Here is a 56,746-nt window from a genome sequence, read left to right on the forward strand (position 1 = left end):
GCGAGCTGGGCGTTGCGGTCCGCAGCCTCACGCTTCTCCGCGATCTGGCGGGCCGTACGCTCATCGGAGGTCACCAGGAAGCTGTCACCGGCGCGAGCCGAGCTCGGAGGAAACGGGGATCAGGGCACCGCCGGCCACCGCGTCTGCCCTGAAGAGGCCGGCCAGGCCGAGCAGGGCTGCTACGGAAGCAATGATGACCGCCGCGAGCGCGCCGTTGCCCACCCAGCCCCGTTTGGTGGTTGCCAGGGCAGCGAAATCGTCGGAAGCATCACCGCTGGGCTGGTGTGCCAGCGGGTCCTGCTCGAGGTCGTCAGCCTGGCTGCCGTCCGAGCCGATGGCTTCCATCAGGGACCGCCGGTGGCTCCAGACTTCCCGACGGGGAGTTTGAAGCTTCCGGATGACAGACCGCCGAATCCGGCGTGTCTGCCGGGCCGTCCGCCTGGCGCGAAGCACAGCCCGCGGACGGGCCAGGGCAGCGACGGTGGCAATGAACTGGGTAATGCCGTGGCCCGGGTCCTTCAGCGCAATACTCACGACCAGCCTGAAGAGGCAGCCAAGGAGAGCGCCGACGGCGTGCACGGGAACCATCCATGCCGGGGCGTGCTTGAGCCGCAGGTGGACCTGCGCCTTCCGTGCCGCTGCCGGGTTCCCCAAAGCGTGCGGCCTATGGCTTACGTGGAACATGCGCGCCGCAGGAACTACCACCACGCGGTGACCGGCCAGGCGGTTGCGCCAGCAGAAGTCGACGTCGTCACCGCTGCCGGGGAGTGCGGGGTCGAAGCCGCCGAGCTGTTCCCAGATATCGCGGCGGACCAGCATGCCTGCGGAGTTGACGGCGAAAGTATCGCTGCGACCGTCGTACTGCCCCTGGTCGAGTTCGTCGGCGTCAATCAGGGTGAGCCGCTCGGCCCAGCGGCTGGTGGAAAGGCCGACGTCGATCAGCCGGCGTTCCGAGTGCCAGTCCAGCTGTTTGCAGCCTGCGACGGTCACGGAGGGTGCCCGCTCCACGGCACTCAACAACTCGGCAAGTGCTTCGGGGGCGGGGGCGGCGTCGTCATGCAGCAGCCAGATCCATTCCTGCCTGCTGTCTTGCGCGCTGCCCTTCCGGGCGGCCGGCGCCGCCAGTCCCGCGGAAACCGCTGCCCCCATGCCGCCTTTGCCGCGGTCATGGCTGACCACGCTGGCCGCACCCAACGCCCGCTCAAGGAGGGCGCGGGAGTTGTCGCGGGAGCCTGCGTCCACACCAATGGCACGGTCCACGGGCCGGGTCTGGTCCGCCAAAGCTGACAGGGTTCTGGGCAGGTAGTCACTGCCGTTGTGGGCGACCACAACGGCAGTGACAAGGACATCCTGGTGAATTAGATTGCTCGCTTCCTCAGCCGCCGGCGCTCACGCTCGGAAAGGCCTCCCCAAATGCCAAACCGTTCGTCGTTGGCCAGGGCATACTCGAGGCACTGCGACCGTACATTGCAGGCACCGCACACCTTCTTGGCGTCACGGGTGGAACCGCCCTTTTCGGGGAAGAACGCCTCCGGATCCGTCTGGGCGCACAAGGCGTCAGTCTGCCAACCAAGTTCGCCTTCGTCGTCGAAGTCCTGCTGGAACGGCAGTCCTATCCAGACCGGCTGGACCGAGTCAGGGGCGCGCAGCTCCATGGGTGGATCAAGTTCGTCTTCGGCGTCCTGTCCCCCGGCCAGAAGGGCCTCATGCGCCGCAAGGAATGCCGTGGCCTGGTCCTCCAGGAGGCCGCCGGCATCGCGGTTATACCGCTCCGCGGCCCCAGGATCCGCAGGGTCCACGAACCAGTCACCTGGCACCCCCCGTGCACGGTACTTTGCCGTTGCCTGACCGGCCACGACGGCATCTTCCTGGATACGCTCTACATGCCCCACGGCGACCCTCCTGATGTTGCAGCCCCTGCCTGGATACGCAGGCACTCGGTTGTGTGCCGGTATTTACGCAGTCGCTTTAGATACCTAATTACACGTGTGTAACTAGGGCGAGTCAAGCCGCTGCCGGGATAATAATCAGTGAACTCCCCCAACGATGGTCACGCCACGCCCGGGATTTTTTCCTCCCCATCCCGGGAACAGCCCGCCAGGCACCTCTTTGCTTGCGGAAAATGGCCGAGAAAACCCGTAGTTCCGCAAAAAATACCCCGAAAACGGATAAATAGCAAGCACGCTTACCTTTGCTTGTGATAAATATCACTTCAGGAGCCTGAGCGTTTCCATAGCATCAGCACCCGATGACCGTGTGCCGAAGCAGTGGCAGGATGGTGCCATGACTACACCCGCGCTCGATTTGATGGCGAACCTTCGCTCAGGAAATTCCACGGCTCCCCGCCTCACGTGGTACGGCCCGGACGCCGAACGCGTGGAACTCTCCGGCCGGGTCCTGGACAACTGGGTGGCCAAGACAAGCAACTTGCTGCAGGACGAACTCGACGCAGAACCGGGGATGCGGCTGCGGCTGGAGCTGCCGGCCCACTGGAAGGCACTGGTCTGGGCGCTTTCCGCATGGCAGCTTGGCCTTGAGGCGGTAATCGCGGGACCCGACGCCGATTTCCTGGTCACCGCCGATCCCCAGTCAGCAGATGGGAACTACGACGCCGTCATCGCCGTTGCGCTCCCCGCCCTGGCCATGCGCTGGGCGGGAGAACTCGCGCCCGGCTGCATTGACTACGCGGCAGAAGTCCGCAGCCACGGCGACGTTTTCATGTCCCACGCCGATGCCGACCCCGGCGCCTGTGCCATCGTGGACAGCGAGGGCCGGGGACACCTGCACGGGGAGCTGTTCGATACCTTCGCCGTGGCCCACGAGGAGGGCGTGCGGCTGCACATCCCTGCCTCGGACGGACTGGAAAAAGCCCTGGCCCATGCCCTCGGCGCCTGGAAGCGGGGAGGTTCCGTCGTGCTGACCCATCCTGACGTGGAACTGACGGACAAGCTGCTGGCAGCGGAACGCATCCACGGCAGCTGACAGCTGTTCGTCCCGTGCGCTCCAGGGCAGTCCGGAGTCCCTACGGCTGGGTTGACCTGTCCGGCGAAGGCTCGCGCTCGGCCGCGGCCGCGTGTTCCTTCTGGTGGTGGTGGATTTCGATGAGTTCGTGGTCGTGCGAGAACTCGGGCTCCTGGTCCAGCTCTTTGTTGAAGACCAGGAAGCGGTAGGCAAAGAAACGCACCACTGTGGCGACCAGGATGCCGAACACGCCGGCGAAGAACAGCAGGTTTTTGTCCGTGATCCCCAGGCCGTACTTGGCCACCGCAGTGAAGCCCGTGGAGATGCCGATTCCGATGCCGTTGATCAGGATGAACATGAGGAATTCGCGCAGGACATTGTCCTGGCGGCGGTGCCGGAACGTCCAGAACCGGTTGGCGATCCAGGAAAAGACTGTGGCTATTGACGCACCCACAAACCGGGCCTTGGCTTCGCTGTCCGACATCGGGCCATGCATCAGGTAGTAGGTCATGCCGTTGTCGATGACGAACGCCACACCGCCGACTGCGCCGAACTTGGCCACTTCGCGCCAAAAAAGCGAGGCCAGTCCCCGGATACGATCTGCTAATGCGGTATACATGACCCTCCATGGCCGTTCAACTATGGGCCACCTGGCCAGAGGCCTATTTTAGCCCCCAAAACATGGAGCCAGCCTCCCAAGGATGCACGGGGCAGCCCCACGTTACACAAAATCGCCTCCACCACCGCTGCCGGAGGCCGGGATACCGGGCGGTCTTCGGTAGGCTGGCCCATGTGACTTTTCCAGTAATAGGTGTGGTTGGCGGCGGCCAACTTGCGCGAATGATGGCCCCAGCCGCAACTGCACTCGGCTTCGAACTCCGTGTCCTGGCCGAAGGCGACGACGTGTCGGCAGTAGCCGCGGTTTCCACTTCCCCGGTGGGCGACTACAAGGATCTGCAGACCCTGGTTGACTTCGCCCAGGGCCTGGACGTGCTGACGTTCGACCACGAACACGTGCCCACGGACCACCTTCGGGCCCTGCAGGAAGCAGGAGTGAACGTCCAGCCGGGGCCTGACGCCCTGGTGCACGCACAGGACAAGCTGGTGATGCGCGCCGCGATCGACCGGCTCGAACTGCCCAACCCTGCCTGGGCCCCCGTGGACGATGTGGCCGCCCTCGTCAGTTTCGGTGACGCCACCGGCTGGCCCGTGGTCCTGAAAACGCCGCGCGGCGGCTACGACGGCAAGGGCGTCCGGGTCATCAATTCGGCAGAGGAAGCAGCCGGCACCGAGGACTGGTTCCAGGCGATGAGCCCCCTCCTGGCCGAAGCCAAGGTTGAGTTCACCCGGGAACTGTCAGCGCTGGTCGCCCGGACTCCCGATGGCGAGGCACGCGCATGGCCGGTAGTGCACACCATCCAGGTGGACGGTGTCTGCGACGAAGTGATTGCCCCTGCCCTGGACATCCCCGTGGAGGTTGCCGCGGCAGCCGAGGACGCAGCCCTGCGGATCGCCGGCGAACTGGGGGTGACCGGAGTGCTGGCCGTGGAGATGTTCGAAACCCCTGGCGTCGGTGCGGGCTTCCTGATCAATGAACTGGCCATGCGCCCCCACAACACCGGGCACTGGACCCAGGACGGGGCCGTGACGAGCCAGTTCGAGCAGCACCTGCGCGCCGTCCTGAACCTGCCCCTCGGTGCAACCGATGCCCTGGCCCCGGTGACGGTCATGAAGAACTTCCTTGGCGGCGAGAACCAGGACCTGTATTCCGCGTTTCCGCTCGCGCTGGCCAGCGAACCGGCCGCCAAGGTGCACTGCTACGGCAAGTCGGTGCGTCCTGGCCGCAAGATCGGCCACGTGAACCTCGTAGGCACGTCCACTGCGGACGTCGATTCGGTCCGGCGCCGCGCCGCCATGGTGGCCAACATCATCCGCGACGGGCGGGCAGCGGCGGATGAAGCGCCACACACTTTCGAGGAGACTGCATGAGCACCCCAGCAAACCCCGCCGCCGGTGCCGCCGCAAGCCCCCTGGTGGGCCTGGTCATGGGGTCCGACTCCGACTGGCCGGTGATGGAGGCCGCTGCCGACGCCCTGGCCGAATTCGGGATCCCTTTTGAAGCTGACGTAGTCTCCGCCCACCGGATGCCGACCGAAATGATCCGGTACGGGCAGACAGCCCATGAGCGCGGACTGCGGGTGATCATCGCCGGAGCCGGCGGCGCCGCCCACTTGCCGGGAATGCTGGCCAGCGTCACTCCCCTGCCGGTCATCGGTGTTCCTGTTCCCCTGAAAACGCTGGACGGCATGGACTCACTGCTCTCCATTGTCCAGATGCCTGCCGGCGTGCCCGTAGCCACGGTGTCCATCGCCGGCGCGCGCAACGCCGGACTCCTGGCAGTCCGGATGCTTGCCGCGGGAACGGACGAGTTTGCCGCTTCCCTCCGCACTGACCTTTTGGACTTCGCTTCCGACCTGAACGCCGTGGCCAGCCGCAAGGGGGCCAGCCTCCGGCAGAAAGTCAGCGAAGTCTTCGCTGAAGGCAACAGCTCCCAGCGGGGCAGCCGTTAGGACCGCCGGCATGTCCAGCAGCAAAGTTCCGCAGTCGCAGTCCGACACCGCGTTGACGGACCCGGTCCGCTACCCGGTCAGCGCTTCCGCTCCGGTCCGGACCAAGCGCGCTTTCGTCCTGATCCTGCTGACGCTCCTGGTCCCGGGCAGTGCGCAATTGGTGGCGGGCGACCGCAATCTGGGCCGGGCTGCCCTCCGCGTAACGCTCTGCGTTTGGGCTGCCCTGCTGCTGGCGGTCCTCCTGCTCGTTGCCAACCGGACAGCGCTGGTGACCATTGTCACCAACCCGTTTGCCTCGCTGGTGATCGTCATCGCACTGGTGGCCCTTGCGGCGGGCTGGGCCGTCCTGTTCATCAACACCCTGCGGCTCATCCGTCCCGTGCTGCTGGCGCCGCCCACCCGGCCGGCCGTCGTCGTAACCCTGGTCCTGGCCCTGGTGGCCGGCAGCGGCTCACTCGGCTACGCGGCATACCTGCTCAACGTCAGCCGCAATGCCATCGGCAGCATCTTCTCCTCCGGCCCGGCGATCGATCCCGTGGACGGCCGCTACAACTTCCTGATGATGGGCGGCGACGCCGGCGACGACCGCACCGGAAGGCGCCCGGACAGCCTCTCCGTGCTGAGCGTGGACGCCGAAACCGGCCAGACAGCCATCATCTCAGTGCCCCGCAACCTCCAGAACGCTCAGTTCAGCGAGGATTCGCCGATGCGGTCCATTTACCCTGACGGGTACAACTGCGGCGACCAATGCCTGATCAACGCCATCAACACCGAGGTCACGAACGAGTACTCGGACCTCTACCCGGGAGTGGCCGATCCTGGTGCCCAGGCGACGCTGGAGGCCGTCTCCGGAACCTTGGGCATTACCGTGCAGGCCTACGTCCTGGTGGACATGGAAGGCTTCGCAAAGCTCATCGATGCCATGGGCGGCATCAGGATCAAGGCCGGCGGCTGGGTTCCCATCAGCGGCGACGTCATCGACGAGGCAAACGGCATCCACGGCATGCCCCTCGGCTGGATCCCGGCCGGCGAACACCGGCTCAACGGCGACCTCGCCCTCTGGTACGGCCGCTCGAGGGAATTCGTGGACGACTACGCCCGGATCCAGCGCCAGCAGTGCGTCCAGCAGGCAATGCTCAAACAGCTTGACCCTGCCACGCTGCTGTCGAAGTTCGAGGACATCGCCAACGCGGGAACCAAGGTGGTGGATTCCAACATCTCCTCCTCCCAGCTGGGCAGCTTTGTGGACCTCGCCATGAAGGCGAAGGGCCAGGATATTAAGCGGCTCACCATCGGCCCGCCCGACTTCGACGCTTCATTCTCCACCGTGCCGGACTTCGACCAGATCCACGAGCGTGTGGACGAGCTGCTGGCCTCGGCCTCGGCGCAGGACGCCCAGTCGGCAGGAGCTGCCGACGACGTCATGGTTGTCCCGGCGTCTGGCGCCGGTCCCATCCATGCGGCAGGAGCCTTCCCGGCCACCCCGCTGGCTGCGGGCAGCGCCGTACGGCAGCCCACGCCGTCGGACTTCACCCCGGTGACCACCACGCCCGACGGCGAGCCGATCACCGAACAGATGCTGAACCAGCTCAAGCGTGAGGGCAACGAGCAGGCCATCCGCGAACTCGTGGCCAGCAACGGCATGTGCGCGGCGCTCTAGCCCCCGCAATCAGACCTAAAGAAACGGAACCGGTTTTGTACGAGATTGACAACGTCCTCCGGGATTACGCCTGGGGTTCCACCACGGCGATCGCGGCACTTTTGGGCCGGCCCGAATCCGGCAGGCCTGAAGCGGAACTCTGGATCGGCGCCCACCCCGATTCACCGTCCGTGGCCCATGTGCCTGAAGACGGCAGTTCCACCCCGCTGGACGCCTTGATCGCCAAGGATCCGGAACACTTCCTGGGGGCCGAGTCCGTGTCGCGGTTTGGCCCCCGGCTACCCTTCCTGGCAAAAATCCTCGCCGCAGCCCAGCCGCTGTCGCTGCAGGTCCACCCCAGCCTGGAACAGGCCAAGGCCGGTTTTGCCCGCGAAAACGCCGACGGCGTGGCCCCCAATGCGCCCCACCGCAACTACCGCGATGACAACCACAAGCCGGAGATGATCTTCGCACTGACGCCCTTTGAGGCCTTGTGCGGTTTCCGCCCGGTAGCCGAAACCAGGAACGTACTGCAGCGCGTCGCGTCAGCCTTTGAGGCAGTGGAGGGGCAAGTTCCCGCCCTGCTGCCTGCACTGATGGTGGACCTGGACGAGGCCGATGAGGGGGCGGGCCTCCGGAAGGCCTTTGAACGCCTCATCACCGGCGGACAGGCCGTGTCCGATGCCACCGCCCAGGTGGTGGCAGCGCTTCTGGCCGGCGGGTCCCTTGCACCCTACGAGGCCGAGCTGGGAACCGTCATCAGCCTCAACGAGAAGTATCCGGGCGACCCCGGGGTGCTGATTTCTCTGCTCCTCAACCGGATTTCGCTGCAGCCGGGCCAGTCCGTCTACCTGCCCGCCGGTAACGTCCACGCCTACCTCCACGGGCTGGGCGTCGAGGTGATGGCATCATCGGACAACGTGCTGCGCGGCGGGCTGACACCCAAGTTCGTTGACGTGCCCGAACTCCTGCGCACCATCGATTTTCACCCGGTGGCCGTGCCGATGCTCGATGCCGAGAAGAGTGTCCTTGACCAGGAGCTCTACCGCCCGCCTTTCGCGGAGTTCCAGCTTCAGCGCATTGAACTGCAGCCCGACGCCGCCCCCGTGCCGCTGGCCCAGTCAGGAGCCGTGGTGGTGATCGTGGTTGCGGGCGAGGTGTACCTGGACTCGCCGAAGGGAGACCTGCAGCTGGCGCGTGGCGGCAGCGCATTCCTCGCTGCCGCCGAAGCGCCTGTGAACGTCCACCCGGTGGCGGGCAGCACCGAGCCTGCCCTGGCGTTCGCGGTGACTACGGGCCTTTAGCGGCGGAGCAAGGAACGGGCACGGCTGGCTGCTGTTTTCGCCAGCCGGCGCGCCGCCTGGATGCCTTTCCGCGCCAGCGGCATTGCCCGGGAGTAGGCCGGGTAGAACGGCGACAGCGGCTTCTCCCAGGTTCCCAGGAGCATGTTTTCATGCTTGCCGAACTGCTTCTTGAAGTCCGAGATGCCATCGTTGAGCAGCCCGTTGAAGTCGTACCGTGAGCACCCGTCCTCGCGCATGGCCTGCAGTGCTGCCCACTTGACGCCGTAGTTCACTCGCTTCTTCTGGCCCTCCGCGGAAACGCCGCCGTAGAGCTCGAACGCAGTGGCACCGCTGCGTGCCAGCCAGACAAAGGCCAGCAGCTGCTCGCCGTCGAACGCACCAATGATGGGTGAGCCCTCCCCCAGGTTGCGGAAAATATCCCGGTAGTACTGGTCCTCGTGGATACCGAAGCCGGCCCGCTCAGCCGTCTCGCGGTAGATGCCCAGCACCTGCTCAAGCTCAGAATCGTTCTTGACCTTCCGGAACTCCACGTCGCTGCGCATGGCCTTGCGGATGTTTGCGCGGGTGGTCTTGGACATGTCCGCCATCAGCTCGTCATCAGACTTGGTGAGATCGAGGATGAGGGTGCGCGGGATGAGGACGGTGTTGGTGGTCTCGCGGAAGCCTGCTCCCGCAACGGCCCCCGCATAGGGGGAATCCCGGTCCCAGTCGGGTTCGATGCTCAAGGCAACGCCGTGGTGGCGGGACGCAGCGTGGTCGGCCAGGCTGCGAAGCACGGCCGGAGTGTCTTCCACGGAACACATCGGGCCGCGGGGAATGTAGACCAGGGCGCGGAAGGGAACCGGGAGGCGCCGGACCAGCAGCTGGGCACAGCCGATGGTGGTGCCGCCGGCTTCAAGGAGCACGCGGTCGACGGACCAGCCGTGCATTGCCTTGGTCTCGCCCCAGCCCCAGAGCTGTTGCGGATGTCCCTGGAACCGGTCTACGTGGTCATCCCAAAGGGCGCGGTCAGTACAGGGAACAACAGCTGGAATCATGGCTTAAACCCTATACCAAGGCTTTAACGCCGGAGTCCCGGAGCATAGTGCTCCGGGACTCCGGCGGTCCAGCTGGGTGGCTCAGCTCTTGCGGGCGTAGCCTTCCCACTTGTCTGCGCGGTGCTCGCCGTCCACGAATCGGATGGTTCCGGACTTGGAGCGCATCACGATGGACTGCGTCAGGACCTTGTCCTTGGAGTAGCGGACACCCTTGAGGAGGTCGCCATCGGTGATTCCCGTCGCGGCGAAGTAGCAGTTGTCGCTGGAGACGAGGTCGTTGGTGGAGAGGACGCGTTCCAGGTCGTGGCCGGCGTCGATCGCCTTCTGCTTCTCTTCGTCGCTGGTGGGCCACAGCCGGCCCTGGATGACGCCCCCCAGGGACTTGATGGCGCAAGCGGCCACGATACCTTCGGGGGTACCGCCAATCCCCATCAGGGCGTCCACGCCGGTGCCGGAGCGGGCAGCGGCGATGGCGCCGGCCACGTCACCGTCCATGATGAACTTGGTGCGCGCCCCGGCCTCGCGGATTTCCTCCACCAGCGGACGGTGCCGGTCACGGTCAAGGATCATGACGTTGAGCTGGTTGACCTTCACGCCCTTGGCCTTGGCAATCAGGTGCAGGTTCTGCTTCACCGGCAGGCGCAGATCCACCATGTCAGCGGCTTCGGGGCCGGTGACGAGCTTCTCCATGTAGAAGACGGCCGACGGGTCGAACATGGAGCCGCGTTCTGCCACTGCCAGGACTGCCAGGGCGTTGTTGATGCCCAGTGCAGTGAGCCTGGTTCCGTCGATGGGATCGACGGCCACATCGCACTCGGGGCCCGTGCCGTCACCGACGCGCTCGCCGTTGAAGAGCATGGGGGCTTCGTCCTTCTCGCCTTCGCCGATCACCACCACGCCATTGAAGTGGACAGTCTGCAGGAACGAGCGCATGGCGTCCACGGCGGCGCCGTCCGCCGTGTTCTTGTCGCCGAAACCCACCCAGTGGCCACCGGCGATCGCTGCCGCCTCGGTAACGCGGACAAGCTCGAGGGCAAGGTTGCGGTCCGGTTCGTCATTGCCCACCGCCAGGGACGGTGAAATCGTGGAGTACTTCTGGGTCATGGACGCTGGTGACACGTGAACCTCTTCTTCGAGTGGCGATCATTGAACCCGCCCGCCGGAACAGCTGGACGGTGATTCCTCTACTTCCGATCATAGTCGCGGGGCCGCCTGTCGGGCGGCGAATGACGTGGCGGCGCAATGTGCCCGCAGGGGACGTTCTGCGACGCGAGCCGGCCGAATGGAAGTTGCCCGCCGGCATGGGCGACTATAGAAGGGTGAATGACATGCAGGAGAAGACCAGTCCCAGCCCCGAGCCAGCGGAGCCGGCGGGCGGCCGGCAGGCGGCCGGTCCGGCTGGCGAAGCTCCGGTAAAGCCTGTCATTCCGGCTGCTGCCGCCAAGCGGGCGAATGCTTCAGCCATCGGCATGATCATTGCACTGGTGGTCAGCATCGCAGCCTTCCTGCCGATCATCCTCATGAATCCGCTGCCCAAGACCGACGGCTACCGCCCCGACATCGATGTGGCCGCCGTCTCGCGCAATGCCACGGATGTGGCAGGATTCACACCTGCGGCACCCGAGACCGGCGGCGCCTTCCGCCCCAACTACGCGCGCTGGGAGGCAGGCACGGGCAGCGGGGTCCCCACCTGGGAGGTCGGCTTCCTGACCCCCAAGGACTCATTCATTGCCCTGGTGCAGACTAGCAAGGCCAACCCCACCTGGCTGCTCCAGCAGACGCGGAACGCACCGGTGACCGGTTCCCGGAACGCCGGAGGCCAGGAATGGGAAATCCGGGACACCGGCAAGGGCGAGAAATCCTTGGTCCTTGACTACCGCGGGACCACCGTCATCCTGTCCGGCGCAGCCCAGCTGGACGAGTTCGCCACCCTGGCGGACGCCGTCGTAAGGTCCATGGAAAGCAGCCCGGGCGTCACAGTTTCACCCTCGGCCACTCCGGCACCGTAACGTAGTCCCGTGGCTACTTACCTGACTCCTGCACTTGCCTGGCGCCGTCTGCGCGAAGGAAACGAACGCTTTGTCAGCGGCGAGACGTCCCATCCCAACCAGGACGCGTCGCGCCGCTCCTCCCTCGTGGAGAACCAGCACCCCTTTGCGGTGATCTTTGGCTGCTCCGATTCCCGCCTCGCGGCCGAGATCATCTTCGACGTCGGGCTCGGTGACGTTTTCGTGGTGCGCACGGCCGGCCAGGTGATCGATGATGCCGTCCTGGGTTCCCTCGAGTACAGCGTGGGGGTGCTGGGAGTGCCGCTGATCGTCATCCTCGGCCACGACAGCTGCGGCGCCGTCAGCGCCACCAAGTCGGCCGTGGAGACGGGCCAGATGCCCGCCGGCTTCATCCGCGACCTGGTGGAGCGCATCACGCCGTCCGTGCTGACCTCCCTCCGGAACGACGAAACCGAGGTCAACGACATGGTGGTGGAGCACGTCAAGCAGACCTCGCAGCGGCTGGCGGACAGCTCGCGTGTGATTTCGAACGCAATCGAGGAAGGCCGGACGGCAGTCATCGGTCTTTCGTACAGCCTGGCAGAGGGCCGTGCGAACCTTGTTTCGGGAATCGGCGAGCTCTAGAAGGCTTCCGCACGGGGCCCGGCAAGGGCCCCGTAGCATGCTCTTCACGGTTTTCGATGGGGTGGCTGGTCGCCATAAGCTAGCCCCATGACTTCCACTGAAGAGTTCCGCATTGAACATGACACGATGGGCGAAGTCCGCGTCCCCGTGAACGCACTGTACCGCGCGCAGACGCAGCGGGCAGTGGAGAACTTCCCGATTTCCGGCAAGACCCTGGAACGCACCCACATCGAGGCGCTGGCCCGGGTCAAGAAGGCTGCCGCCCAGGCCAACGCTGAACTGGGTGTGCTCGACGGCGAGCTGGCCAAGGCGATCGCAGACGCCGCTGACGAGGTTGCTGCCGGCAAGTACGACGGCGACTTTCCCATCGATGTTTTCCAGACCGGTTCCGGCACCTCCTCGAACATGAACACGAACGAGGTCCTCGCCGAGCTGGCCACCCGCGCCCTGAAGGCCGCCGGCAGCGACAAGGTTGTCCACCCGAACGACCACGTCAACGCCTCGCAGTCCTCCAACGACGTGTTCCCCACCTCCGTGCACGTTGCGGCTACCTCCGCGCTGATCAATGACCTGATCCCCGCGCTGGGCTACCTGGCCGAGTCGCTGGAGCGCAAGGCCGTTGAGTTCAAGGACGTGGTGAAGTCCGGCCGCACGCACCTCATGGACGCCACGCCCGTAACCCTGGGACAGGAGTTCGGCGGCTACGCGGCACAGGTCCGCTACGGCATCGAGCGCATCAACGCCGCCCTCCCCCGCGTTGCCGAGGTTCCGCTGGGCGGCACCGCCGTGGGCACCGGCATCAACACCCCCGCCGGGTTCCCGGAGCGGGTCATCGAACTGCTCGCCACGGACACGGGGCTGCCCCTCACGGAGGCACGCGACCACTTCGAGGCACAGGCCAACCGCGACGGCCTGATCGAGGCGTCCAGCCAGCTGCGCAACATCGCCATCTCGTTCATGAAGATCAACAACGACCTGCGCTGGATGGGCTCCGGCCCCAATACCGGCCTGGGCGAGATCGCCATCCCCGACCTGCAGCCCGGTTCCTCGATCATGCCCGGCAAGGTCAACCCGGTCATCTGCGAGGCGTCCATCATGGTGGCCGCGCAGGTCATCGGCAATGACACCGCCATCGCCTGGTCCGGCACCAACGGAGCCTTCGAGCTGAATGTCGGCATCCCGGTCATGGCCGCCAACCTGCTGGAGTCCATCCGCCTGCTGGCCAACACCAGCCGCGTCATGGCGGACAAGATGATTGACGGCATCACCGCCAACGTGGAACGCGCCCGCTTCCTGGCGGAGGCCTCGCCGTCCATCGTCACCCCGCTGAACAAGTACATCGGCTACGAGAACGCCGCCAAGATCGCCAAGACGGCCGTCGCGGAGGGCCTGACCATCCGCCAGGCCACCGAGAAGCTCGGCTTCGTCGGAGACGGCGAAGGCAAGGTCTCCGAGGCTGACCTGGACAATGCACTGGACGTCACCACCATGACGGCACCGGCCCACAAGGCATAGAGCCGCAGAGCCTCCGGAACGCCCGACGGCGGCCGGTCACCTTTCGAACGGAAGGTGACCGGCCGCCGTCGTACTCTAAGGAGTTTTTGTCCAGATATGGCGCCTTAGCAGCCCTTAAGCCCTCCATTTCTGGACAAAATTCTTGGGGCAGGGGGAAACGGACAGCCTATCCAGCGCGGCGCCATCACGCCGGCAGGAGCATGGCGACGGCGGTCCCGGCCAGCATGAAGGGACCAAACGGAATGGACGATTTCAGTGTCCCGCGCCGGGCCGCCAGGAGCGCAACAGACCAAAGCGCGCCGAGCAGGAACGCCAGGAAAGTCCCGGCGAACACATGCCCCCAGCCGAGGTAGCCGAGGTACATCCCCAGCACCCCGGCCAGTTTCACGTCGCCAAAGCCCATGCCTGGCGGGTAGGCAAAGCGGAGCACAAAGTAGAAGAGCCACAGCACGGCCGCGCCGGCGAGCACCCGGAGCGCCGGCACTGCAAACAAGGCGGCACCAAGATTGCCGCCAGCCGGTGCGGCGGCGCCGGCAATGGCGGCAGCCAGGAGCAGGATGCCGGCCACGGCATATGACGGGAAGACAATCCGGTTGGGCAGCAGGTGGTGCCGGACGTCGATCACTGTCAGCCGGACAGCCATCACCGCGAAGTACAGGCACGCCGCGAGCACCAGCCAAAAGGCAGCCGGCATGTGCTGCCACAGATCCCCCAGACGACCAATCACCCCTCGGATGCTACTGGAATTCCCGTGGCTGCCGCACCGTGCCCGCGTAAACTGTGCATATGGCGACATGGGATTCCCGGCACCGGCCGGATCCGGACCGAGGCGCATCATCCGCAGACCCAACCGCCACGTTCCGCAACCTGTGCCGGTCCTCGCCCTGGAAGTGGCAGTCCCTTCGCTTTGAGTACTGGGACGAACCGTTCACGGAGGCCCCGTCCCCCACGGCTCCCCTCGTGCGGGCCTGGCTTCGCCGGCCCGGCGCTCTCCGCCTCGAAAGCCCGGACGGACTGGTCCTCCACAGCACCACCGGAATCAACGATTCCCGTGACGGTCTCTACGTCAGCTCCACCCGGAAATCGTGGCTGCTGCCGCCGCAGCTGGTCACGCCGGTTTACGACGGCTCCGGCCTGGTCAAACGCCGGCCCGAAGCCGCCTATGGGGAACCGGGATTCGGAAACGGCCGCTTCTCCGCCGCCCTGGATCCGGTTGAACTTGCGGGCAACTCCCCCGTTCCCCTTGAGTTTCCGGGCAGCAACGCCGTGCTGGTTGAGGAGCACCGTGCGGTTGAACACGAAGGCAGACCAGCGCTGGAGGCCGTGGTAACCCCCACTCCGGCCTACCACCCGGCGGATCCTGCTGCGCCTCTCTGCCTTGCCGGGCGCAACCGTATCCGGGTGGACCTGGGAACCGGGGTTTGCGTTGCCAGCCAATCCCTGGAACCCTCCACCGGCGAATACGGCCATTGGCTGCGGATACTTGCCGTGGACGAATACATGCTCGATGACCTGTTCCTGGCCGAATCCATGAACCTCACGGACGTGCGGAGACACATCAGCTGGGACGTTCCCGCCTGATGTGACAAGGCCCCGCGATGCCGATCGGCTAGGCTTCGCTGATGACTACGCTGGGCTCCGTTTGGCCACTTTTCGACCTCAAGCTGACCACCCCGCGGCTGGAACTCCGCCCCGTCCGGGACGGGGACATTCCCGCCGCCGTCGACGCCGCACGCAGCGGTATCCATGAGACCGGGAAGAGTCCGTTCAGCACTCCCTGGACTGAGGTCCCCGGGGATGAGCTGGGCTCCAACATGGCCCGCTGGTACTGGCGCTGCCGGGCAGAGTGCAGCCCCGAGTCCTGGATGATTCTCCTGGGCATTTGGCACGAGGGTGAGTTCGTGGGCTGCCAGGACGTGGGGGCCAAGGATTTCGCCGCCCTCAAGACCGTCACCACCGGATCGTGGCTGAAGCAGTCCGTCCAGGGCCGCGGTCTTGGCAAGGAGATGCGCGCCGCCGTCGTCCTGTGGGCCTTTGACTGGTTGGGCGCCGACGTGGCCGAATCCGAGGCCGCAGTCTGGAACAAGGCCTCCCTCGGGGTCTCCCGCAGCCTCGGTTACGAGCTCAACGGAACCACCCGCAAGGCCTGGGGCACCAAGGTGGAAACAGTCCAACACGTCCGCCTCACCGCGGAAAACTTCAAGAGGCCGGACTGGCAGTTACAGGTAGAAGGCCACGAAACCGCGGCGAAGTTCCTGAAGGTCACGTAGGTGGCAGTGGTTGGGTTCGTCCGCCCCCAGCGCTTCGCCATCGCTTAGACACCTCCCGTCGCGCCGCTTCGGTCGGCGATGCGCTCCGACACGAAGCACTGGGACCGGACATTTGCGTGGGGCAGCCTTCCGGCAGCGTGCGTCAAAGGCGACGAAGGAGCCAGCACGCAGAGGAAGGGTGCCCCACGCACCTTACGGGTCCGGCTGACCTATCCCTCGAGCAGTTCCGTCACCAGGGCGGCGATCGGGGACCTTTCGGAGCGGGTCAGGGTGACGTGGCCGAAGAGCGGGTGGCCCTTCAGGGTTTCGACGACGGCGGCGATGCCGTCGTGCCGCCCGACCCGGAGGTTGTCCCGCTGGGCGACGTCGTGGGTGAGGACAATCTTCGAGTTCTGGCCGATGCGGCTCATGACGGTCAGCAGGACGTTCTTCTCGAGCGACTGGGCTTCGTCCACAATCACGAAGGCGTCGTGCAGGGAGCGTCCGCGGATGTGGGTGAGCGGCATGACCTCGAGCATTCCGCGGTCCATGACCTCCTCCACCACTTCCTGGCTGACCAGCGCGCCGAGGGTGTCAAAGACCGCCTGGGCCCACGGGTTCATCTTCTCGGACTCGGAACCGGGCAGGTAGCCAAGTTCCTGGCCGCCGACGGCGTAGAGGGGGCGGAAGACGATCACCTTTCGGTGCTCGCGGCGCTCCAACACCGCTTCGAGGCCTGCGCAGAGGGCAAGGGCTGATTTGCCGGTGCCGGCCCGGCCGCCGATGGACACGATGCCGACGGCGGGATCCATCAGCATGTCGATGGCCAGGCGCTGCTCCGCGGACCTGCCGTGGAGGCCGAAGACGTCACGGTCGCCCTTGACCAGGCGGACCTGCTTGTCGGGTCCCACCCGGCCCAGCGCGGAGCCGCGGTTGGACAGCAGCACCAGGCCGGTGTTGACCGGCATCTCGGCTGCCGCGGGGATGAAGACGGGCTCGTGGCCGTAAAGGGTGGAGATTTCCTGCTCGTTGGCTTCAACCTCGGCGACGCCGGTCCAGCCGGAGTCCTTCACCAGCTCGTTGCGGTATTCGTCGGCCGTAAGCCCCATCGCAGAGGCCTTAACCCGCATCGGCAGGTCTTTGGACACCACGGTGACGTCCCGGCCTTCGTTGGAGAGGTTCTTCGCCACCGCAAGGATCCGGCTGTCGTTGTCCCCGCTGCGGAAGCCCATCGGCAGCACCTCGGACGAGATGTGGTTCAGCTCCACCATGAGGGTGCCGCCGTCGTCACCGATGGGGATTGGCTGGTTCAGTCCGCCGTGCTTGACGCGGAGGTCATCGAGGAGCCGGAGGGCCTTGCGGGCGAAGTAGCCAAGTTCGGGGTCGTGCCGTTTGGCTTCAAGCTCGGTGATGACCACCACCGGGACGATGACTTCGTGTTCGGCAAAGCGAAGCAGGGCGCGCGGGTCGGACAAGAGGACTGACGTGTCGATCACGAACGTGTGGATGAGGGCTTCCCTTCCGGAGACGGCAAAACCGGCCGCAGCATCCGTTGCTGCGCCGGTTTGTGTAGTGGCTCGCGTGGCGCGAGAGGTAGCTTTCTCTCCCTGGTCGAAAAGGACCTCGGGCAGTTGTTCAGAAGTAGCCACATCGACTCCAGCCCCGGGCAAGCCCGGAATTGTTATTGGTGAGGCGGCTCGGCCACGAGGCCGGGTCCGGCCTCCCATACAACCGGTGCGATGTTTCGCTCCATGTACTGGCCTCCCCGATCAGCCGGCGGTTTTGCCTGCTGATGGATATAACGTAAATCCACTCCAGGTAATTTCCGCAACCATTACGCGGCGATTCCTGTTGCGCCGGCGTGAACTCCCCGTGAACCGGAGATGTCAGGTCCCGAAGCGACGCTGCCGGCCCGCGTAATCGCGGAGGGCCCGCAGGAAGTCCACCTTGCGGAAAGCGGGCCAGAGCGCCTCGCAGAAATAGAACTCGCTGTACGCGCTCTGCCACATCAGGAACCCTGAGAGCCTTTGTTCGCCGGAGGTGCGGATCACCAGGTCCGGGTCTGGCTGGCCCCGGGTGTAGAGGAAGCGGGAAATATCGTCCACACAGAGTTCATCCGCGAGCCGGGAAATGTCCGTGCCCTTGGCCACGGCGTCATGCAGGAGTTCGCGGACCGCGTCCACGATTTCCCGCCGCCCGCCGTAGCCGACAGCCACGTTGACGTGGATCTTCTCCCGGACGGGCGTCCGCGCAGTCAGCTTGTTGAGCCGCTCGGCGAGGTAGCCGGGGAGCAGCTCCGGGGCACCCATCGCATGGACAGAGATGTTGGCATCCTCGTCCAGCCGGTCCAGGGTGTTGGCGATGATGCCCATCAGGAGGTCCAGCTCTTCGCTGGACCGGTTCATGTTGTCCGTGGACAGCATGTAGAGGGTGACCACCTTGACACCGAGTTCCTGGCACCAGCCGAGGAACTCATGGATCTTGTCTGCGCCGGCCTGGTGGCCCTGGCTGGTGGGGGCGTTGAACTGCTTTGCCCAGCGCCTGTTGCCGTCAACCATGACGCCGATATGGCGGGGAATGCGGTCGCGGGGCAGGTCCTTGAGGAGCCGCCGCTCGTAGTAGCCGTAAAGGAACCCGGGCAACTCCACGCGTCGACTCACCTGACTTCCTCGCTGTACGTACTTGCACATCCTAGGCTACCGCCCGCCGAATGACGGGAAGTCCGGCTGGTGCCGGCGGCGGCCCGCCGTCGTATTACCCGCGAGTAACTTACCGGACCGTAGATTATTCTTGGAGAATGAACAGCGACTCCCCCGATGCCCCGCACCTGCCCCAACCACAGGGCGGAAACGCGGCGGATGGCGCCGGGCAGGACGCCCTCGACGAGGCGGCAGTGCGGCTGGCAGAGCTGTTAATGATCAAGCCGAAATGGCGCGGCTGGATCCACGCCGTGACCGCTCCGCTGGCCCTTGCCGCAGGCATCCTGCTGGTGGCCCTTGCACCCACCGCGGACCGAAAAATCACTTCGGCCATCTATGCAGCCACCGGCGTGCTGTTGTTCGGTGTCAGCGCCGTGTACCACCGCGGCAACTGGTCCCCGGCCGTAAAGATGGTGCTGAAGCGGCTCGACCACACCAACATCATGCTCGTCATCGCCGGCAGTTACACGCCGCTGGCCTGGACCCTCCTGGAGCGGCAGCAGGCTGTTCTCCTGCTATGGGTCATCTGGTCCGGTGCCATCCTCGGGGTGCTCTTCCGGCTGCTGTGGACTGATGCCCCGCGCTGGCTGTATGTACCGATCTACATAGCCCTGGGATGCGGTTCCCTCGTCTACCTGCCGCAGTTCTTCCAGGCCAGCATTCCGGCCGCCGTGCTGATCTGCGTGGGGGGCGTCCTCTACATCACCGGGGCGGTGTTCTATGCCCTGAAGAAGCCGAACTTCAGCTACCACCACTTCGGCTTCCACGAACTGTTCCACGCTTTCACGGTCTTCGCCTTCGCGGCCCACTTCACGGCCATCGCCTTCGCTGTCCTCGGGTAACGTCCTTCGAGCAGGCTGCGCGCCTAGTCCTGCGGGCGGGACTGGCCGGGGGCAATCCCGTTGCCATCGCCATCGGACTGCCTGGGAGCGGATTCCAGCCCGTCCTGCGCGTCAGCCGCCGCCACATCGGCAGCTGCGGCGGCTGCCAGGCGGTCCTCTTCCACCTGCGCGCGGTAGCGGACCCGGCGGATCCGCCGGACCATGTCCACGATCAGCAGGGCCGTGGCCACCACGAAGAAAGCGGTCATGATGAAGCCCAGGAGGCCCGGCGTCACCTGGTCCTCAGAGATGCCTTCCCGCAGCGTGGGGGTGGGCAGCGGCGTGGCGGTGGTGGCCAGACTGAGGAGCAGATGATGCACGTTTAAACCTTCTGTGGAACGGGTGGCAGCGGATGGCGCGGCCGGAGGGCTGGCCTATCTTCTACGCGGCATAGAAATTGCCTGCCGCTACTATCTTAGCCCTGCGAACAGGTCCTTCTCCGGGAGCTCGGAAGGCACCCGGGAATGGATGAGCGAGTAGTCCTCCCACGGCCAGGCCCGCCGCTGCATCTCCGCAGACACGGCAAAAAAGAACCCCAGCGGATCCACCTGCGTCCGGTGCGCACGCAGGGCGTCGTCGCGCACCTCGAAGAAATCCCCGCAATCGATCTGTGTGGTGGTGGGATGCGGCGCCGGCGGCGGCGTGTGCCCCTCGGCGTCGGACTCGAGCCAGGCGGCCAACCGCTCGGCGTACGGAGACTGCAGGCCGGCCTCCTCCAGCGCGAAGTGCAGTGCCCGGAAACGCTCCGGGCTGAAAGCCCTGTCGTAGTAAAGCTTGCTGGGCTCCCAGGGCTCCCCTGCATCGCGATAGCGCTCAGGGTCACCTGCAGCCTCGAAGGCTTCGACTGCCACCCGGTGGGCCATGATGTGGTCCGGATGGGGATATCCGCCGTTCTCGTCGTAGCTCAGGATGACGTGCGGCTTGAAGGAGCGCACCAGCCGCACCAGGGGCGCCGCGGCCCGGTGCAGCGGCAGCGTGGCAAAGGCCCCCGCTGGCAACGGCGGCAGTGGGTCCCCCTCGGGAAGCCCGGAATCCACGAACCCCAGCCATCGCTGCCTGACTCCCAGGATTTTGGCGGCGCTCTCCATTTCAAGGCGCCTGGCTCCGGCCATATCCCGCTTGGGATGCGGTTCGCCTTCCACCGCAGGGTTCTGGATGTCACCGCGGGAACCGTCCGTGCACGTGGCCACCATGACATCCACGCCGGAGGCGGCGTACTTGGCCATCGTCGCAGCGCCCTTGCTGGATTCGTCATCCGGGTGGGCATGGACTGCAAGCAGCCGTAGCGGTGCCGGGGAGTTGCTGGACGCTGTCATGGAGGGACGGCTCCTCATTCATCTTTGGTTGTGGCTGTTTCAACGGCGGCGGGCCGCTGCCGCCCACTGGGTGCAGACCGGCACTGGCGGAATGGGCACTAAACTGGACGGGTGACTTCCCCGGACCAGCCGGCCCCATCCGCGCCCGCAGACACTAGCCTAGCCAATCGCTATGGTGCTAAAAAGCGCGGGATTTCCGCCGCCGCCAAGCGGGCCATAGCCGTGGTGGCACTGGCCGGCGGCATCGGCTTCATGGCATGGGTCTCCACGTCCAATTCCCTGACCGATATCTCGTTCAAGGACATCGGCTACAGCACCCCTGACGGCACGCTGGCCGAGGTGGACTTCCAGGTGACCCGGGAACCGGGGACAGCCGTGCAGTGCGCCGTCAAGGCGCTTGATTCCAAGTTCGCCATAGTGGGCTGGAAAGTAGTGGACATCCCGGCCGATGCCCGGGAAGGAGCGGCCGACGGCGGCAGGACAGTGACGCAGCGCGTGGCCGTCCGCACCGAATCGCCTTCCGTGTCCGGCGTGGTGGACGATTGCTGGATAGCGGATAAAGCGGACTAGCGGATGTGACGTGCGCCGCTCCCCTGTTGGGATAAGTCCACAGGATTGACTACAATGGAGCAATACCTTCACCCCGCTGAGCTGGTTACTGTTCCACAAGTGGCCACTGTGGCGGGGTCTTTTGCATGTAGGACCATTAGAGGAGAAGTCCGTGTCTACCACCAACAGCGCAGCTGCAGCCTGGCTTACCCAGGAAGCTTTTGACCGCCTGAAGGCAGAGCTGGACCACCTTTCCGGCCCTGGCCGGGCGGAAATTGTCCAGAAGATCGATGCAGCCCGGCAAGAGGGGGACCTCAAGGAGAACGGCGGCTACCACGCCGCCAAGGAGGAGCAGGGCAAGATTGAGGCCCGCATCCGCCAGCTCACGGTCCTGCTCCGCGACGCCCACGTGGGCGAGTCTCCCGCTGACGATGGAATCGTTGAGCCCGGCATGATCGTCGTCGCCAGGATCGCCGGCGACGAGGAGACCTTCCTGCTCGGTTCCCGTGAAATTGCCGGCGATTCCGACCTGGACGTGTTCAGTGAGAAGTCTCCGCTGGGAGCTGCCATCCTCGGGCACAAGGAAGGCGAGACGCTCAGCTACACGGCACCGAACGGCAAGGACATCAAGGTGGAAATCCTGTCCGCCAAGCCGTACGTGGCCTAGTTCCAGACGCACTAAAAGCGCCGGCACCCGCAAGGGGGGCCGGCGCTTTTGCGTTCTATCCCGCAGCCGGTCAGGTCAGCGGGGCATCCGCGTCCGAAGCAGCAGCGCCGCCACCAGTCCCCCGGCCGCGCCGCCCAGGTGTGCCTGCCACGAGACGAATCCGGAAACGATGGGCAGGATCCCGAGCAGGATGCTCCCGTATCCCATGAAAAGAACCACGGCCAGGAGGATCTGGCGCCAGCTGCGGTTGAAGAAACCCCGGACCAGGAGGAAGGAGAACAAGCCGAAGACCAGGCCGGATGAGCCCACCGTGATGCCGCCGTCGCCGATCAGCCAGACCGTGAGGCCGGACCCCAGCCAGCTGAAGGCCAAGGCAGTCATGAACACCCGGAGTCCGGAGAGGAACACCAGGAAGCCGAAAATGATCAGCGGCAGGCTGTTGGAGAGCAGATGGTTCAGGTTCGCGTGCAGGAGCGGAAAGGTGAAGATGTCCAGCAGCCCGTCAGCGCTGCGGGGCCGGAGCCCGAACGTCGCGTTGAGCGAGCGGAGCATCACCATGTTGAAGAGCTCGATGACAAAGAGCAGGACCACGAAAGCACCAAGGACCAGCAAGCCGCCCTTAGCCCTTGCCGCCACGGTCTGGCGCTGCCTGATGCCCCCGTCCCCGGTCAGCCCTTCCACGGCACCTCCTAGTGCACCACGATCGGCTGGAAGCCTTCGGCCCGGAGGGCGCTGAGGACCTGGGCGCCGTGCTCGTGGCCTTTGGTCTCCAGGTTCACCGTGATGGAGACGTCTCCCATGCTGATGGAGCCGCCCACCCTGGTGTGGTCCAGGCCGGTCACATTGGCATCGTTTTCGGCGATGATCCTGGCGATGGTGGCCAGTGAGCCCGGCCTGTCGTCCAGCATCATCCGGACAGTCATGTAGCGTCCCGCCGCCGAAAGGCCGCGCTGGATCACCTTCAGCATCAACATGGGATCGATATTGCCGCCGGACAGGACCACGGCCGTGGTTCCCGGGTTCTCGATTTTCCCGTCCATCAGCGCGGCGACGCCCACGGCGCCGGCGGGCTCCACCACCATCTTGGCCCGTTCCAGCAGGAAGATCAGGGCCCGGGCCAGCGAGTCTTCGCTGACGGTGACCACGTCATCCACCAGCTCCCGGATGATGCTGAACGGCAACTGGCCGGGGCGGCCCACGGCGATGCCGTCAGCCATGGTGGACACTTTCTTCAGGGGCACCAGGGCGTCGGCGGCGAGCGACGGCGGGTAGGCGGCTGCGTTTTCGGCCTGCACACCGATGATGCGGATCTCCCGGCCCAGCTCCTTTGCCCGGGCTTTGATGGCCACGGCAACACCGGCCAAAAGCCCGCCCCCTCCAACGCCCATCAGCACGGTGTCCACGTTGGGCACCTGTTCGAGGATCTCGAGGCCGAGCGTGCCCTGGCCTGCAACGACGTCGACGTTATCGAAGGGGTGGACGAACACGGTGCCCGTCTCATTGCTGTACCGCTGGGCTTCTGCGAGCGCTTCGTCGACGTTGTGCCCGTGCAGGATAACTTCCGCGCCGTGGCTGCGGGTGGCTGCCAGCTTGGGCAGCGCCACGCCAAGCGGCATGTAGATGCGGGCCTTGATTCCAAGGCTCTTGGCAGCCACGGCCACGCCCTGGGCGTGGTTGCCTGCCGAGGCCGCCACCACGCCGCGCTTTTTCTCTTCCGGGGACAGCCTGGCCATCCGCACATAGGCTCCGCGGACCTTGAACGATCCTGCCCGCTGGAGGTTTTCGCACTTGAAGTAGACGTCGCCGCCAACCATTGTTCCCAGCGCCCGCGACGATTCAACAGGAGTGCGCGCAATAATCCCGTCAAGCAGCTTCTGCGCCTCCAGGACATCGTCCAGTGTGACGGGAAGGGTTTCAAGGATATTCACGGACTACTCTCCTCTGGATTCGTCCCCGGGGCCCGGCTTGGGAAAGCTGCGGACATCGGGATCTTCTGCTGTGGTGCCGGCTGCGGCGTCCCTGCCGTGCCAGCGCACTGCAGGCCGGGCAACATCCTTGATGGTGTTGTCCGCCGGGGCGCCGGCCGCCAGCGGCGTTACCGGCACCTGTTCATGTTCCCACGTTCTGGCGGCAATGTAGCGAATGGCCGAATTTGCGACGGCGAGAATGGGTACCGAGAACAGGGCACCCGGGATGCCGGCGAGGTATGAGCCGGCAGCGACGGTGAGGATGACGGCCACCGGATGCAGTGCCACGGCCTTGCCCATGACCAGGGGCTGCAGGATGTGGCTTTCGAGCTGCTGGACCAGCAGGACGATGCCCAGCATGATGAGTGCGTTCACCGGCCCGTTGGCCACCAGCGCGAGCAGCACGGCGATGGCGCCGGTCACCAGGGCACCCACCACGGGGATGAAGGAGCCGATGAAGACCAGCACCGCCAGCGGCAGCGCAAGGGGAACACCGATGATTGCTGCTCCCACCCCGATGCCCACCGCGTCAACGAACGCAACGAACATCTGGATCCGGGCATAGCTGACCATGGAAGTCCAGCCCTTGCGTCCGGCACCGAAGGCGGCCGCGCGCGCCTTCCTGGGGAGGAGCCGCACCAGGAATACCCAGATCCTGTCGCCCTCCAGCAGGAAGAAAATCAGGATGAAGAGGGCCAGGACCAGGCCTGCGGCAAAGTGGCCCGCAGTGCTGCCGAAGGAGAGCGCGCCGCTGACAATGCTGCTGGTGTTGTCCTGCAGGGCCGCAGTGGCTTCCTTCAGGTACTGGTCCATCTGGTCCGCCGTCAGGTGGAGCGGTCCGTCCGCCAGCCAGTCCTGGATCTTCTTGACCCCGGCCAGCGATTCCGACCAGAGTTCGCCGAAACCTACCCAGAGCTGCCTGCCCACCAGTGCCAGCGCACCGGCGATGAGTCCGATGAAGCCGAGCACGGTCAGGGCCACTGCCAGTCCGGCGGGCACCCGGTAGCTCTTGAGCCAGCCAACCACCGGGTTGAGGAGCCCTGCAAGGAGCGCGGCCACCAGGACGGGAATGATCAGGAAGCTGATGTGGCTCAGCAGCCACACCAGGGCACCGCCAACCAGGAGGATCAGGCCCAGCCGCCAGGCCCATGACGCCGCGATACGGATTCCGTAGGGAATGTCCCGGTCCAGCTCCCGGTCAGCGAGAACCCGCAGCGTCGGTGGTGTTGAAACGGGTTTTTGCTGTACGGAGGCTGGGCTTGAGGGCGGTACGGCATCCCCGGTTGGCGTCATAGCCTAATACTTCCGCAGCGGTGCCCCAATGGGAAACTGCTAGCCGTCCCCGCCTGCGCTGTAGTCGATCCCCCACTCGATGGTGAAGGCCTCGCCCGGCGCCAACCAGCGGAGTCCGTCGCCGGAGTTGAAGGCGTTTGCCGGTCCGGTCATTGGCTCCACTGCGACGGCCCGGCTGCGGCCGGGGTACTCGGTGCTCACGAAGACGTGGACATACTCGCAGGCTGCATCCTGCCAGAGGCTGACACTGCGTCCGTCGGCAGCACTCAGGGTATGCCGGGCTTTGCCGTCCACGCGCTTGAGGCCGGTGAGGGCGACATCCACGCTGAGTTCCGCGATGCGCCGGCCGGACCGGAAGTCGGTGTCTCCCGCCACCGGTGCTGCACTGCGGGGAATGAGCCGCTCATCGGCCACCAGCCGGGTGTCCGCGGCAACCGTGAGCACCAGCTCCTCGATGGGCGCATCACCCAAGCGGAGGTATGGATGCGCGCCCAGGACGAACGGGGCCGAAGCTTTGGAATGGTTGGCAAGGGTCTGCCGGACCGCCAGGCCCAGGGTGTGGTCCAGGAGGTATTGGACGCGGTGCCGCAGCAGGAAGGGATAGCCATGCTGCGGAAAGATGGTGGCCTCCAGGGAGACGGAGTGCTCCGACTCGTCCACCAGGGCGTACGCAGTGTTGCGCAGCAGGCCGTGGCTGGCGTTGTTCCGGGCAACTTCGGTGATGTCCAGCTGCTGCTTTTTGCCGTCCAGGAACCACTTGCCGTCCTCCACGCGGTTAGCCCAGGGGGCAAGCGTGATGCCGGTGGCTCCGGGCGGGATCTGGTCGTCGCCATATGTCTCTGTCAGGAGTACGCCGCCGCGTTGGAAGGAGCGGAGGCCTGCCGCCAGCTCGGTGACCACCGCCAGGGCATCGCCGCGCCGCAGCTCATATTGCCGCCCCGTCGCATAGGCCTGCGGAGTCGAACCGGCCGGGGATTCCTGGTGGGAAGACGTTGTCATGGGCATACGGTACCCCGGCTGCCCATGACGGTACCAATGACCAATGTTGTCTTTTGTTCTTAACTATTCTTTTTTGATCGCGTATGCCAAACTCTTCTGCATGACAGGGATCACCAGCACCAGACTCTCCGACGGCCGGGAGCTGATCTATTTCGACGACGCCGGCACTACTGTTTCGCGCGCAGCCGACTTGACCATGGACCACCGCGCCCTTCCTCCCCGGGGTGAGCCGGGCGAGGTCCGGTTCGATGCCCTGACCAACGAGTGGGTGGCAGTCGCAGCCCACCGCCAGACCCGGACACATCTGCCGCCAGCAGACCAGTGCCCCATCTGCCCGACCACCGGCAGCAACCCCTCCGAAATACCGGCCGCGGACTACGATGTGGTGGTTTTCGAGAACCGCTTTCCCTCCCTCGGACCGGCGCTGGGCCCCGTTCCGGAGGATGCAGTATGGGGAACGAAAGGTCCGGCGTACGGCCGCTGCGAGGTAGTGTCCTTCACTCCGGAGCACACCGGGTCCTTCAGCGGACTCAGCCGGACCCGATCCCGCACCGTTATTGAGGCCTGGGCACAACGGACCGCCGCGCTCAGCGCCCTGCCCGGGATCCAGCAGGTCTTCCCGTTCGAGAACCGCGGCGCGGACATCGGCGTCACCCTGCATCATCCACACGGGCAGATCTACGCCTACCCGTACGTAACACCCCGCGCCGCCGTGATGGGCACCGCAGCGCAGGAATTTCATGACGCCCGTGACGGCCGGGAGACCCTGACCGGATCCCTGCTGCGTGCTGAGCGGGAGGACGGGAGCAGGATGGTAATGGAAGGCGAAAACTTCAGTGCCTACGTCCCCTTTGCTGCCCGGTGGCCGCTTGAGATCCACCTGGTTCCGCACCGCCATGTTCCGGACCTCGCGGCCCTGAGCGGCGAAGAGAAGGACGAACTGGCGGAGGTCTACCTGGATCTACTCAAACGCGTGGACGCCCTGTATCCCACCCCCACCCCGTACATCTCCGCCTGGCACCAGGCCCCGTTGGATCCTGTCCTGCGGCCCGCGGGCTACCTGCACCTTCAGCTGACGTCACCCCGCCGCGCTGCGGACAAGCTGAAATACCTTGCCGGGTCCGAGGCCGCCATGGGTGCGTTCATCAACGACACCACCCCGGAAAGCGTGGCAGAGCGCCTGCGTTCGGTCACCGTTCCGGGGTCGCCCACGTCGCCGGCCCTGGCCGGCATGCCTGAAGGAGCCCCCGCTTGAGCACCGCACCCGATCCCTCCACCGCGCCGGCCCTTGCCCCTGCAGGGGACCTGGCTGCCCGTTTCACCCAAGAGTTCGGGAGCGCTCCCGCCGGCATCTGGCAGGCGCCCGGCCGCGTGAACCTCATCGGTGAACACACGGACTACAACGAGGGCTTCGTCCTGCCCTTCGCCATCGACAGGACAGCCCGCGTGGCCGTCGGAGTCCGCGCGGATTCAACTGTCCGGCTGCTATCGACCTACGGCGACCAGGGCGTCGTAGCCACCGCGCTTGAGTCCCTTGAGCCGGGGTCGGCCAAGGGCTGGACGAAGTACCCGCTCGGCGTCATGTGGGTCCTGCGCCGGCGCGGCATCGACGTTCCGGGAATCGACCTGCTGTTGGATTCAGACGTCCCCCTGGGGGCCGGCCTATCGTCGTCGCACGCAATTGAATGTGCCGTCATTACGGCGCTGAACGACCTGACCGGGGCCGGCCTGGAAGCACAGGACATGGTCCTGGCCACCCAGCAGGCGGAGAACGACTTTGTGGGAGCCCCCACCGGCATCATGGACCAGTCCGCCTCGCTGCGCGGCGCCCGCGGAAACGCCGTATTCCTGGACTGCCGGGACCAGAACGCCAGCCTTGTTCCGTTCGAGACGGAACCCGCCGGGCTGGTGCTGCTGGTCATCGACACCAAGGTGTCGCACTCGCATGCCGACGGCGGATACGCCTCCCGGCGGGCATCATGCGAACTGGGCGCTGAAGTGCTGGGGGTCAAAGCGCTGCGCGACGTGCAGGTGGGTGACCTGGAGGAGGCTGGCGGGTTGCTGAACGAGGTGACGTTCCGGCGCGTCCGGCACGTGGTCACCGAAAACGACCGGGTGCTGCAGACCGTTGAACTCCTCGCCGACCGGGGGCCCGCTGCCATTGGTCATCTTCTGGACGCCAGCCATGCGTCGATGCGAGATGACTTCGAGATCTCCTGTCCGGAACTTGACCTCGCCGTGGATACCTCGCGGGCGGCCGGCGCCATCGGCGCCCGGATGACCGGCGGCGGATTCGGCGGTGCAGCCATCGCACTGACCCCCGCCGCCAGCGAACAGAAGGTGCGCGACGCCGTCGTGCACGCGTTTGCCCAGGCCGGCTTCACCGCGCCGGACATCTTCACCGTGTCGCCTGCCGCCGGGGCCATGCGCATCGCCTGACCCGCAGGACACCCGGACGCAGACAAACGGAGGGCCCCACCAGAAATCTGGTGGGGCCCTCCGTTGCTGTCACGGTCCGGTGGTGAGACCGCCTTGCCGGTTACTCCTCGCCGCGGAGGATAGCCAGCAGGCGGATGATCTCCACATACAGCCAGACCAGGGTGACGGTCAGGCCGAACGCGGCCGTCCACGAGAAGCGCTGCGGAGCGCCGCTCCGGACACCGGCTTCGATGCTGGTGAAGTCCATGACCAGCGAGAATGCCGCAAGGCCGATGGCCAGGATGCCAATGACGACGCCGATGATGCCGCTTCGCAGTCCGAAGGGTTCGGAGGTGAGGCCGGTCAGCATCATGACGAGGTTGACCACGGAGAAGAGTGCGTAGCCAATCAGGGCGATCATGAAGAACTTCATGGCCTTGGGGGTGGCGCGCACCTTGCCACTCTTGAAGAGGACAAGCGTCACGGTGAAGACAGACAGCGTACCGAGGACAGCCTGGAGCCCAACGCCCGGGTACATGGTGTCAAGGACCCGGGTGAGGCCGCCGAGGAAGAGGCCTTCGAGGCCCGCGTACGCAAGAATCAAAGCCGGTGACGGCTGCTTCTTGAACGTATTCACGAGCGCCAGGACGAAGCCGCCCAGCGCACCGACCACCATCAGCAGGGATGCCAGGCCGAGGCCCACCACCATGGTGACCGCGGCACCGGCGAGCAGCACTCCGAGGCAGGCAGCAGTCTTGACGATGACATCGTCGAACGTCATCCGTCCGGTGTCAGCGGGGCCGGCGGAAGGCCGGCTGTACATCTGCTGCAGCTGCTCGTCCGTCATGCCCTGCGGCTGGGTGTTCCAGCCCTGCTGGCCATAAGCCGGCTGACCGTAAGGAGCCTGGCCGTAGGGAGCCTGACCGTAAGGAGCCTGGCCGTAGGGAGCCTGGCCGTAGGGAGCCTGAGGGACAGGCGGTGCCTGGGTGGCTCCACGGAAGTTCTTTCCGTTGAAGATCGGGTTGCCGCCAAGTGCCATTGCTGGATTCCTCCGTGTGGGTGTGATGTGAACCTTAAGGTTTACGCTACCAATTACCACGCCAATACACCCCCGAAAGTTCCCCGAACGGGCTGCTATGCAACGTAACCGTGACGCAGGCGGCCCCGCTGTCATTGCCGGGCTGCATCAGGCGGCTCGAAAATACCGTGGCTCAACAAAGGTTTCTCAAGGCGTTCCTCCCGTCCGACCCGCCTGCGTTGCCCGAGTTGTTACCTGATCGCTACCAACAAGGCCTGGACCTCGGCATTTGCGGCATCCTGCGCGCTGTAGCATAAGCCAAGCAGGGTGACGGGACTCACACATGCGTGAGGGCGCCGGGCGAGATGGCGCCTCCCCGCCCTGCGCCCGTTCGCAGCGGTTGCTACGGCGCAGCCGAGACCGCCCCCAAGTGGAGGTTTTTCACCTTGAGAAGTACACCCCACGGCCAGCCGGCCAAACGACGGCGGGGCTTGCCGGGAATCATGGGAGCCATCAGTGCAACCATCCTGGCGATCCTCCTCCTCGCAGCACCGGCAACCCAGGCCGCTTCCCCGTCACCGACACCATCCCCGTCGAACCAGACCTTCCAGAACAACATCAGCGGTTTCCTCCGCGACGACACCCGCGCACCCCTGGCGGATGTGACCATCACTGCCAGGAAGGGCGACTTCACCGGCACGGCCAAGTCGTCAGCGAACGGCTCCTGGAACATCGGCGTGCCCGAGCAGGGCACCTACACCGTGGAACTGGACGAATCCACCCTGCCTGAGGGCATCACCCTCGCCGAGGGCCAGGAAAACCCGCGTGAGGTCACCTTCAGCCAGACCTCGAACCTGTCAGTGATCTTTGCCTTCGGCAAAGGCATCGTGGTCCAGGAACAGAACTTCGGGCAGAACCTGCTCAACCGCCTGGTGGCAGGCCTGAGCTTCGGCCTGCTCCTGGCGCTGGCTTCCGTGGGACTGTCACTGATCTTCGGAACCACCGGGCTCACCAACTTTGCCCATGGTGAGATGGTGACCCTGGGCGCCGTGCTGGTGTTTGCATTCAATGCGGCCGGGCTGCCCTTCTGGCTGGCACTGATCCTGGCCCTGCTGGGCGGCGCCCTCTTCGGGTATGCCCAGGACCGGGGCTTGTGGCGGCCGCTGCGGCGCCGCGGGACCGGCCTGGTGCCCATGATGATCGTCAGCATCGGCCTCGCGCTGGCCGTGCGCTACGTCATCCAGTTCTACTTTGGCGGCGCCACTCAACAGCTTCCCTTTGCCCAGAGCCCGGAAATCCAGCTGGGGCCGGTATCCATCTCGCCGAACAACCTCTGGTCCCTGGGCATCAGTGCGGTGGTGATCACGATTCTCGGCATCGTCCTACTGAAGACACGGCTGGGCAAGGCCACCCGCGCTGTGGCGGACAATCCCGCCCTGGCTGCTGCCTCCGGCATTGACGTGGACGCCGTCATCCGGCTGGTGTGGATCACCGGCGGGATGCTGGCTGCCCTGGGCGGCATACTCTGGGCCTACTACCGGCCGGGCGTCACCTTCGATATGGGATCCGCCATCCTCCTGCTGATTTTCGCGGGCGTCACCCTTGGCGGGCTCGGAACCGTATTCGGTGCACTGGTGGGATCCGTCATCGTCGGAATCTTCGTCGAGCTCACCACAGTGTTCGGCCTCGCCGCCGACCTCAAGTTCGTGGGAGCCCTGTTCATCATGATCGTTGTCCTCTTGTTCCGGCCGCAGGGCATCCTGGGCCGGCGCGAGCGCGTGGGTTAGGAGACAGACGTGGATTTTGGATTCATTCTTGCCAGCGCTGCCAGTGAAATCTTCAGTCCGACGACCGCCGCCTACGCTTTGGCCGCCCTCGGACTCGCTGTGCACTTCGGATATTCAGGGCTGTTGAACTTCGGCCAGGCCGGCTTTATGGCGGTGGGAGCGTACGGGTTCGCCATCTCCACCCTTACCTTCGGGGTGCCGTTCTTCGTCGGGCTGCTGATCGCCGTCCTCGCCTCTTCCATTTTCGCCCTGCTGCTCGGCATCCCCACGTTGAGGCTGCGCGCTGATTACCTCGCCATCGTCACCATCGCATCGGCGGAGATCGTCCGCTATATCGTGACCACAAACCAGCTCACCTCCATCACGGGGTCGGCCAACGGGCTGGCGGCGTTTGAAGGCGGTTTTTACGCCATGAATCCCTTCCCGGAGGGCGACTACTTCGGCATGAACAATCGCGACTTCTTTATCCGGGTTGTCGCTTGGGCTCTGGTGGCGCTGTGCTGCACGCTGGTATGGCTGCTGATGCGCAGCCCGTGGGGCCGTGTCCTGAAGGGGATCCGCGAAGACGAGAACGCGGTCCGCTCGCTGGGCAAGAACGTCTACGCCCACAAGATGCAGGCACTGATCATCGGCGGTGTGCTCGGCGCCCTTGCCGGCATGGTCTTCACGCTCCCCCGAGGGGCAGTCCAGCCGGCGAACTATGGCACGGAATTGACGTTCTTCCTGTATACCTGCCTCCTGCTCGGCGGTCTTGGTACCGTCCTTGGGCCGGTGATCGGCGCCATGATCTTCTGGGTGGTCCTGTCACTGACACAGGGCATCCTGTATGGCCTGATCGAGTCGGGTGCCATCAACTGGCTGAACACGGTCCAGGCCGGCCAGCTGCGTTACATCCTGGTTGGCGTCGCCCTGATGCTCCTGATGATCTTCAGGCCGCAGGGCGTGTTTGGAAACAAGAAGGAGCTGGCGTTCGCATGAGCATGCACAGCGAAATACCTGCAACCACGGGCACAAACGAGCCTGACTATATGACCGACGACCGTCCTATTCCGGCCGGCGAAACGGGCCCGGGCTGCAAAAAGCGCGACCCGATTCTTGTCGCAGAGAATGTAACCCGCAGCTTCGGCGGCATTAACGCCGTGGACGTCGAGTACTTGGAGATTCCCCGCCACAAAATCACTGCCCTGATTGGCCCCAACGGCGCCGGCAAGACAACGCTCTTCAACCTGCTGACCGGGTTCGATACCCCCAACAGCGGAAAGTGGCAGTTCGAGGGCAAGAGCCTCGCGGGGGTGTCACCCTACAAGGTTGCACGGATGGGTATGGTGCGGACCTTCCAGCTGACCAAGGTTATGGGCAAGCTGACGGTCATGGAGAACATGCGGCTCGGCGCGGCCAACCAGTCCGGCGAGCGCCTTTCCAGGGCGTTGTTCAAGGGCATCTGGGGCGGCCGGGAAAAGGAGATCACGGCCCAGGCAAACGTGCTCCTTGAGAAGTTCAAGCTTGACGTCAAAAAGGACGATTACGCAGCATCCCTCTCCGGCGGCCAGCGCAAGCTCCTGGAGATGGCCCGGTCCCTCATGGTGCAGCCCAAGCTTGTGATGCTGGACGAGCCCATGGCCGGCGTCAACCCGGCGCTGACCCAATCGCTGCTGGACCACATCAAAAACCTCAAGGCCGAGGGCATGACCGTCCTGTTCGTGGAACACGACATGCATATGGTCAGGCACATTGCCGATTGGGTAGTGGTCATGGCGGAGGGAAAAGTAGTGGCAGAGGGCCCGCCCGGCGAAGTGATGAAGGACCCCGCCGTCATCGATGCCTACCTTGGCGCCCACCACGACGTCGACCTTGGCGACTCCGAGGGCCTCAAGGAACTGGCAGCCGAGCTCGAGGCCGACGAGGAATCCATCGTCGGAACCGAAAATGCCGGCATCATCTCGCTGGACGTTGTGTCCAGTGAAGCCGAGGAGGCCCGCCGGGGCGGGAACCGGCCCAGCGGCACGGAGCCGCAGGGCCGGCACGGTAGCACGGAGACGGGCAGCACGGGGAAGGACACTCAATGAGCAGCACCAGCGCGGCAGCCGCCGCACAGCCGATGGAAGATGGCGGGTCCGTCGTTAAAGTCACCGACGTTGTGGCGGGTTACCTGCCCGGGGTCAACATCCTCAACGGCTGCAGCATCGAGGCCCGCAAGGGTGAGCTGATCGGCATCATCGGTCCAAACGGCGCCGGCAAGTCCACGCTCCTGAAGGCCATGTTTGGTCTGGTAAAAGTCCATTCGGGTACCGTCGTGGTCCGGGGCCAGGACATCACCGGGCTGAAGGCCAACAAACTGGTGACGCGTGGTGTCGGATTCGTCCCGCAGACCAACAATGTGTTCGCCACGCTGACCATCGAGGAGAACCTCCAGATGGGCATGTTCCAACGGCCCAAGGACTTTGCGGAGCGGTTCGACTTTGTCACCAGCCTCTTCCCCGAACTGGGCAAGCGGCGTGCCCAGCGGGCAGGTTCCCTGTCCGGGGGCGAGCGGCAGATGGTGGCCATGGGCCGTGCCCTCATGATGGACCCGGCCGTGCTGCTCCTGGATGAGCCGTCCGCGGGCCTCTCCCCCGTCAAGCAGGACGAAACGTTCCTCCGCGTGCATGAGATCAACCGTGCAGGGGTGTCAGTGATCATGGTTGAGCAGAACGCGCGCCGTTGCCTCCAGATCTGCGACCGCGGCTACGTCCTGGACCAGGGCCGGGATGCCTACACCGGCACCGGCCGTGAACTGATGAAGGATCCCAAGGTCATCCAGCTCTATCTCGGTACCCTGGCCGACACCGTCGAGTAGCGGCCGGCAGAACTGCACGAAGGAGCCCCCGTCCGGCAGGACGGGGGCTCCTTCGTGTGTTCTGACGATTACTAGAGCTTGCCAAATTCCGACTGTACGGCTTGGAGCTTATTGTCCGCGGTGTACTCGTAGATACCGATGTAAGCCTCGGTCGGGTCACCGGCGTCGGAGAAGGTGATCGGACCCGACTGGCCGTCGTAGTCGATGTCCTTGCCCTCACGCAGCAAAGTAACGCAGGAGGCGAAGTCGTTGCACTTCTCACCCGACTCCGAGACCGCCTTGAGCTGCTTTGCGATTTCGACGCCGCTGGTGCTCCCTGCGGCTTCAGAAGCGAGGGCGATCAGGTTGACAGCATCGTATGACTCACCGCCGTAGGTGAAGTCCTTCAATGCGGGATCAATCTCCAGGAGCTTCTTTGTAAACGCTTCGTTTGCAAATGTCCCGGGGAAGGTGCCGTGTGCACCCTGCAAGGTTCCCGGCTGGAAGTCCTTGCTGTAGTCCGCGGTGTTGCCGTCCACCAGGAACATCGTGGTGGGCTGGACCCCCTTGCCTGTCATAAGAGGAACGATGCTCTTGGCCTGGTCAAAGGTGATCAGGGCAATTGCGTCGGGCTTAGCCGCGATAACCTTGTCCACCTGGCTGCTGAACTGGGTGTCACCCTCGTTGAACAGTTCCTCGGCCACAACCTTGCCGCCTGCGGACTCGAACGCGGCCTTGATGTTCTTTGCCAGGCCGGTTCCGTAGGCATCGTTTAGGACGATCATGCCCACCGTCTGGGCGCCACAGGTAGCCATGTAGTTGCCAAGGACCTTGCCCTGAAGGACATCGGATGGTGCCGTACGCCAGTACAGTCCTTTGTCGTCCCATGTGGTGAAGTCCGGCGAAGTATTAGCCGGCGAGAACTGGATGACCCCGGCACCTGTGATCTGGTTGATGACGGTCTTGGAGACACCTGACGAGGCGGCACCAATGATGGCGTTGACGCCCTGCCCCAGCAATGCATTTGTCGACTGGGTGGCGATGTCCGTCTTGGTGTCACCTGAATCGCGGTGGATTACTTCCACAGGTTTGCCCAGGACACCGCCGGCGTCGTTGACTTCCTTCACGCCAAGATTAACGCCGGCAATTTCTGGTGGCCCGAGGTAAGACAGGGAACCGGTGGTGGGCAACAGCGAGCCGAGTTTCAAAGGAGTTTCGGTTGTTCCAGTGGACGGCGGCACCGAACCACCGCCAGCGCCGCCCGTGGCCGGCGCGCTGGTTTCGCCAGTTGCGCCCGGTGCCGGGCATGCGATTCCGGCCGCAGCTGCTCCAGTGGTGGTCTCGGTCGCCGTGGGTGTGGACGGACCGCCGCAAGCCGTTGCCACGAAGGCAACGCCGATGCCAAGCGCTGTCAGCTTGGCAGCGCGGGCTCCCGCCTGGGGGAATAAAGTCATTTACGAGCTCCTCGATCTAAAGGTGCGAACGGCCTTCGACACGAAAAATCAGGGATTCCTGATTTAGCTTCAAGCTAATGCAAATCACAGGCGAAGATAAGTGACTGAGGTCACATCCTTATAACAGTCGTTGCATATGTGGAATTAAACGGCGGAAGCCGCCCGTAAGATGCGGACGGCTTCCTCGCAGAGACCCTGAAGTCTCCTGCTTTTCCCTGTACCCCAGGTGGGACTCGAACCCACAACACGCGGATTTTAAGTCCGATGCCTCTGCCAATTGGGCTACTGGGGCGCCGGGTCCAATGGTATCCCGTCAGGTGAGTGAGAACGGTCCGGCGTACCGGAACATACCGTGGACACCGCCGGACCACAGGGCGAGCGGCAGGAGCTGGAAGTAGTCGCCCCACTCCGGTTCGGGCGCCTGGACACCAAAACTGGACGCCGGGACAAAGCCAAACCTGGAGTAGTAGTCGGGGCTTCCAAGCAGGACGATGCCGCGCTCCCCCGTGGCATTGGCCCTGTCGATTGTCTCGCGCATGAGTGCCGCACCGATGCCCTGCCGCTGCAGCCGTGGAGTGACACCGATGGGGCCAAGGCCGAGAAGCGCCTGATCACCCACCCACCCGCGGGTGCTGATGACATGGCCCACGATCTCCCCGTCCTGGACGGCCACTACGCTGAGGTCCGGGATGTACTCCTCGGCGTCAAAGAGTGCGCGAAGCACCCCCACTTCCACCGGCTCCCCTTCTGCAGGCAGGCCTGTGGCCGGCGAAATTGCGAAAGCGTCGGCCGTCAGGGCCAGTATGGCGTCCCGGTCTGCGGGGGTCTCGCTGCGCAGCACCAGCTCCCGGCGCGGGGCATCCCGGCTCCGGGCAGCGAGTTCGGCCAGGACTTCAAGGGCGCGTGGCGCATCCGCTACCGGCACCAGCAGGTGGTCGTGATGGAAACCGGCCAGGACGTTGCAGCTGATGCGGGCGTCCGTAAGGGCCCTGCTGACTGCTGCGGTAAGGCCCACCGCCTCCAGGGCCGAATGGACCTGCAGCGTGATCCAGGCTCCCACAAAGTCATAGCTGAGCCCCTCCCGGTCCGCGTCAGCACGCGGCAGCACCACTGTCAGGCCTTCAGCCTCGCGTACTGCCGCCTCGATGCCGGCCGCCAGGGGCCGTCCGTGCGGCCACAGGACGTAGACGTACTCCCCCTCGCGCTGAACGGGGTGCATACCGGCCAGCAGCGCCTGCAGGTTCACTTCGGCAGTCATGAGCCCAGTCTAGGAGGCAGGCAGCACCGCCAGCAGGACCGGGGTCAGGAATGGGTGCCTGTCCGGCTGAATGGCCGCCGGGACGCAAACGGCGGCCGCCCCCGCGAAGGGGACAGCCGCCGTCCGGCACTGCGTGTGCTACTTGGCCTGTGCCGTCACAGATTCCTTGGATTGCACCGCTGTGGAGCCGGTACCACCGGCTGCCGGCGGGGCTGTCGCCGCGGGTGCGGCTGCAGCAGCCGGCTTGGGCGCCGGGGTGGCAGCGGCAACGAAAGCACCGCGCGGGTTGTCCAGGTCCATCAGCTGGGTGGTGTCACGGCCGGCGAAGAAGCTGATGATCCAGTTGAAGATCACCCGGAACTTGCGCTCGAACGTGGGCATGGCCAGCCCGTGGTAGCCGCGGTGGGCCAGCCAGGCGAGCCCGCCCTTGAGCCCGATGCTGCCAACCAGGTTGATGTTGGCTACGCCCTTCCACTCGCCAAAGCCTGCAACGGCGCCGAGGTTCTTGTGCTTGTAGTCCTTCAGCTGCTTTTCCCAGCGCGAAGCCCAGAGGTTCTTGGCCAGGCGCTTGGCCTGGCGGAGCGCATGCTGTGCGTTCGGAACGCAGGTACCGTCAGGCAGGCCCTTGCCCGTGAGGTCGGGCACGGCGGCGATGTCGCCCGCAGCCCAGGCGTTGTCCACAATGCCTTCGTCTCCGGCAACGCGGAGGTCCGGGAGGACGCGGACGCGGCCACGGGGCTCCAGCGGGAAGTCGGTGGAGCGGACCATCGGGTTGGCCTGGACGCCGGCCGTCCACACGAGGGTGTCGGCTTCAAACTCCTGGGCAGGGGACTTGTCCGGGAGGTTGATGAGCTTGAGAGTGCCTTCGGCGCTGTCCAGCGAGGTGTTCAGCAGGACCTCGATGCCGCGGCTGCGCAGGTGCTCAACGACCCATTCGGCCTGCTTGGCAGTGACCTCGGGCATGATGCGGCCCATGGCTTCCACCAGGACAAAGCGGACTTCTTCCTGCTTGATCCGCGGGTTGTTCCGGACCGCGGCGCGGGCCAGGTCCTCCATTTCGGTGATGCACTCGATGCCGGCGAAACCGCCGCCAACCACCACGAAGGTAAGGGCTTTGGCGCGGGCGGCAGGATCGGTCATGGTGGAGGCAACCTCGATGCGCTCCAGGACCTTGTTGCGCAGCGCAACGGCTTCCTCGATGGTCTTCAGGCCGATGCCCTTGTCCGCGAGGCCCTTGATGGGGAATGTGCGGGTGATGGCACCTGCCGCCAGGACGACGTCGAAGTAGGGGACCTCGAAGTTTTCGCCGCCGTCGGACGGGGCGATGACCGCAGTGCGGTTGGCGTGGTCGATCGAGGTGACGCGGCCCTGGATCAGTTCCGTCTGCTTGAGGTGCTTGCGGTGGGATACCACCGCGTGGCGGGCCTCAATGTTGCCGCCCGCCACCTCGGGGAGGAACGGCTGGTAGGTCATGTAAGGCAGTGGATCCACGAGGGTGACGATGCCACCGGCATTCGCGATCTTCTTCTGCAGTTTGAGTGCTACGTACAGGCCGACGTACCCGCCGCCGACGACGAGTACCCTGGGACGGTCCTGGAGCTCTGGGGTGGTTGCCATAGTTTAAGGATAGCGCAGTTTGTGAAAATCTTCACTAACTGCTCGAAGGGCCGGTAATGCTAGGTTTTCCGCACCGGATGCACCTTTTCCAGCACACCTGTTTCCGGTTCCTCGCCCGCTAGCGCCGGGTCCCGCGCCGCCCGGCGCAGCTGGATCGCGGCCGCGGCGATGATGGCCGCGAACAGCAGGGCAAATCCGATGACGACCGCACCTCCAATGGCAGTATCACGCTTCGACGGCGGCTCTGCGGCCGGGACGGTTGCCTCCGGAAGTGCCGGCGCAGCAACCGGCGCCTCTGCCGTGGGGACCGGGGTGGGGGTGGCAAGGTTGCCACGCCGGTGCACCCTGATCCACTCGGCAATGGTTCCCAGGGGATTGCTCTTCGCTTCGGGCACGTTATCCTTCAGCGCCGCTTCGGCGTTGAGGATGCCATAGCCGTAGAGGGGGTCCTTGCCCGGCGGTCCGGCATCCTTTGCGGTGGAGACGATCCGGTTGATGACCTGCTCGGCGCTCATGGAAGGCCACTTGGAGCGGATCAGTGCCGCAACGCCGGCAACGATGGGTGTGGATCCGGAGGTCCCTGCCCATTCGGCGTATCCCCCGCCCGGGAGGCCGCCCAGCAGGTTCTGGGCCGGTGCTGCCACCCCGATGCTGATGCCTTGCGAGGACGCGTCGACGCTGGCAGTCCCCGAGCGGTCCAGGCCGGCGACGGTGAGGACACCCGGGATGGTGGCCGGGGCTCCCACCTGGGTGTTGCCGCCGATCCGGTTGCCGGCTGCAGCGACGATCACCACGTCCTTCTGCTCGGCGTACAGGAAGGCGGCGTCCCAGCTTTGCGGCCATTGCGGGGCGGTGCTGCCGAGCGAAATGTTGATGACTTTCGCTCCGTTGTCCACGGCCCAGCGGACCGCTTCCGGAATCTGGTCCTGGTCGCTTTTTCCGGAGGGGTTCGGTGAGCCAAGCCATGTGGACACGGACAGGATCTGGGCCTCAGGGGCCACACCGATGATGCCGTCCGGTGGCGGCGCAGCGGGGCCGGGCGTGGGGGTGGCCGATTTGTCGGCGGGCTGGTGTCCCCGGCCGGCAAGCATGGTGGCCACCAGGGTGCCGTGTTCGGGCTTCGACCCGACGCTCTTCTGGCCGTTCGGCTGGCCGGAGCCGGACGCGTCATAGCCGCCTGCCACCGCGCCCTTGAGGTCCGGATGCTGCGCGTCCACCCCGCTGTCGATGACGGCCACCTTGACGCCGGCGCCCTTGGACACTTCCCAGGCCTTGGTAATGCCGGAGTCTGCGAGCCAGTACTGCTTGTCCCGCCACTCGTCCGCTTGGGCCGCCGGAGCCGTGATAAGACCGGCAGCGAGGCCGCAGGCGGCGAGGACCAGGGCAAGCGCCGCCGCTCCGGTCCGGCGCAATACTGGGTGGGGAATGGATCGCATCCGGGTTCAGCCGATGCTCAGGGCGATGCCGTCAAGGATGTCGTGCTCGCTGGCCGTCGCCGTGGTGATCCTGCCGCCGGTGAGTTCGCCCAGGCGTTCCAGGATCCTGCGCCACACCAGTCCCCCTGCTCCGATAACATCCACGCGTCCCGGGTGCATGTAAGGCAGCCCGGCGCGCTCGGACCGGACCATCTCCAGGAGGTCCGTCGAGGCGGCGCGGACGGTGTCAATGGGCAGTTCCGCGCCGTGGATGACGTCCGGCTTGTATTCGGGCAGCCGGAGGGCGTGGGCGGTGATGGTGGTGATGGAGCCGGCAACACCGACGACGGCGGTTGCCTGTTCCAGCGGAACGTGCTGTCCCGCGAGGGCCATGGCTGCGTCCACGTCAGCTTCCGCCGCCGCGATCTGTTCCGCGCTGGGCGGATCGTTCCGCAGGTGCCGTTCCGTCAGCCGGACGCAGCCGACGTCCACCGACTTCGCCGCGGTGACGCCCTGTGCGGTGCCGAGGACGAACTCGGTGCTGCCGCCGCCCAGGTCCACCACCAGAACCTGGTGGCCGTCCAGGATGGGCAGGACACTGCTGGCACCGGCAAAGGACAACGCAGCTTCCTCGTCGCCGGAGATCACTTCCGGTTCCACGCCCAGGAGGTTGCGGATTCCATCCACGAAGACGTCCCGGTTCCGGGCATCCCGGCTGGCGGAGGTTGCGACGAACCGGACGGATTCAGCGCCGTGGTCCCGGATCATCTGTGCGTAATCGGCAGTGGCGGCGAACGTGCGCTCCAGTGCTGCGGGGGCAAGTTCACCGGTGGCGTCCACGCCCTCCCCCAGCCGGACTACGCGCATCTCGCGCACCACGTCGGTGAGGCTGGTGGTGCCGTTGCTGCGGTGTACGTCGGCGATCAGCAGGCGGATCGAATTTGTGCCACAGTCGATGGCGGCTACCCGGGTCACTGGGCAGCCTCGGCAGGATTGGCCGACTTCCGCACAGGGGCGGGGCGGCCCACGATGTCCGGCAGGCCCTGCGGCCCGTGCCGGCTGAGGTCCCGGGAAGGAGCTTCGCCGGTGGTGTCCCAGGCCCCCTCGCAGTAGCACCTGTCCGCCGTCCACCATTCGCGGATCTGTTGCAGCGCCTCATCCCCCAGCGGATTCACGCCCGGGCCGGCAGCGAGCGATTGCCCCACCAGGACATGCAGGCACTTGACACGGGTGGGCATGCCCCCGGCGGAGACTCCGTCGATTTCCGGGACAGCGCCGATGCCGGACCGCCGGCCAATCGCGTCCCGCGCGGCAAGGTAGGCTTCATGCGCAGACCGGTAGGCGGCTGCCAGCTCCGGGTCGCCGGCCAGCTGCTCGTTCATGGTGTTCATGACCCCCGCCGCCTCAAGCCGGGACACCGCGGAGGTGATCACGGGATGCGTCAGGTAGAAGGTGGTGGGGAACGGGGTGCCGTTGCTCAGCCGCGGAGCCGTTGCCGCCACCAGCGGATTGCCGCACACGCAGCGGGCAGGGATTTCCACCACATCGCGGACCGGACGTCCCAGCTGCCGGCTCAATACTTCAAGATCGTGTGCTGATGGTTGGCGGGAGTCGTCCCGGGCGGCTGCCGTGTTGTGTTCCACTGTCGCGGGCCGTCCTTCCTTTTGCGGTTCAGTCTGTGGCCGCGCGCTCGATGGACTCCCACAGGGAATCCACCCACGGCAGATCGGCGGGGTCTTGTGCTGCTGCACCGGTGTGGCTGCTGGCTTCTCCCGCGGGCAAATCGCTGCCGAAGACCCAGTACCCGGTTTCGCCCGGCATAACCATGTTAATGCGGTCCCGGGCCTGTTGTTTCACGTAGTTGGGGTCCTGCCAGCGGGAGACCTGCTGGCGGAGCCGGTCGCCTTCAGCCTCGCGGGCGGCGATATCGGCATTCAGCGCGTCGATTTCCGACTTCTTGTCGAAGAAGATCTTCACTGTGGGCGCCAGCATGATGGTGATCGCAACCATCACCACGGCCAGTGCCAGCATCCGGCCGGAAAAAGCCTTCGCCGGAACAGGCTGCTGCCCCTCTTCCGCGGGTTGGTTCGCGGCACCGTTGGTTGCGCTGCTGCCCTTTCCCGGCCTGGCACGCCCTGCGGGTGCGCCCGTGGCCGGTGCCTGTCCGGCTGGTGCCTTCGGGGGCTTGCTGTCGACGCCGGGGCGTCCTGCCGGGCCCGGGTTGTCCTTGGCCGAGCCGAAATCCGCCTGGATGACGTCGGCGCCGTCGGAGGTTTCGCTTCCTGGACGGGCGGGGCTGACCTTGGGAACTTTGGGACGGCGGGTAGCCATGACACTCCTGATCGCGGCCTGCCTGCGGCCGCCACTGTCTGTGCTGAACAACAAAACGGCGCTGGACAACAACCGGGCTGACGGATGCTGCTGAAACAACAACGGTGGCTATGGTCTTTTCAACCATAGCCACCGTTTATTGCTTTACGCGGCTACTAGCCCTTGAAACGCGGGAACGCGCTGCGGCCTGCGTAGCGTGCGGCGTCGTCGAGTTCCTCTTCGATGCGCAGCAGCTGGTTGTACTTGGCAACGCGCTCGGAGCGGGCCGGCGCGCCGGTCTTGATCTGGCCGGCGTTGGTTGCCACCGAGATGTCGGCGATGGTGGTGTCCTCGGTCTCACCGGAGCGGTGCGAGGTGATGGTGGTGTAACCGGAGCGCTGCGCCAGGCTGACGGCGTCCAGCGTCTCGGTCAGGGAGCCGATCTGGTTGACCTTCACCAGCAACGAGTTGGCGGTGCGGGTGTCGATGCCGCGCTGCAGGATGGAGGGGTTGGTGACGAAGAGGTCGTCACCCACCAGCTGGACCTTGTCGCCGATGGCGTCGGTCAGGGTCTTCCAGCCGTCCCAGTCGTTCTCGTCCAGCGGGTCCTCGATGGACACCAGCGGGTAGTCGGACACGAGTTCAGTGTAGTAGGCGCTCATCTCGGCCGAGCTCAGGGACTTGCCCTCGAACTGGTAGGCGCCGTCCTTGAAGAACTCGGAGGATGCCACGTCCAGGGCCAGGGCGATGTCCTTGCCCGGGGTGTAGCCGGCGTTCTTGATGGCTTCCTGGATCAGGTCCAGCGCGGCACGGTTGGAGGGCAGGTTCGGGGCGAAGCCGCCCTCGTCGCCCAGGCCGGTGGACAGGCCTTTTTCCTTCAGGACGGACTTGAGGTTGTGGTACACCTCAACGCCCCAGCGCAGGCCCTCCGAAAACGTTTCGGCGCCGATGGGTGCGATCATGAATTCCTGGATGTCGACGTCGGAGTCCGCGTGGGAGCCGCCGTTCAGGATGTTCATCAGCGGCACGGGCAGGACGTGCGCGTTGGGGCCGCCCAGGTACTTGTAGAGCGGCAGGTCGGCGGAGGCGGCGGCTGCATTGGCCACGGCCAGGGAAACGCCCAGGATGGCGTTGGCGCCCAGCTTGCCCTTGTTCGGGGTGCCGTCCAGGTCCAGCATGGCCTGGTCGATGGAGCGCTGGTCGGTCGCGTCGAAACCGGTCAGCGCCGGTGCGATCTGGTCGATGATCGCGTCGACAGCTTTCTGGACGCCCTTGCCAAGGTAGCGGCCCTTGTCGCCGTCACGCAGTTCGACGGCCTCGTGCTCGCCGGTGGAAGCGCCGGAAGGTACTGCTGCCCGGCCAATCTGGCCGTCGGAGAGCAGGACCTCAACTTCTACGGTCGGGTTGCCACGGGAATCGAGGATCTCGCGGGCGTGGATGGCATCGATAAGCGCCATGAATTTGCTCCTTATGGGCGATTAACGGGGGATCTTGCAGAAAGACTCGACGTACTCGTCACGGACCAGCGTAGTCGAGAGTGGTCCGGGTTACGGAAACCGGTCCGGGGCGCGGACGTCATGATGGTGTTGGGACGGGGATTTCTCCTGCTGGTAGCGCCGAACAGCCCCCCGCAGGGCACGTTCGGCGTCGAATCCGGCGTCATGTGCGGAGCGTACGACGGCGAGGAGCAGCTCCCCGAGTTCTTCCTCCGTTGCGGGGACGGGCGTCCCTGCCGGCAGGGGCGCGTCCGCGCGGGCTGCGCGGTCCACCGACTTCTGCGCCCGGGCCAGCGCGGGCAGGGCGTGCGGGATCCCTTCGAAGTGGCTGGTGCGCGCTGGCTGCTCCGCCCGCTTCACCGCATCCCATTTCCGCACGATCTCATCCACCGTGGCCGGGAAAGTGTCCTGCAGCGAGCCGTCGGGCCGGAAGACATGCGGATTCCGCCGGACCATCTTGGCAGCCAGGCCGCGGGCAACGTCGTCGAACTTAAATGCCCCGCGCTCCTCGGCGAGCCGGGCGTGCAGCACCACCTGGAGCAGGACGTCGCCCAGCTCGGCCTGGAGCTCGGCGTCGGGATGGCCCGCCTCGATGGTTTCGGCAACTTCGTAGGCTTCCTCGAGGAGGTACTCCACGAGCGAGGCATGCGTCAGCGCGCCCATCCAGGGGCAGTGCTCGCGGAGCGCAGCAATCACGGCCAACAGCTCCCCCACGGGGGTGCTGTGGTCCGGCTGCTCAGCCAAGGTTGGCGTAGGTGTCGTTGATGTACTCCACCAGCGCCTCCTTCTCCTCCAGGGGCAGGAAGGAAGCCTCGGCGGCGTTCAGGGTGAGCTCGAGCAGGTCGTCGAGGTCGTAGTCGAACGTCTCCACCAGCAGCTCGAACTCGTCCGTGAGGGTAACACCGCTCATCAACCGGTTGTCCGTGTTGATGGTGACGTTGAAGCCCAGCTGGTACAGCATGTCCAGGGGGTGGCTGTCGATACCTTCGCCGAAGGGCGCGATCGCGCCGGTCTGAAGGTTCGAGGAAGGGCAGATTTCCAACGCGATGCCGCGGTCGCGGATCCAGCTCGACAGGTCGCCCAGGGTGACCAGACCAATGGTGTCCTCGGCGTCGTCGTCGAATTCCACCATGATGTCCTCGGCGATCCGCACGCCGTGGCCCAGGCGCAGCGCGCGGCCGTCCACGAGCGCCGACTGGATGCTTTCCAGTCCGGCAGCTTCGCCGGCGTGCACCGTGGCGGGGAAGTTCTGCTGGGCCAGGTAGGTGAAGGCGTCCCTGAAACGGGACGGCAGGAAGCCGTCCTCCGCGCCGGCGATATCAAAGCCAATGGCACCGCGGTTGCGGTGGCGGACGGCGAGCTCGGCGATCTCCTGGCCGCGGTCGGCATGGCGCATGGCCGTGATCAGCTGGCCCACCTGGATCTCGCGGCCGCTGTCCCCTACCGCCTCGACCCCGGCTTCCAGGCCTTCCTGGACGGCCTCCACGGCTTCATCCAGCGTGAGACCCTTCTGGAGGTGCTGTTCGGGGGCCCACCGCACTTCGCCGTATACGACGCCGTCGTCTGCCAGGTCCTCGACAAATTCCTTGGCCACCCGGTACAGGCCTTCATGCGTCTGCATGACCGCCACCGTGTGGTCGAAGGTTTCGAGGTAACGGACCAGGGAACCGGAATCGGCCGACTCCCGGAACCACTGGCCCAGCGCCACGGGATCGGTGGACGGAAGAGTGTGCCCGACTGCCTCGGCAAGTTCGATGATGGTGGCCGGACGGAGGCCTCCGTCCAGGTGGTCGTGAAGCGAGACCTTGGGCAGGTTCTTCAGGTCAAAATCGATGGCAGGGGCAGCGTCAACAATAGGCTCAGTCACGTTCCCACCTTAGGGTGGGCGGGGGCGCAAAGCCAGCGGCTACGGTGTTGCCGGCCCGCCGTCGGCGGACGGCGCAAGGACGCCGGACCCGGGCTTGCCGTTGCGGGCACCCGAGGGCCCGCCGTCGAGCCATTCGTCCACCTCTTGGGCGTCGTTCCGGGCAAGGTGCTTGTGCCACAAGCGGAGCAGGTGGTCGATCAGGATGCCCAGAATGATGGCAAAGACAACGGCGATGCCGGCACTGAGCAGCGGGTTGTGGTGCAGCCAGGGGAAGGAACTGGCGAGCAGCCCGATCCCGATGGAGTAGCCCACCCAGGTGATGCAGGCGAAGGCATCCAACAGGAAGAACCTGCGGTGGCCGAAGCCGGTGCTGCCCGCGACGTAGTTGACGGCGACTCGGCCCCAGGGGATGTAGCGGGCCGTGAAGATCAGGACCGCCCCGCGTTTGTCCAGCTCATAGCGCGCCCAGCTGAAGGCCTTCCTGACCTTGGGCCGGCGCATCCATTTCCACCGGTCCAGCCCGATCCGGCGTCCCAGCATGAAGGCCATGTTGTCCCCGGCGATCGCCCCGATCAGCGCAGTGGCGCCAAGGATCCAGAGGTTGGGCTCGCCGCTGTGCCGGGCGAAGGCTGCCAGGGCGACGATGAGGGTTTCGCTCGGCACCACCATGGCGAAGCCGTCCACGAAGAAAAACACGAGCAGGACCGGGTAGATCCACCACTGGCCCGCTGCATGGAGCACGGCCTCATTAATAAACTCCACGCGGTCTTGCTCCTAGACAATGATGACGCAGCTATAGCGACGCTGCCGTAGCGGAAATCGTTCCTTAGTGTCCCATGGCCCGGGCGCCGTCCGCTACGCCCGGGGCCGGGAAACACCTTTCCCACGCTATCCCCGGCCGAGGCCGGATGCGTCGTCCCTGGGGGTGATATTCCGTCCGGTCAGGCCTCGGGTTCCCGCATGCGTCCGACCACGGGGGTCTGCCGCCGGAGGCGGTTGATCACCACGTCCACCACGATGCCGAGCGCCACGGCGCACACGATGGCGATGACGGCGCCCAGCAGGTGGTTCTCCTCGAACCACTGGCCGAAGAACAGCCCTATCCCCACGGAGTACACCGCCCAGAGGACGGCCGAAAGGGTTGTGAGGGCGATGAAGCGAAGGTGGTGGTACTGCGTGGCACCCGCCGTCAGGTTCACAGCGACCCGGCCAATGGGCACGAACCGCGCAACGAGGATGAGTGACGCAGGGCGCTTCCGCAGTTCGCCGCCGGCCCAGCGGAAGGCGCTTTGCATGCGTGGACGCCGCATCCAGGACCAGCGGGTGGTGCCAACACGGCGCCCGATCAGGTAGGCGATGTTGTCCCCCGAGAAGGCACCCAGGGCGGCCACGAGCACTAAAAGCCAGGGGTTGGGGACATCCGCCGTGGCAGCCACGGCGGACAGCCCCACCACCACGGACTCGCTGGGAATGGGCGGGAAGAAGCCGTCAATGATGCAGCACGCCAACACCAGGAAGAGCACCCAGGGCTGCCCGGCTGCGGCGAGGATGAAGTCATTGATGGCCTGCATGATCCCCTATGCTATGCGGTCCAGGATCAGCCGCTGCGCCGGCCTTGATCCTTCCGGAGCGATAACCACAGCCTGTTCCAGGACCTCTTTGGCCCGCGCGAATTTCTCCGGGGTGTCGGTGAGCAGGGTCATCAGCGGTTCCCCGGCCCGGACCACTGCGCCCGGCTTGGCGTGCATCCTGACGCCGGCGCCTGCCTGAACCGCGTCCTCCTTGCGTGCGCGTCCTGCTCCCAGGCGCCATGCGGCAACGCCAACGGCCAGGGCGTCCAGTTCCACGAGGACCCCGTCAGCCGGTGCGTACACCGCCTCGGATTCCCGCGCCGCCGGCAGCTTGGCGCGGGGATCTCCGCCCTGCGCCTGGATCATCCGGTTCCACACGTCCATGGCCCGGCCGTCCTTGAGGGCGGCCGCGGGATCGGCGTCGTGCACCCCTGCGGCGGCGAGCATCTCCTCCGCGAGCCGGACCGTCAGCTCCACAACGTCGTCCGGGCCGCCCCCTGCAAGGACCTCCACGGACTCCTCCACCTCGATGGCATTTCCTGCCGTGAGGCCCAGCGGGGTGTCCATGTTGGTGAGCAGGGCGACCGTGTTGACCCCTGCGTCCTTGCCCAGCGCCACCATGGTTTCGGCCAGCTCACGGGCAGAGGCTTCGTCCTTCATGAACGCGCCGCTGCCCACCTTCACGTCCAGGACCAGGGAGCCGGTGCCCTCGGCGATCTTCTTGCTCATGATGGACGAGGCGATCAGGGGGATGGCTTCCACGGTTCCGGTGACGTCGCGCAGGGCGTACAGCTTCTTGTCCGCCGGGGCCAGGCCGGCACCGGCGGCGCAGATGACTGCCCCGACGTCCTGCAGCTGTGCCATCATCTCCTCGTTGCTGAGGGACGCACGCCAGCCCGGGATGGACTCCAGCTTGTCCAGCGTCCCGCCGGTGTGGCCGAGGCCGCGGCCGGACAGTTGCGGCACCGCCACCCCGAACACCGCAACCAGCGGGGCCAGGGGCAGTGTGATCTTGTCCCCCACGCCGCCGGTGGAGTGCTTGTCCGAGGTGTATTTCAAGCCGCCATCGGGCCGCCGGAGGCTGGAGAAGTCCATGGTTTCGCCGGAGGCGATCATGGCTGCGGTCCAGCGGGCAATCTCCGTCCGGTTCATTCCGTTCAGCAGGATGGCCATGTTCAGCGCTGCCATCTGCTCGTCGGCGATGGCGCCCCGGGTGTAGGCATCGATGGTCCAGTCGATCTGTTCGGGACTCAGGGTGCCCTTGTCCCGCTTGATGCGGATGATGTCAACGGCGTCGAAGGCTTCAGCTTTGCTGTCAGTCACCGGGTTTCCTCCAGGTGTTCGGGACCGAAGGCATCGGGCAGCACCTGGTCCATGGTCTTGATGCCCCGGGTGGTCATGAGTTCCATGTCCGGGGCGCGGAATTCGTAGAGCAGCTGCCGGCAGCGGCCACAGGGCATCAGGATGTTGCCGCTGCCGTCCACGCAGTAGAACGCGCGCAGCAGCCCGCCGCCGGTCATCTGCAGGTTGCCCACCAGGGCGCACTCGGCGCAGAGCGTCAGCCCGTAGCTGGCGTTCTCCACGTTGCAGCCGCTGACGATCCTCCCGTCACCGGTGAGGGCAGCGGCCCCCACCGGAAACTTGGAGTAGGGCACATAGGCGTTGCGCATGGCGGCGACGGCGGCAGCTTCCAGCGCCTGCCAATCCACTGCTGTTTCCTGGTCCACGCCGGTCATCCCTTGACGTAGGGTATGCCGCTGGCTGCCGGTCCCCTGGACTTGCCCACCAGGCCGGCGACGGCGAGGACGGTCACCAGGTACGGCAGCATGGCCATGAACTGGCTGGGAACCGGGGTGCCGATGATGGTGACGATGCTCTGCAGGTTGTCCGCGAACCCGAACAGGAGCGCCGCGAAGAACGCGCCGATCGGGTTCCACCGGCCGAAGATGAGGGCGGCGAGGGCGATGAAGCCGCGGCCGCCGGAGATCTCCTTGGTGAAGCTGTCAATGGCCACCAGGGTGAAGAAGGAACCACCGATCCCGGCGACAGCACCGCCCAGGGTGACGTTCCAGAAGCGTGTGGCGTTCACGTTGATGCCCAGGGTGTCCGCGGCCTGCGGGTGTTCACCTACAGCCCGGACCCGCAGGCCCCACCGGGTCTTGAACAGGCCCACCCAGACCACCGCAACTGCGATGTACATCAGGTAACCCACCAGGGTCTGCCGGAACAGGATGGGGCCGATCACCGGAATGCTGGAGAGGACCGGAATCTCAATGGCCTCCAGCCCGGGCGGGGAGTTGAAGCGTTCGCTGTCCTCCTGCATGACAGTGCTGAACAGGAATCCGGTGACGCCGGAGACGAGCACGTTCAGGACGACGCCGACGATGATCTGGTTCACCAGGTACTTGATGCTGAACAGTGCCAGCACCATGGACACCAGTGCACCGGCGATCGCGGCAGCCAGGAGCCCCATGAACGGGTTCTGCGTCATGCTGGCCACAATGGCAGCAGTGAACGCGCCGCCGAGCAGCTGGCCTTCGATGGCGATGTTGACCACGCCCACCCGTTCGCAGAGGACGCCTGAGAGCGAGCCGAACACGAGTGGAACGGCCAGCGTGACCGAGCCGGCGATCAGCCCGGCCAGCGAGATGCTGGGGGTGCGGGCGCCGCCCACAACCCAGATAAGGAATGCTGCGACGAACAGGACGATGAAGGTCACCGGCAGCCAGCCCGGCGCGGGCCGGTCCTTGGTCTTGAGGTAGACCGCGTAGGCGGCCAGCCCCAGCATCAGCACTGACAGCACGATGCCGCCGGCGAATGCGTTCACCGCCAGGGCAGGCAGCTGGAAGAAGTCCTCGCCGGTGGAGATGCCGAAGCTTGCCGTCTGGTTGGGGGCCAGGAGGCCGAAGAAGACCAGTGCGATCAGCCCGAAGGCTGCCAGCAGGACGGGCGTCTTCCAGCCCACCGGCTTGGCGAAAAGGGCGGCGGCACCGGCGTCGGTTCCGGCTGGCTGGGGTGTTCCCGGGCGCGGGGACGAAACTGTTGTGCTCATGCTGCACCTCCGGTAGTTGCTGCCTGCCGGGACTTCGCCGGACGGGCAGGCTTCTTCCGCCGCGGGTTCAGTCCGAAGACCGCGCGGACCAGCGGCGGCGCCGCGATGAACAGGACAATCAGGGACTGGACCACCAGGACGATGTCGATGGGGGTGCCGGTCTGGATCTGCATCTGGACGGCCCCGGCGCGGAAGGCGCCGAACAGCAGGCCGGCTGCAAAGGTGCCCCACGGCGTCGAACGTCCCAGCAGCGCGACGGTGATGGCATCGAAACCGTAGGTGGCGGCAACGCCGTCGGTAAGCACCTTCTCGGTTCCGGCCACCTGCGCGACGCCGGACATTCCGGCCAGTGCACCGGCCATGGCCATCACGAGGATGGTGGACCGGGAAACGTTGATGCCGGCGGTCTGGGCCGCCTTGGGGTTGGCGCCCACAGCCCGGAATTCAAAGCCGACGGTAGAGCGGTTCAGCAGCCACCACACCAGGAAGGTGGCGCCGATGGCCAGGATGAAGCCAAGGTGGAGCCGGTATTGCGTGCCGAAGATCTGCGGATAGACGGCGGTGGGGTCCAGGATGGGGGAAATGGGGTTGGACTCCCCCGGGCGCTGGAACGCCGGCGTGTTCAGCAGGTACCGCAGGAAATACAGTGCGATGTAGTTGAACATGATGGTGAGGATGACCTCGTGGGCACCGGTTCGTGCCTTGAGCACGCCCACCAGCCCGCCCCACAGGGCGCCGCCGACGATCCCTGCCACCAGGACCAGGAGGAGGTGCAAGCCGAACGGCAGGTGCAGCGCGAAGCCCACCCACGCGGCAAGGATGCCCGCCACGATGATCTGCCCCTGGGCGCCGATGTTGAAGAGGCCTGCCCGGAACGCCAGTGCCACACCCAGGCCGGCCGTGATAAGCGGCGTGGCGATGGTGAGCGTCTCCATGAAGGGCGCGAACTGGGCGGCCACGCTGTTTCCGCGGGGGTTGAACACCGAGCCCTGGAACAGGGCGACGTAGGATCGCGTGGCTGCGTCCCAGACCGCGGCGAGGAAGTCCGTGGGCCGGGCAAGGAAGTAGGTGGAGGTGCTGGCCACCCGCGCATCGGTGCTGGCGATCAGGAGGCCGCCGATGATGAGGGCCAGCAGCACCGCCAGAAGCGAGACCATGCCGCTGCCGGTGAAGATCCTGCGGAGCACCGTGTCCGGGCCGCCCGGAAGCTGTCCGCTTTGGGCGGTGGCAGGTACGGCGGAGGGCTCCATGGCACCGCCGGCGGTGTCAACCGCGACGACGGCGGCGGTTTCCTCCTCCGCCTGGCTGGCCTTGTGGTGGGGCTTGCCGGAAGGCGTGGTGCCATGCCCTTCCCCGGCCGCGTGCTTGGGGGGATGGTTGTCAGACATGGTCGTCTCCCTCGGCGTCTGGAGTGGAAGCGGTGGTTGTGGCCGCGGCGGGTCCGGCCTGTGGAGTATGCGCGTGCTCCTCCGGCGGGATCCCGGCCATCATGAGGCCCAGGGTTTCACGGCTGGTGCCGGCCGGAACGATGCCCACCAGCTTGCCCTTGTAGAGAACGGCGATCCGGTCCGCCAGCTCCATCACCTCATCCAGTTCGGTGGAGATGATCATGACGGGCGTGCCCTGGTCGCGCTCGGCAACGATCCGGCGGTGCAGGAATTCGATGGAGCCCACATCCACGCCCCGGGTGGGCTGGGAGGCGATGAACAGCCGCAGGGGCCGCGAGAGCTCCCGCGCCATCACCACCTTCTGCTGGTTGCCTCCGGACAGTGTCCCGGCGGCCGCGGCCGCGGAGGGGGTGCGGACGTCGAACTCGCCGATCCGTGCCTTGGCGTTTTCGAGGATCCTTGCCGGGCTCATGCTGATGCCTTTGGCGAACGGCGGTTTGTCATACAGGTCCAGGACGAGGTTTTCCGCCACGGAGAAGGTCCCCACCAGGCCGTCCACCTTGCGGTCTTCGGGCACGAAACCGACGCCGGCCTTGAGGACTTCCTTGACGGGGCGGCCCAGGAGTTCCTTGCCGTCGAGGGTGACCGAACCGGAGACCCGCTCCTGCAGGCCAAGGATGGCTTCCGTCAGCTCGGTCTGGCCGTTGCCCTGCACCCCGGCGATGGCGAGGATCTCGCCCCGGGCGATGTCGAAGCTGAGTCCGTCCACCACATGCTGGCCGTTCGGTGCGATCACCGTGAGGTCGCGCACCACGAACGACTTTTCCTGGGGCTTTGCCGGCGCCTTGTCCAGGTTGAGGCTGACAGCACGGCCCACCATCATGGAGGCCAGCTCCGAGGTGGCGGCGGAGGGATCGGCCGAACCCACCACCTTGCCGCGCCGGATCACCGTGATGGTGTCGGACACCTCTTTGACCTCCCGCAGTTTGTGCGAGATGAAGACGATCGAGGTACCGCCGGACTTCAGCTGGCGCATGATGTCCAGGAGTTCGTCGGTCTCCTGCGGCGTCAGGACGGCTGTGGGCTCATCAAGGATCAGGACCTTGGCGTTCCTGACCAGGGCCTTGATGATCTCCACGCGCTGCTGGACGCCCACCGGAAGGTCCTCCACCAGGGCGTCGGGGTTGACGTCGAACCCGTACTGGTCCGAGATCTCCTTGATCCGGCGGCGGGTTTCGTCCAGGTTCAGGAAGCCCGCGGCCTTGGTGGGCTCAGCGCCCAGGGCCACGTTTTCGGCCACCGTGAAAACAGGGACCAGCATGAAGTGCTGGTGCACCATGCCGATGCCGGCGGCCATGGCGTCGCCCGGTCCGCGGAAGGTTACGGGTTTGCCGTCAACGAGGATTTCCCCGTCAGTGGGCTCATACAGCCCGTACAGCACATTCATCAGGGTTGATTTTCCTGCCCCGTTCTCGCCGAGCAGGCAGTGGATTTGTCCCGGTTCAACCACCACGTCTATGTGGTCGTTGGCCAGCAGCGTGCCAAATCGTTTGGTGATCCCTCTGAGTTCAAGTTTCAAAACTCTGACCAATCTCGAAGCGTCCGGTGGTCCACCGGACGGGATATGAGGCTGCAGCACCAGCCTAGTGGGTGCAGCCGGAGGATGAGCGGGCGGCGGGCCCGAAATGCGGCCAGCAAAAAGCGCCACCGCCCGGCCTGTCGGTAACGGGCCGGGCGGTGGCGCTCAGGCAGGAATCAGGCCTTCGGGCTGGCCGCGGATTCCACCTTCAGCTTTCCGTCGATGATGTCCTTCTCGATCTGCTCCAGCTCGGACTTCAGGTCCGCAGGAACCTGGGAGTCAAGATCGTGGAAGGGTGCCAGCTGGACGCCTTCGTTGGCGAGGGTACCGACGTAGGGCTCGTTGCTGAACTTGCCTTCCTTGTCATCCTTCACCACGGCTTCCACAGCCTCACCCATGGTCTTCATGACCGAGGACAGCATGATGTCCTTGTAGTCAGGGGCCGTGAGGTAGCCGTCTGAGTCGACCCAGATGAGCTTGACGTCCTTGCCGGCAGCCTTGGCTTCCTTGAGGGCGGAACCGGCACCCTTGCCCACCGGCCCGGCAACGGGCATCACGATGTCCGCGCCCTGGTCCAGGAAGTTCTGGGTGAGCTGCTTGCCAACGTCCTGCTTTTCGAAGTCGCCGGTGAAGCTGCCGTCCTGGGCTTCCTTGTTCCAGCCAAGGAGCTTTACGTCCTTGCCCTTCTGCTCGTTGTAGTACTTCACGCCGTCCGCGTAGCCGTCCATGAAGATGGTCACGGTGGGAAGCTTGATGCCGCCGAACGTGGCCACGGTTCCGGTCTTGGTGGTGCCGGCGGCAAGGTAGCCGGCCAGGAACGCGGCCTGCGCGGTGTCGTAGATGATCGGCTTGACGTTGCTGATCGGCGGGTCGTAGCTGTAGTCGACGATGGCGAAGTGGCTGTCCGGGTTGGCCTCGGCCTGCTTCTTGGTCGCGTCGCCAAGCAGGAAGCCGATGGTCAGCGTGAGGTCACAGCCTGCTGTCACCATGGCCCGCAGGTTCGGCTCGAAGTCGTTGTTGGTCTTGGACTCCACCTGGTTGACCTTGATTCCCAGGTCCGCCTCGGCCTTCTTCAGCCCCTCGTAGGAGGACTGGTTGAAGGACTGGTCGTCGAACCCGCCCGAGTCCGAGACGATGCAGCCCGTGTAGTCGCTGGCGCCGGCAGTGGAGCCGCCGCCGGCTTCGGGAGGCGCACCGCAACCGGCCAGCACGAGCGCTGTGGCGCCCACCGTGGCCAGGCCGGCAACGGAACCGCGCTTGAGGTGTGCACGCAGTGATGACATCAAGATTCCTCCAGGATGAAGAGAGTGGCGCTACGGCTCGAATTCAATGAGTGTCCGTTTCTGCACTGAAATTCTGTTTTCACTGAGGGCTCGCAGCACTGCGCCGGAGCGCACTGATGGCACCCACTTTAGTGGCCTGCGCCACGTCCAATAGCACGGCAGGGCAACTTCCTTGAGATTGTTTACAAGTTGTTACCAATCAGTAGGGGTGGCGTGTTCGCACGGCACCCCTACTGGGCAGGGCACGCGGAGGCGCTAGAGCCTGACCAGCATCTTGCCCGTGTTGGCACCATCCAGCAGGTCCATGAATGCCTGCGGAGCGTTTTCCAGCCCGTCCACGATGGTCTCGTCGTACCGGACGGTGCCGTCGGCCAGCCACCCTGACATTTTCTCGGCGAACTCTGCGGAGTGCTGCCGCTGGCCGCCCACCAGGAAGCCGCGGAGGGTGAGCTGCTTCCCGATGGCCAGCGCCAGGTTATGCGGGGCCGGCGTGGGCTGCGTGGAGTTGTACTGGGCTATGGCGCCGCACATGGCCACCCGTCCCCCAACGTTCAGCACGGACAGGGCAGCTTCAAGGTGCTCTCCGCCCACATTGTCGAAGTAGACGTCGATGCCCCCGCTGCCGGCCGCCTCTTCAAGCAGGTCCCGCACCGGACCGTCGTGGTAGTCGAAGGCGGCATCGAAGCCAAGCTCCAGGAGCCTGGCTACCTTGGCTGGGGAACCCGCAGAACCGATGACCCGGGAGGCACCCATGGCCTTGGCGATCTGGCCCACCAGCGAGCCGACGGCTCCTGCCGCACCGGAGACAAACACGGCGTCGCCCGGTTTGAACTCGGCGACCTTGAGCAGTCCCGCGTAGGCGGTCAGGCCGGTCATGCCGAGGGCGCCCAGGAAGGCCGACGCCGGCGCCAGGTCGGTGCGGGCAGGCTTCGCGGCTTCCCCGTCAAGGACGGCGTATTCCCGCCAGCCGAGCGAATGTACGACGACGTCGCCCTCCTGGAGCGCCGTGGAACGGGACGCGATCACCTCGCCCACCGCACCGCCGTCGAGTGCTTCGTCGAGGGCAAAGGGCGGCGAGTAGGACTTGACGTCGTTCATGCGGCCGCGCATGTAGGGATCAACAGAGATGAAGAGGTTCCGCACCATGACCTGCCCGTCGCCCAGCGCGGGCAGCGGCGATTCTGCGAGCCGGAAGTTTGCTGCTGCGGGACGGCCCACCGGGCGGGAGGCGAGGCGAATTTCCCGGGTGGCGGCAGGAAGGGTGGCCGCGCTCACGCCGCGTACTCCAGGACTTTGATGTCCACGCTGATATTGCCGCGGGTGGCATTGGAGTAGGGGCAAATCTCATGTGCCCTGGCAACCAGGGCCTCGGCTGTATCCCGGTCCAGGGCAGGCAGCGCAACCTCCAGTTCGGCGGCCAGGCCGAAGCCCTCCCCGCCGTCAAGTCGGCCAAGGTGCACCTTGGCAGCCACTGCGGAATCCGTCAGGTCGGCGCGTTCCTGGCGTGCCACCAGGCGGAGGGCAGAGTGGAAGCACGCGGCATACCCGGCGGCAAAGAGCTGCTCCGGGTTGGTCCCGTCGCCGGTGCCGCCGAGTTCAACCGGGCTGGCGAGGGAAACGTCCAGCCTGCCGTCACGGGTACGGGCGGTGCCGTCGCGGCCGTCGCCGGAGGCAAGGGCAACTGCAGTGTAAAGGGGCTTCATGATATATCCGTTCTGTCGGGATCAATACTCATGGGGTGGTTCCGGGAAGGCGGTCAAAGCGCAGCGTGGAGGGCGGCGGTGAGCTTGCCCAGGGTTTCGCGCAGTTGCTCGAGCTCTATGGCCGTGAGCCCTGCGGCGTCGGCGAGCCGCTGGGGAATGGCGGAGGCCTTTCCGCTCAGGCGCCTCCCCGCGGGCGTGAGGTGGATGGCCACCCGGCGCTCATCCTCGCCGGACCGGCGCCGCTCAACAAGGCCAAGGGCCTCAAGCCGCTTGAGCAGCGGCGACAAAGTGCCGGAGTCAAGGCCGAGCTCATCGCCCAGTTCCTTCACGCCCCGCGGCTCGTTCTCCCAGAGAACCAGCATGGCCAGGTACTGCGGGTAGGTCAGGCCCAGGTCTTCCAGGACGGGACGATATACGGCGGTTGCTGCGCGGGAAG

Annotated in this window: 54 protein-coding genes, 1 tRNA gene and 1 pseudogene (1 of these 56 cut by a window edge); 19 read left to right on the plus strand and 37 right to left on the minus strand. The window is 65.7% G+C overall.

The annotated features are described in order from the left end of the window. Positions 1-96: 96 nt before the first annotated feature. Positions 97-1,329 (minus strand): annotated as a pseudogene (locus AC5RTT_RS01700) (glycosyltransferase family 2 protein); the annotation flags it as partial. A gap of 29 nt (positions 1,330-1,358) precedes the next feature. After that, a complete protein-coding gene (locus tag AC5RTT_RS01705) occupies positions 1,359-1,892 on the minus strand; it encodes a WhiB family transcriptional regulator (protein ID WP_494051433.1) in 534 nt (177 codons plus the stop codon). Between the two features lie 391 nt (positions 1,893-2,283). Here AC5RTT_RS01705 and AC5RTT_RS01710 point away from each other — a divergent pair, with 391 nt between their 5' ends. Continuing rightward, the gene (locus AC5RTT_RS01710) at positions 2,284-2,982 is read left to right on the plus strand and encodes a TIGR03089 family protein (protein WP_494143754.1); all 699 of its coding nucleotides are present in this window, start codon (positions 2,284-2,286) and stop codon (positions 2,980-2,982) included. A gap of 40 nt (positions 2,983-3,022) precedes the next feature. On the opposite strand, the gene AC5RTT_RS01715 is transcribed toward AC5RTT_RS01710, so the two are convergent. Further along, positions 3,023-3,580 (minus strand): GtrA family protein, encoded by a 558-nt coding sequence (locus tag AC5RTT_RS01715; RefSeq protein ID WP_494143755.1) that lies wholly within the window; start codon positions 3,578-3,580, stop codon positions 3,023-3,025. Positions 3,581-3,753: 173 nt separating this feature from the next. On the opposite strand from AC5RTT_RS01715, the gene AC5RTT_RS01720 reads away from it, so the two are divergent. Genes AC5RTT_RS01720 through manA form a run of 4 tightly spaced genes read left to right on the plus strand, consistent with a single transcriptional unit; the run spans position 3,754 to position 8,474 of the window. After that, entirely contained in the window at positions 3,754-4,950 is a 1,197-nt protein-coding gene (locus AC5RTT_RS01720) for a 5-(carboxyamino)imidazole ribonucleotide synthase (protein WP_494143756.1), read from the plus strand. Further along, entirely contained in the window at positions 4,947-5,531 is a 585-nt protein-coding gene (gene purE, locus AC5RTT_RS01725; RefSeq protein WP_494010615.1) for a 5-(carboxyamino)imidazole ribonucleotide mutase, read from the plus strand. Before AC5RTT_RS01720 ends, purE begins: the two co-directional genes overlap by 4 nt. A gap of 10 nt (positions 5,532-5,541) precedes the next feature. Then, positions 5,542-7,191, plus strand: coding sequence for an LCP family protein (locus AC5RTT_RS01730; protein ID WP_494143757.1), 1,650 nt, complete (start codon positions 5,542-5,544; stop codon positions 7,189-7,191). 35 nt (positions 7,192-7,226) lie between these two features. Further along, complete coding sequence (manA, locus tag AC5RTT_RS01735; protein WP_494143758.1) at positions 7,227-8,474, plus strand: mannose-6-phosphate isomerase, class I; 1,248 nt, start codon at positions 7,227-7,229, stop codon at positions 8,472-8,474. Here the strand turns inward: manA and AC5RTT_RS01740 are convergent. Together AC5RTT_RS01740 and glpX are read right to left on the minus strand one after the other, a co-directional pair. After that, entirely contained in the window at positions 8,471-9,511 is a 1,041-nt protein-coding gene (locus tag AC5RTT_RS01740; protein WP_494143759.1) for a lipid II:glycine glycyltransferase FemX, read from the minus strand. The genes manA and AC5RTT_RS01740 overlap by 4 nt on opposite strands. 81 nt (positions 9,512-9,592) lie before the next feature. Then, on the minus strand, positions 9,593-10,615 hold the full coding sequence (gene glpX / locus AC5RTT_RS01745; RefSeq protein WP_494010702.1) for a class II fructose-bisphosphatase: 1,023 nt from the start codon (positions 10,613-10,615) through the stop codon (positions 9,593-9,595). A 224-nt stretch (positions 10,616-10,839) separates the two neighbouring features. On the opposite strand from glpX, the gene AC5RTT_RS01750 reads away from it, so the two are divergent. The 3 genes from AC5RTT_RS01750 (at position 10,840) to AC5RTT_RS01760 (ending at position 13,659) form a co-directional block, all read left to right on the plus strand. Next, positions 10,840-11,520 (plus strand): DUF4245 domain-containing protein, encoded by a 681-nt coding sequence (locus AC5RTT_RS01750; RefSeq protein WP_494143760.1) that lies wholly within the window; start codon positions 10,840-10,842, stop codon positions 11,518-11,520. Between the two features lie 9 nt (positions 11,521-11,529). Next, entirely contained in the window at positions 11,530-12,144 is a 615-nt protein-coding gene (locus tag AC5RTT_RS01755) for a carbonic anhydrase (protein ID WP_494143761.1), read from the plus strand. A gap of 87 nt (positions 12,145-12,231) precedes the next feature. After that, complete coding sequence (locus AC5RTT_RS01760) at positions 12,232-13,659, plus strand: class II fumarate hydratase (RefSeq protein WP_494143762.1); 1,428 nt, start codon at positions 12,232-12,234, stop codon at positions 13,657-13,659. A gap of 184 nt (positions 13,660-13,843) precedes the next feature. Here AC5RTT_RS01760 and AC5RTT_RS01765 read toward each other — a convergent pair whose 3' ends face one another. Beyond that, entirely contained in the window at positions 13,844-14,386 is a 543-nt protein-coding gene (locus tag AC5RTT_RS01765; RefSeq protein ID WP_494010620.1) for a prepilin peptidase, read from the minus strand. Positions 14,387-14,445: 59 nt separating this feature from the next. On the opposite strand from AC5RTT_RS01765, the gene AC5RTT_RS01770 reads away from it, so the two are divergent. Further along, positions 14,446-15,240: a hypothetical protein gene (locus AC5RTT_RS01770; RefSeq protein WP_494143763.1), complete on the plus strand. Its 795-nt coding sequence runs from the start codon at positions 14,446-14,448 to the stop codon at positions 15,238-15,240. 41 nt (positions 15,241-15,281) lie between these two features. Beyond that, a complete protein-coding gene (locus AC5RTT_RS01775) occupies positions 15,282-15,929 on the plus strand; it encodes a GNAT family N-acetyltransferase (RefSeq protein ID WP_494143764.1) in 648 nt (215 codons plus the stop codon). A 209-nt stretch (positions 15,930-16,138) separates the two neighbouring features. On the opposite strand, the gene phoH2 is transcribed toward AC5RTT_RS01775, so the two are convergent. Further along, complete coding sequence (gene phoH2 / locus AC5RTT_RS01780; RefSeq protein ID WP_494051421.1) at positions 16,139-17,557, minus strand: RNA 5'-3' helicase PhoH2; 1,419 nt, start codon at positions 17,555-17,557, stop codon at positions 16,139-16,141. Positions 17,558-17,794: 237 nt separating this feature from the next. Beyond that, positions 17,795-18,556 carry an isoprenyl transferase gene (locus AC5RTT_RS01785; RefSeq protein ID WP_494143837.1) on the minus strand — a complete coding sequence of 254 codons (762 nt, stop codon included), beginning with the start codon at positions 18,554-18,556 and terminating at the stop codon, positions 17,795-17,797. A 149-nt stretch (positions 18,557-18,705) separates the two neighbouring features. Here AC5RTT_RS01785 and trhA point away from each other — a divergent pair, with 149 nt between their 5' ends. Further along, a complete protein-coding gene (trhA, locus tag AC5RTT_RS01790) occupies positions 18,706-19,449 on the plus strand; it encodes a PAQR family membrane homeostasis protein TrhA (protein ID WP_494143765.1) in 744 nt (247 codons plus the stop codon). A gap of 23 nt (positions 19,450-19,472) precedes the next feature. Here trhA and AC5RTT_RS01795 read toward each other — a convergent pair whose 3' ends face one another. Both AC5RTT_RS01795 and mca read right to left on the minus strand, forming a co-directional pair. Further along, entirely contained in the window at positions 19,473-19,808 is a 336-nt protein-coding gene (locus tag AC5RTT_RS01795; RefSeq protein ID WP_494143766.1) for a hypothetical protein, read from the minus strand. Positions 19,809-19,898: 90 nt separating this feature from the next. Next, positions 19,899-20,804, minus strand: coding sequence for a mycothiol conjugate amidase Mca (gene mca, locus AC5RTT_RS01800; RefSeq protein ID WP_494143767.1), 906 nt, complete (start codon positions 20,802-20,804; stop codon positions 19,899-19,901). A gap of 111 nt (positions 20,805-20,915) precedes the next feature. On the opposite strand from mca, the gene AC5RTT_RS01805 reads away from it, so the two are divergent. After that, on the plus strand, positions 20,916-21,374 hold the full coding sequence (locus tag AC5RTT_RS01805) for a DUF4307 domain-containing protein (RefSeq protein WP_494143768.1): 459 nt from the start codon (positions 20,916-20,918) through the stop codon (positions 21,372-21,374). Positions 21,375-21,525: 151 nt separating this feature from the next. Further along, entirely contained in the window at positions 21,526-22,020 is a 495-nt protein-coding gene (greA, locus tag AC5RTT_RS01810) for a transcription elongation factor GreA (RefSeq protein WP_494051417.1), read from the plus strand. A 75-nt stretch (positions 22,021-22,095) separates the two neighbouring features. Here greA and AC5RTT_RS01815 read toward each other — a convergent pair whose 3' ends face one another. The 4 genes from AC5RTT_RS01815 to AC5RTT_RS01830 are packed head-to-tail and all read right to left on the minus strand — an operon-like array spanning position 22,096 to position 26,279. Continuing rightward, on the minus strand, positions 22,096-22,701 hold the full coding sequence (locus AC5RTT_RS01815; protein WP_494143769.1) for a rhomboid family intramembrane serine protease: 606 nt from the start codon (positions 22,699-22,701) through the stop codon (positions 22,096-22,098). An 8-nt stretch (positions 22,702-22,709) separates the two neighbouring features. Further along, a complete protein-coding gene (gene ilvA / locus AC5RTT_RS01820; protein ID WP_494010630.1) occupies positions 22,710-23,948 on the minus strand; it encodes a threonine ammonia-lyase in 1,239 nt (412 codons plus the stop codon). A gap of 3 nt (positions 23,949-23,951) precedes the next feature. Then, positions 23,952-25,280, minus strand: coding sequence for an AI-2E family transporter (locus tag AC5RTT_RS01825; RefSeq protein WP_494143770.1), 1,329 nt, complete (start codon positions 25,278-25,280; stop codon positions 23,952-23,954). A 39-nt stretch (positions 25,281-25,319) separates the two neighbouring features. Continuing rightward, positions 25,320-26,279, minus strand: coding sequence for an aldose 1-epimerase family protein (locus AC5RTT_RS01830; RefSeq protein WP_494143771.1), 960 nt, complete (start codon positions 26,277-26,279; stop codon positions 25,320-25,322). 100 nt (positions 26,280-26,379) lie between these two features. On the opposite strand from AC5RTT_RS01830, the gene galT reads away from it, so the two are divergent. Further along, complete coding sequence (gene galT, locus AC5RTT_RS01835) at positions 26,380-27,534, plus strand: galactose-1-phosphate uridylyltransferase (protein WP_494143772.1); 1,155 nt, start codon at positions 26,380-26,382, stop codon at positions 27,532-27,534. Next, the gene (galK, locus tag AC5RTT_RS01840) at positions 27,531-28,718 is read left to right on the plus strand and encodes a galactokinase (protein ID WP_494143773.1); all 1,188 of its coding nucleotides are present in this window, start codon (positions 27,531-27,533) and stop codon (positions 28,716-28,718) included. The genes galT and galK overlap by 4 nt, the downstream gene beginning before the upstream one ends. A gap of 100 nt (positions 28,719-28,818) precedes the next feature. On the opposite strand, the gene AC5RTT_RS01845 is transcribed toward galK, so the two are convergent. Continuing rightward, positions 28,819-29,736 carry a Bax inhibitor-1/YccA family protein gene (locus AC5RTT_RS01845; RefSeq protein WP_494143774.1) on the minus strand — a complete coding sequence of 306 codons (918 nt, stop codon included), beginning with the start codon at positions 29,734-29,736 and terminating at the stop codon, positions 28,819-28,821. Between the two features lie 482 nt (positions 29,737-30,218). On the opposite strand from AC5RTT_RS01845, the gene AC5RTT_RS01850 reads away from it, so the two are divergent. The 4 genes from AC5RTT_RS01850 to AC5RTT_RS01865 are packed head-to-tail and all read left to right on the plus strand — an operon-like array spanning position 30,219 to position 34,338. Continuing rightward, the gene (locus tag AC5RTT_RS01850) at positions 30,219-31,502 is read left to right on the plus strand and encodes a branched-chain amino acid ABC transporter permease (RefSeq protein WP_494143775.1); all 1,284 of its coding nucleotides are present in this window, start codon (positions 30,219-30,221) and stop codon (positions 31,500-31,502) included. A gap of 9 nt (positions 31,503-31,511) precedes the next feature. Then, a complete protein-coding gene (locus AC5RTT_RS01855; RefSeq protein ID WP_494010638.1) occupies positions 31,512-32,480 on the plus strand; it encodes a branched-chain amino acid ABC transporter permease in 969 nt (322 codons plus the stop codon). Continuing rightward, positions 32,477-33,568 (plus strand): ABC transporter ATP-binding protein, encoded by a 1,092-nt coding sequence (locus AC5RTT_RS01860; protein WP_494143776.1) that lies wholly within the window; start codon positions 32,477-32,479, stop codon positions 33,566-33,568. The genes AC5RTT_RS01855 and AC5RTT_RS01860 overlap by 4 nt, the downstream gene beginning before the upstream one ends. Then, positions 33,565-34,338, plus strand: a complete 774-nt coding sequence (locus AC5RTT_RS01865; RefSeq protein ID WP_494143777.1) for an ABC transporter ATP-binding protein — start codon at positions 33,565-33,567, stop codon at positions 34,336-34,338. Before AC5RTT_RS01860 ends, AC5RTT_RS01865 begins: the two co-directional genes overlap by 4 nt. A 71-nt stretch (positions 34,339-34,409) precedes the next feature. On the opposite strand, the gene AC5RTT_RS01870 is transcribed toward AC5RTT_RS01865, so the two are convergent. The 22 genes from AC5RTT_RS01870 to AC5RTT_RS01975 all read right to left on the minus strand — a co-directional run. After that, positions 34,410-35,771, minus strand: coding sequence for an ABC transporter substrate-binding protein (locus AC5RTT_RS01870; RefSeq protein ID WP_494143778.1), 1,362 nt, complete (start codon positions 35,769-35,771; stop codon positions 34,410-34,412). Between the two features lie 218 nt (positions 35,772-35,989). Next, positions 35,990-36,063 (minus strand) — tRNA-Leu (locus AC5RTT_RS01875). A 21-nt stretch (positions 36,064-36,084) separates the two neighbouring features. Then, on the minus strand, positions 36,085-37,029 hold the full coding sequence (locus AC5RTT_RS01880; RefSeq protein WP_494143779.1) for an N-acetyltransferase: 945 nt from the start codon (positions 37,027-37,029) through the stop codon (positions 36,085-36,087). Positions 37,030-37,167: 138 nt separating this feature from the next. Continuing rightward, positions 37,168-38,646 carry an NAD(P)/FAD-dependent oxidoreductase gene (locus tag AC5RTT_RS01885; protein ID WP_494143780.1) on the minus strand — a complete coding sequence of 493 codons (1,479 nt, stop codon included), beginning with the start codon at positions 38,644-38,646 and terminating at the stop codon, positions 37,168-37,170. Positions 38,647-38,705: 59 nt separating this feature from the next. Next, positions 38,706-40,082 (minus strand): S8 family serine peptidase, encoded by a 1,377-nt coding sequence (locus AC5RTT_RS01890; RefSeq protein ID WP_494143781.1) that lies wholly within the window; start codon positions 40,080-40,082, stop codon positions 38,706-38,708. A gap of 6 nt (positions 40,083-40,088) precedes the next feature. Continuing rightward, positions 40,089-41,036 (minus strand): Ppx/GppA phosphatase family protein, encoded by a 948-nt coding sequence (locus tag AC5RTT_RS01895; protein WP_494143782.1) that lies wholly within the window; start codon positions 41,034-41,036, stop codon positions 40,089-40,091. Further along, positions 41,033-41,704 (minus strand): DUF501 domain-containing protein, encoded by a 672-nt coding sequence (locus AC5RTT_RS01900; RefSeq protein ID WP_494010646.1) that lies wholly within the window; start codon positions 41,702-41,704, stop codon positions 41,033-41,035. The genes AC5RTT_RS01895 and AC5RTT_RS01900 overlap by 4 nt, the downstream gene beginning before the upstream one ends. Positions 41,705-41,732: 28 nt before the next feature. Beyond that, positions 41,733-42,392 (minus strand): FtsB family cell division protein, encoded by a 660-nt coding sequence (locus AC5RTT_RS01905; RefSeq protein WP_494143783.1) that lies wholly within the window; start codon positions 42,390-42,392, stop codon positions 41,733-41,735. 155 nt (positions 42,393-42,547) lie between these two features. Beyond that, positions 42,548-43,828, minus strand: a complete 1,281-nt coding sequence (gene eno, locus AC5RTT_RS01910; RefSeq protein WP_494010648.1) for a phosphopyruvate hydratase — start codon at positions 43,826-43,828, stop codon at positions 42,548-42,550. Positions 43,829-43,918: 90 nt separating this feature from the next. After that, positions 43,919-44,530 carry a MazG nucleotide pyrophosphohydrolase domain-containing protein gene (locus tag AC5RTT_RS01915; protein WP_494143838.1) on the minus strand — a complete coding sequence of 204 codons (612 nt, stop codon included), beginning with the start codon at positions 44,528-44,530 and terminating at the stop codon, positions 43,919-43,921. Between the two features lie 73 nt (positions 44,531-44,603). Continuing rightward, positions 44,604-45,734, minus strand: coding sequence for an adenosine deaminase (locus AC5RTT_RS01920; protein WP_494143784.1), 1,131 nt, complete (start codon positions 45,732-45,734; stop codon positions 44,604-44,606). Positions 45,735-45,773: 39 nt separating this feature from the next. Beyond that, positions 45,774-46,496, minus strand: a complete 723-nt coding sequence (locus AC5RTT_RS01925; RefSeq protein WP_494143785.1) for a DedA family protein — start codon at positions 46,494-46,496, stop codon at positions 45,774-45,776. Between the two features lie 179 nt (positions 46,497-46,675). Next, positions 46,676-47,305 carry a DedA family protein gene (locus AC5RTT_RS01930; RefSeq protein WP_494143786.1) on the minus strand — a complete coding sequence of 210 codons (630 nt, stop codon included), beginning with the start codon at positions 47,303-47,305 and terminating at the stop codon, positions 46,676-46,678. Positions 47,306-47,311: 6 nt separating this feature from the next. Continuing rightward, positions 47,312-48,628: a thymidine phosphorylase gene (locus tag AC5RTT_RS01935; RefSeq protein WP_494143787.1), complete on the minus strand. Its 1,317-nt coding sequence runs from the start codon at positions 48,626-48,628 to the stop codon at positions 47,312-47,314. Next, positions 48,625-49,041 (minus strand): cytidine deaminase, encoded by a 417-nt coding sequence (locus tag AC5RTT_RS01940; RefSeq protein WP_494143788.1) that lies wholly within the window; start codon positions 49,039-49,041, stop codon positions 48,625-48,627. Before AC5RTT_RS01940 ends, AC5RTT_RS01935 begins: the two co-directional genes overlap by 4 nt. Continuing rightward, positions 49,038-50,357 (minus strand): ABC transporter permease, encoded by a 1,320-nt coding sequence (locus tag AC5RTT_RS01945; protein WP_494143789.1) that lies wholly within the window; start codon positions 50,355-50,357, stop codon positions 49,038-49,040. Before AC5RTT_RS01945 ends, AC5RTT_RS01940 begins: the two co-directional genes overlap by 4 nt. After that, entirely contained in the window at positions 50,354-51,745 is a 1,392-nt protein-coding gene (locus AC5RTT_RS01950) for an ABC transporter permease (protein WP_494143790.1), read from the minus strand. The genes AC5RTT_RS01945 and AC5RTT_RS01950 overlap by 4 nt, the downstream gene beginning before the upstream one ends. Continuing rightward, a complete protein-coding gene (locus AC5RTT_RS01955) occupies positions 51,738-53,324 on the minus strand; it encodes an ABC transporter ATP-binding protein (RefSeq protein ID WP_494143791.1) in 1,587 nt (528 codons plus the stop codon). Before AC5RTT_RS01955 ends, AC5RTT_RS01950 begins: the two co-directional genes overlap by 8 nt. 176 nt (positions 53,325-53,500) lie before the next feature. Next, a complete protein-coding gene (locus tag AC5RTT_RS01960) occupies positions 53,501-54,607 on the minus strand; it encodes a BMP family lipoprotein (protein WP_494143792.1) in 1,107 nt (368 codons plus the stop codon). Between the two features lie 255 nt (positions 54,608-54,862). Continuing rightward, positions 54,863-55,882, minus strand: a complete 1,020-nt coding sequence (locus tag AC5RTT_RS01965) for an NADP-dependent oxidoreductase (RefSeq protein ID WP_494143793.1) — start codon at positions 55,880-55,882, stop codon at positions 54,863-54,865. Further along, positions 55,879-56,310, minus strand: coding sequence for an organic hydroperoxide resistance protein (locus AC5RTT_RS01970; protein ID WP_494143794.1), 432 nt, complete (start codon positions 56,308-56,310; stop codon positions 55,879-55,881). Before AC5RTT_RS01970 ends, AC5RTT_RS01965 begins: the two co-directional genes overlap by 4 nt. 53 nt (positions 56,311-56,363) lie before the next feature. Then, a protein-coding gene (locus AC5RTT_RS01975) for a MarR family winged helix-turn-helix transcriptional regulator (RefSeq protein WP_494123852.1) crosses the window boundary here: on the minus strand, positions 56,364-56,746 show its 3' portion. The gene runs 52 nt beyond the window's last position; 383 of the gene's 435 nt are visible here — the last part of the coding sequence; its start codon lies beyond the right edge, outside the window; the stop codon is at positions 56,364-56,366.

The sequence above is a fragment of the Arthrobacter sp. Y3221157 genome (assembly GCF_059089865.1).

What these genes read in the sequence shown, in the direction of transcription:
- AC5RTT_RS01760 (WP_494143762.1), top strand. Translation starts at nt 12,232, where the DNA reads ATGACTTCCACTGAAGAGTTCCGCATTGAACATGACACGATGGGCGAA.
- mca (WP_494143767.1), bottom strand. Translation starts at nt 20,804, where the DNA reads ATGACAGCGTCCAGCAACTCCCCGGCACCGCTACGGCTGCTTGCAGTC.
- AC5RTT_RS01890 (WP_494143781.1), bottom strand. Translation starts at nt 40,082, where the DNA reads ATGCGATCCATTCCCCACCCAGTATTGCGCCGGACCGGAGCGGCGGCG.
- AC5RTT_RS01715 (WP_494143755.1), bottom strand. Translation starts at nt 3,580, where the DNA reads ATGTATACCGCATTAGCAGATCGTATCCGGGGACTGGCCTCGCTTTTT.
- AC5RTT_RS01845 (WP_494143774.1), bottom strand. Translation starts at nt 29,736, where the DNA reads ATGGCACTTGGCGGCAACCCGATCTTCAACGGAAAGAACTTCCGTGGA.
- AC5RTT_RS01850 (WP_494143775.1), top strand. Translation starts at nt 30,219, where the DNA reads ATGGGAGCCATCAGTGCAACCATCCTGGCGATCCTCCTCCTCGCAGCA.
- trhA (WP_494143765.1), top strand. Translation starts at nt 18,706, where the DNA reads ATGAACAGCGACTCCCCCGATGCCCCGCACCTGCCCCAACCACAGGGC.
- AC5RTT_RS01770 (WP_494143763.1), top strand. Translation starts at nt 14,446, where the DNA reads ATGGCGACATGGGATTCCCGGCACCGGCCGGATCCGGACCGAGGCGCA.
- AC5RTT_RS01930 (WP_494143786.1), bottom strand. Translation starts at nt 47,305, where the DNA reads ATGCAGGCCATCAATGACTTCATCCTCGCCGCAGCCGGGCAGCCCTGG.
- glpX (WP_494010702.1), bottom strand. Translation starts at nt 10,615, where the DNA reads ATGACCCAGAAGTACTCCACGATTTCACCGTCCCTGGCGGTGGGCAAT.
- AC5RTT_RS01885 (WP_494143780.1), bottom strand. Translation starts at nt 38,646, where the DNA reads ATGGCAACCACCCCAGAGCTCCAGGACCGTCCCAGGGTACTCGTCGTC.
- AC5RTT_RS01960 (WP_494143792.1), bottom strand. Translation starts at nt 54,607, where the DNA reads ATGTCATCACTGCGTGCACACCTCAAGCGCGGTTCCGTTGCCGGCCTG.
- AC5RTT_RS01710 (WP_494143754.1), top strand. Translation starts at nt 2,284, where the DNA reads ATGACTACACCCGCGCTCGATTTGATGGCGAACCTTCGCTCAGGAAAT.
- AC5RTT_RS01915 (WP_494143838.1), bottom strand. Translation starts at nt 44,530, where the DNA reads ATGGGCGCGCTGACGCATGCCTCGCTCGTGGAGTACCTCCTCGAGGAA.
- AC5RTT_RS01940 (WP_494143788.1), bottom strand. Translation starts at nt 49,041, where the DNA reads ATGACCGGCGTGGACCAGGAAACAGCAGTGGATTGGCAGGCGCTGGAA.
- AC5RTT_RS01825 (WP_494143770.1), bottom strand. Translation starts at nt 25,280, where the DNA reads ATGACGCCAACCGGGGATGCCGTACCGCCCTCAAGCCCAGCCTCCGTA.
- AC5RTT_RS01860 (WP_494143776.1), top strand. Translation starts at nt 32,477, where the DNA reads ATGAGCATGCACAGCGAAATACCTGCAACCACGGGCACAAACGAGCCT.
- AC5RTT_RS01750 (WP_494143760.1), top strand. Translation starts at nt 10,840, where the DNA reads ATGCAGGAGAAGACCAGTCCCAGCCCCGAGCCAGCGGAGCCGGCGGGC.
- AC5RTT_RS01970 (WP_494143794.1), bottom strand. Translation starts at nt 56,310, where the DNA reads ATGAAGCCCCTTTACACTGCAGTTGCCCTTGCCTCCGGCGACGGCCGC.
- AC5RTT_RS01830 (WP_494143771.1), bottom strand. Translation starts at nt 26,279, where the DNA reads ATGACAACGTCTTCCCACCAGGAATCCCCGGCCGGTTCGACTCCGCAG.
- AC5RTT_RS01865 (WP_494143777.1), top strand. Translation starts at nt 33,565, where the DNA reads ATGAGCAGCACCAGCGCGGCAGCCGCCGCACAGCCGATGGAAGATGGC.
- AC5RTT_RS01740 (WP_494143759.1), bottom strand. Translation starts at nt 9,511, where the DNA reads ATGATTCCAGCTGTTGTTCCCTGTACTGACCGCGCCCTTTGGGATGAC.
- AC5RTT_RS01905 (WP_494143783.1), bottom strand. Translation starts at nt 42,392, where the DNA reads ATGGCTACCCGCCGTCCCAAAGTTCCCAAGGTCAGCCCCGCCCGTCCA.
- AC5RTT_RS01870 (WP_494143778.1), bottom strand. Translation starts at nt 35,771, where the DNA reads ATGACTTTATTCCCCCAGGCGGGAGCCCGCGCTGCCAAGCTGACAGCG.
- AC5RTT_RS01945 (WP_494143789.1), bottom strand. Translation starts at nt 50,357, where the DNA reads ATGAGCACAACAGTTTCGTCCCCGCGCCCGGGAACACCCCAGCCAGCC.
- AC5RTT_RS01775 (WP_494143764.1), top strand. Translation starts at nt 15,282, where the DNA reads ATGACTACGCTGGGCTCCGTTTGGCCACTTTTCGACCTCAAGCTGACC.
- AC5RTT_RS01880 (WP_494143779.1), bottom strand. Translation starts at nt 37,029, where the DNA reads ATGACTGCCGAAGTGAACCTGCAGGCGCTGCTGGCCGGTATGCACCCC.
- AC5RTT_RS01730 (WP_494143757.1), top strand. Translation starts at nt 5,542, where the DNA reads ATGTCCAGCAGCAAAGTTCCGCAGTCGCAGTCCGACACCGCGTTGACG.
- eno (WP_494010648.1), bottom strand. Translation starts at nt 43,828, where the DNA reads ATGGCGCTTATCGATGCCATCCACGCCCGCGAGATCCTCGATTCCCGT.
- AC5RTT_RS01950 (WP_494143790.1), bottom strand. Translation starts at nt 51,745, where the DNA reads ATGTCTGACAACCATCCCCCCAAGCACGCGGCCGGGGAAGGGCATGGC.
- purE (WP_494010615.1), top strand. Translation starts at nt 4,947, where the DNA reads ATGAGCACCCCAGCAAACCCCGCCGCCGGTGCCGCCGCAAGCCCCCTG.
- galT (WP_494143772.1), top strand. Translation starts at nt 26,380, where the DNA reads ATGACAGGGATCACCAGCACCAGACTCTCCGACGGCCGGGAGCTGATC.